Annotated in this window: 50 protein-coding genes and 1 tRNA gene (1 of these 51 running past the window's edge); 21 read left to right on the top strand and 30 right to left on the bottom strand. The window is 66.8% G+C overall.

Going from position 1 to position 57671, the window contains the following annotated elements; genetic code table 11:
* Positions 1-138: the end of an alpha/beta hydrolase gene (locus M9921_08435; protein MCO5296870.1), read on the top strand. The gene continues 621 nt to the left of window position 1, outside the view; 138 of the gene's 759 nt are visible here — the last part of the coding sequence; its start codon lies beyond the left edge, outside the window; its stop codon occupies positions 136-138.
* A complete protein-coding gene (locus tag M9921_08430; GenBank protein MCO5296869.1) occupies positions 135-1208 on the top strand; it encodes an aminotransferase class I/II-fold pyridoxal phosphate-dependent enzyme in 1074 nt (357 codons plus the stop codon). The genes M9921_08435 and M9921_08430 overlap by 4 nt, the downstream gene beginning before the upstream one ends.
* Before the next feature lie 53 nt (positions 1209-1261).
* Here the strand turns inward: M9921_08430 and M9921_08425 are convergent, their stop codons facing one another.
* A complete protein-coding gene (locus M9921_08425; protein ID MCO5296868.1) occupies positions 1262-2476 on the bottom strand; it encodes a 2-oxo acid dehydrogenase subunit E2 in 1215 nt (404 codons plus the stop codon).
* Between the two features lie 138 nt (positions 2477-2614).
* Positions 2615-3631, bottom strand: coding sequence for an ROK family protein (locus M9921_08420; protein MCO5296867.1), 1017 nt, complete (start codon positions 3629-3631; stop codon positions 2615-2617).
* 165 nt (positions 3632-3796) lie between these two features.
* Here M9921_08420 and M9921_08415 point away from each other — a divergent pair, with 165 nt between their 5' ends.
* From M9921_08415 to holA, 4 genes are all read left to right on the top strand, one after another.
* Positions 3797-4768, top strand: a complete 972-nt coding sequence (locus M9921_08415; protein ID MCO5296866.1) for a MoxR family ATPase — start codon at positions 3797-3799, stop codon at positions 4766-4768.
* 4 nt (positions 4769-4772) lie between these two features.
* Positions 4773-5969, top strand: a complete 1197-nt coding sequence (locus tag M9921_08410) for a DUF58 domain-containing protein (protein ID MCO5296865.1) — start codon at positions 4773-4775, stop codon at positions 5967-5969.
* Complete coding sequence (locus tag M9921_08405; protein ID MCO5296864.1) at positions 5966-8002, top strand: DUF3488 and transglutaminase-like domain-containing protein; 2037 nt, start codon at positions 5966-5968, stop codon at positions 8000-8002. Before M9921_08410 ends, M9921_08405 begins: the two co-directional genes overlap by 4 nt.
* 70 nt (positions 8003-8072) lie before the next feature.
* On the top strand, positions 8073-9098 hold the full coding sequence (gene holA / locus M9921_08400) for a DNA polymerase III subunit delta (GenBank protein MCO5296863.1): 1026 nt from the start codon (positions 8073-8075) through the stop codon (positions 9096-9098).
* Positions 9099-9113: 15 nt separating this feature from the next.
* Here the strand turns inward: holA and rplI are convergent, their stop codons facing one another.
* Both rplI and M9921_08390 read right to left on the bottom strand, forming a co-directional pair.
* Positions 9114-9680 carry a 50S ribosomal protein L9 gene (gene rplI, locus M9921_08395; protein MCO5296862.1) on the bottom strand — a complete coding sequence of 189 codons (567 nt, stop codon included), beginning with the start codon at positions 9678-9680 and terminating at the stop codon, positions 9114-9116.
* Positions 9681-9691: 11 nt separating this feature from the next.
* The gene (locus M9921_08390; protein ID MCO5296861.1) at positions 9692-11092 is read right to left on the bottom strand and encodes an MlaD family protein; all 1401 of its coding nucleotides are present in this window, start codon (positions 11090-11092) and stop codon (positions 9692-9694) included.
* A 292-nt stretch (positions 11093-11384) separates the two neighbouring features.
* On the opposite strand from M9921_08390, the gene M9921_08385 reads away from it, so the two are divergent.
* The 4 genes from M9921_08385 (at position 11385) to M9921_08370 (ending at position 17632) form a co-directional block, all read left to right on the top strand.
* The gene (locus M9921_08385) at positions 11385-13844 is read left to right on the top strand and encodes an ATP-dependent Clp protease ATP-binding subunit (protein ID MCO5296860.1); all 2460 of its coding nucleotides are present in this window, start codon (positions 11385-11387) and stop codon (positions 13842-13844) included.
* A gap of 280 nt (positions 13845-14124) precedes the next feature.
* On the top strand, positions 14125-16029 hold the full coding sequence (locus M9921_08380; GenBank protein MCO5296859.1) for a glycoside hydrolase family 127 protein: 1905 nt from the start codon (positions 14125-14127) through the stop codon (positions 16027-16029).
* A gap of 11 nt (positions 16030-16040) precedes the next feature.
* Positions 16041-16322 carry a NifU family protein gene (locus M9921_08375; GenBank protein ID MCO5296858.1) on the top strand — a complete coding sequence of 94 codons (282 nt, stop codon included), beginning with the start codon at positions 16041-16043 and terminating at the stop codon, positions 16320-16322.
* On the top strand, positions 16319-17632 hold the full coding sequence (locus tag M9921_08370; protein MCO5296857.1) for an FAD-dependent oxidoreductase: 1314 nt from the start codon (positions 16319-16321) through the stop codon (positions 17630-17632). The genes M9921_08375 and M9921_08370 overlap by 4 nt, the downstream gene beginning before the upstream one ends.
* 37 nt (positions 17633-17669) lie before the next feature.
* Here the strand turns inward: M9921_08370 and M9921_08365 are convergent, their stop codons facing one another.
* The 13 genes from M9921_08365 to M9921_08305 all read right to left on the bottom strand — a co-directional run bounded on the left by M9921_08365 (position 17670) and on the right by M9921_08305 (position 29223).
* On the bottom strand, positions 17670-18179 hold the full coding sequence (locus tag M9921_08365) for a hypothetical protein (GenBank protein MCO5296856.1): 510 nt from the start codon (positions 18177-18179) through the stop codon (positions 17670-17672).
* 10 nt (positions 18180-18189) lie between these two features.
* Positions 18190-19203 (bottom strand): rod shape-determining protein, encoded by a 1014-nt coding sequence (locus M9921_08360; GenBank protein ID MCO5296855.1) that lies wholly within the window; start codon positions 19201-19203, stop codon positions 18190-18192.
* A 5-nt stretch (positions 19204-19208) separates the two neighbouring features.
* Positions 19209-20492, bottom strand: a complete 1284-nt coding sequence (gene murA / locus M9921_08355; protein ID MCO5296854.1) for a UDP-N-acetylglucosamine 1-carboxyvinyltransferase — start codon at positions 20490-20492, stop codon at positions 19209-19211.
* A gap of 190 nt (positions 20493-20682) precedes the next feature.
* Complete coding sequence (locus M9921_08350; protein ID MCO5296853.1) at positions 20683-21213, bottom strand: HNH endonuclease; 531 nt, start codon at positions 21211-21213, stop codon at positions 20683-20685.
* Between the two features lie 221 nt (positions 21214-21434).
* Positions 21435-22133, bottom strand: coding sequence for an SDR family NAD(P)-dependent oxidoreductase (locus M9921_08345; protein ID MCO5296852.1), 699 nt, complete (start codon positions 22131-22133; stop codon positions 21435-21437).
* A complete protein-coding gene (locus M9921_08340; protein MCO5296851.1) occupies positions 22130-22966 on the bottom strand; it encodes a 6-carboxytetrahydropterin synthase in 837 nt (278 codons plus the stop codon). Before M9921_08340 ends, M9921_08345 begins: the two co-directional genes overlap by 4 nt.
* A complete protein-coding gene (locus M9921_08335) occupies positions 22963-23823 on the bottom strand; it encodes an ABC transporter permease (GenBank protein ID MCO5296850.1) in 861 nt (286 codons plus the stop codon). Before M9921_08335 ends, M9921_08340 begins: the two co-directional genes overlap by 4 nt.
* Positions 23823-24845 carry an ABC transporter permease gene (locus tag M9921_08330; GenBank protein MCO5296849.1) on the bottom strand — a complete coding sequence of 341 codons (1023 nt, stop codon included), beginning with the start codon at positions 24843-24845 and terminating at the stop codon, positions 23823-23825. Before M9921_08330 ends, M9921_08335 begins: the two co-directional genes overlap by 1 nt.
* Positions 24842-26287, bottom strand: a complete 1446-nt coding sequence (locus M9921_08325) for an ATP-binding cassette domain-containing protein (protein ID MCO5296848.1) — start codon at positions 26285-26287, stop codon at positions 24842-24844. Before M9921_08325 ends, M9921_08330 begins: the two co-directional genes overlap by 4 nt.
* Positions 26288-26294: 7 nt before the next feature.
* The gene (locus tag M9921_08320; protein MCO5296847.1) at positions 26295-27275 is read right to left on the bottom strand and encodes a BMP family protein; all 981 of its coding nucleotides are present in this window, start codon (positions 27273-27275) and stop codon (positions 26295-26297) included.
* Between the two features lie 55 nt (positions 27276-27330).
* The gene (gene nuoI, locus M9921_08315) at positions 27331-27813 is read right to left on the bottom strand and encodes an NADH-quinone oxidoreductase subunit NuoI (GenBank protein ID MCO5296846.1); all 483 of its coding nucleotides are present in this window, start codon (positions 27811-27813) and stop codon (positions 27331-27333) included.
* Positions 27810-28337 (bottom strand): NADH-quinone oxidoreductase subunit B, encoded by a 528-nt coding sequence (locus tag M9921_08310; GenBank protein ID MCO5296845.1) that lies wholly within the window; start codon positions 28335-28337, stop codon positions 27810-27812. The genes nuoI and M9921_08310 overlap by 4 nt, the downstream gene beginning before the upstream one ends.
* 328 nt (positions 28338-28665) lie before the next feature.
* Positions 28666-29223, bottom strand: coding sequence for a CHRD domain-containing protein (locus M9921_08305; GenBank protein MCO5296844.1), 558 nt, complete (start codon positions 29221-29223; stop codon positions 28666-28668).
* 276 nt (positions 29224-29499) lie between these two features.
* On the opposite strand from M9921_08305, the gene mfd reads away from it, so the two are divergent.
* Entirely contained in the window at positions 29500-32940 is a 3441-nt protein-coding gene (mfd, locus tag M9921_08300) for a transcription-repair coupling factor (GenBank protein MCO5296843.1), read from the top strand.
* Positions 32941-32945: 5 nt separating this feature from the next.
* Here the strand turns inward: mfd and M9921_08295 are convergent, their stop codons facing one another.
* Positions 32946-33398, bottom strand: coding sequence for a cyclic nucleotide-binding domain-containing protein (locus M9921_08295; protein MCO5296842.1), 453 nt, complete (start codon positions 33396-33398; stop codon positions 32946-32948).
* A 141-nt stretch (positions 33399-33539) separates the two neighbouring features.
* The gene (locus tag M9921_08290; GenBank protein ID MCO5296841.1) at positions 33540-34301 is read right to left on the bottom strand and encodes a hypothetical protein; all 762 of its coding nucleotides are present in this window, start codon (positions 34299-34301) and stop codon (positions 33540-33542) included.
* A 63-nt stretch (positions 34302-34364) separates the two neighbouring features.
* Here M9921_08290 and M9921_08285 point away from each other — a divergent pair.
* From M9921_08285 to M9921_08275, 3 genes are all read left to right on the top strand, one after another.
* Positions 34365-34439, top strand: a tRNA-Gly gene (locus M9921_08285).
* 172 nt (positions 34440-34611) lie between these two features.
* On the top strand, positions 34612-35262 hold the full coding sequence (locus M9921_08280; GenBank protein ID MCO5296840.1) for a dienelactone hydrolase family protein: 651 nt from the start codon (positions 34612-34614) through the stop codon (positions 35260-35262).
* Positions 35263-35352: 90 nt separating this feature from the next.
* Positions 35353-35574, top strand: a complete 222-nt coding sequence (locus tag M9921_08275; GenBank protein ID MCO5296839.1) for a hypothetical protein — start codon at positions 35353-35355, stop codon at positions 35572-35574.
* Between the two features lies 1 nt (position 35575).
* Here M9921_08275 and M9921_08270 read toward each other — a convergent pair whose 3' ends face one another.
* From M9921_08270 to M9921_08250, 5 genes are all read right to left on the bottom strand, one after another.
* Complete coding sequence (locus M9921_08270) at positions 35576-36355, bottom strand: hypothetical protein (protein MCO5296838.1); 780 nt, start codon at positions 36353-36355, stop codon at positions 35576-35578.
* A gap of 110 nt (positions 36356-36465) precedes the next feature.
* Positions 36466-37542 (bottom strand): zinc-ribbon domain-containing protein, encoded by a 1077-nt coding sequence (locus M9921_08265; protein ID MCO5296837.1) that lies wholly within the window; start codon positions 37540-37542, stop codon positions 36466-36468.
* Positions 37539-42593 carry a hypothetical protein gene (locus M9921_08260; GenBank protein MCO5296836.1) on the bottom strand — a complete coding sequence of 1685 codons (5055 nt, stop codon included), beginning with the start codon at positions 42591-42593 and terminating at the stop codon, positions 37539-37541. The genes M9921_08265 and M9921_08260 overlap by 4 nt, the downstream gene beginning before the upstream one ends.
* Positions 42586-43674: a hypothetical protein gene (locus M9921_08255; protein MCO5296835.1), complete on the bottom strand. Its 1089-nt coding sequence runs from the start codon at positions 43672-43674 to the stop codon at positions 42586-42588. The genes M9921_08260 and M9921_08255 overlap by 8 nt, the downstream gene beginning before the upstream one ends.
* Position 43675: 1 nt before the next feature.
* Complete coding sequence (locus M9921_08250; protein ID MCO5296834.1) at positions 43676-44254, bottom strand: hypothetical protein; 579 nt, start codon at positions 44252-44254, stop codon at positions 43676-43678.
* A gap of 406 nt (positions 44255-44660) precedes the next feature.
* Between M9921_08250 and M9921_08245 the strand changes: the two genes are divergently transcribed.
* From M9921_08245 to M9921_08215, 7 genes are all read left to right on the top strand, one after another.
* The gene (locus M9921_08245; protein ID MCO5296833.1) at positions 44661-45680 is read left to right on the top strand and encodes an extracellular solute-binding protein; all 1020 of its coding nucleotides are present in this window, start codon (positions 44661-44663) and stop codon (positions 45678-45680) included.
* Positions 45681-45701: 21 nt separating this feature from the next.
* Complete coding sequence (locus tag M9921_08240; protein ID MCO5296832.1) at positions 45702-47159, top strand: hypothetical protein; 1458 nt, start codon at positions 45702-45704, stop codon at positions 47157-47159.
* Entirely contained in the window at positions 47156-47761 is a 606-nt protein-coding gene (locus tag M9921_08235) for an ATP-binding cassette domain-containing protein (GenBank protein ID MCO5296831.1), read from the top strand. The genes M9921_08240 and M9921_08235 overlap by 4 nt, the downstream gene beginning before the upstream one ends.
* A gap of 180 nt (positions 47762-47941) precedes the next feature.
* Entirely contained in the window at positions 47942-48640 is a 699-nt protein-coding gene (locus M9921_08230; GenBank protein ID MCO5296830.1) for a hypothetical protein, read from the top strand.
* Positions 48637-49440, top strand: coding sequence for a zinc ribbon domain-containing protein (locus tag M9921_08225; GenBank protein MCO5296829.1), 804 nt, complete (start codon positions 48637-48639; stop codon positions 49438-49440). Before M9921_08230 ends, M9921_08225 begins: the two co-directional genes overlap by 4 nt.
* Positions 49440-51035: a hypothetical protein gene (locus tag M9921_08220; GenBank protein ID MCO5296828.1), complete on the top strand. Its 1596-nt coding sequence runs from the start codon at positions 49440-49442 to the stop codon at positions 51033-51035. Before M9921_08225 ends, M9921_08220 begins: the two co-directional genes overlap by 1 nt.
* Before the next feature lie 73 nt (positions 51036-51108).
* Positions 51109-52059 carry an NmrA/HSCARG family protein gene (locus tag M9921_08215; protein ID MCO5296827.1) on the top strand — a complete coding sequence of 317 codons (951 nt, stop codon included), beginning with the start codon at positions 51109-51111 and terminating at the stop codon, positions 52057-52059.
* 3 nt (positions 52060-52062) lie between these two features.
* On the opposite strand, the gene M9921_08210 is transcribed toward M9921_08215, so the two are convergent.
* The 6 genes from M9921_08210 to M9921_08185 form a co-directional block, all read right to left on the bottom strand.
* Positions 52063-52767 carry a biotin--[acetyl-CoA-carboxylase] ligase gene (locus M9921_08210; GenBank protein ID MCO5296826.1) on the bottom strand — a complete coding sequence of 235 codons (705 nt, stop codon included), beginning with the start codon at positions 52765-52767 and terminating at the stop codon, positions 52063-52065.
* Positions 52764-53576: a carboxylating nicotinate-nucleotide diphosphorylase gene (gene nadC, locus M9921_08205; GenBank protein MCO5296825.1), complete on the bottom strand. Its 813-nt coding sequence runs from the start codon at positions 53574-53576 to the stop codon at positions 52764-52766. The genes M9921_08210 and nadC overlap by 4 nt, the downstream gene beginning before the upstream one ends.
* Before the next feature lie 38 nt (positions 53577-53614).
* The gene (locus M9921_08200) at positions 53615-54103 is read right to left on the bottom strand and encodes a hypothetical protein (GenBank protein MCO5296824.1); all 489 of its coding nucleotides are present in this window, start codon (positions 54101-54103) and stop codon (positions 53615-53617) included.
* Positions 54104-54189: 86 nt separating this feature from the next.
* Entirely contained in the window at positions 54190-56004 is a 1815-nt protein-coding gene (gene aspS, locus M9921_08195) for an aspartate--tRNA ligase (GenBank protein MCO5296823.1), read from the bottom strand.
* A 31-nt stretch (positions 56005-56035) separates the two neighbouring features.
* Positions 56036-57085 carry a sigma-70 family RNA polymerase sigma factor gene (locus tag M9921_08190; protein MCO5296822.1) on the bottom strand — a complete coding sequence of 350 codons (1050 nt, stop codon included), beginning with the start codon at positions 57083-57085 and terminating at the stop codon, positions 56036-56038.
* Between the two features lie 71 nt (positions 57086-57156).
* A partial coding sequence (locus M9921_08185) for a hypothetical protein (GenBank protein MCO5296821.1) occupies positions 57157-57671 on the bottom strand: 515 nt, incomplete at its 5' end.

Raw genomic sequence — 57671 nt, 5'->3', positions numbered from 1 at the left:
GCCCGGAAACTCGGCGAGGCGGGGGCCCAAGTGGAATACCATCGACTGGACGGCGAGTTACACGCCTTCACGGAAGCCGCCCAGACGGCGGCGCGCGGCCAGATCCTACGATTCTTCAGCGAGAAACTCATCCCATGACCGCCGAACGCAGCTTCCCCAACGAGCTTAGAGACACCGTCGACCTTCGCAGCGACACGGTGACCCGGCCGACGCAGGAGATGTTCGAAGCGATGCGAAACGCACCGCTCGGGGACGACGTGCTGGGGGACGACCCGACCGTCATGCGTCTCGAGGAGCTGGCCGCCGACATCAGCGGGAAGGAGGAGGCGCTCTTCGTCCCGAGCGGCACGATGGGAAACCAGATCGCCGTCGCGGCCCATTGCCAGCGCGGCGATGCGATCCTCATCGAGGAAGAGGCTCACGTGCTCTACTACGAGGTCGGAGCCCCCGCCGTGATCGCTGGAGTCGTGACCTTCACGCTTCCCTCGCGGCTGGGCGTCATGGATCCGGAGCAGATCGAACGCCGCATCACGCAGCGCTCGCTCCATACGCCGGGCACCACCTTGCTGTGTTTGGAGAACACGCACAACCGCGCCGGGGGGACCGTGGTGCCGATGGAGGCGATGACCGCCTACCGCGAAATCGCGGACCGTCACGGGATGCGGGTGCACCTCGACGGCGCGCGGGTGTTCAACGCCGCCGCCGCGCTGAACGTCTCCATGCGGGACATCGCGGACCAGGTGGACACGCTTAGCTTTTGCCTCAGCAAGGGCCTGCGTTCGCCCGTGGGCTCCGTACTGTGCGGATCGCGGCCGTTCATCGAGCAGGCCCGCCTGTGGCGAAAGCGGTTGGGAGGCGGGATGCGCCAGGCGGGCATCCTTGCCGCGTGCGGCATCGTCAGCCTGACCAAGATGGTCGACCGGCTCGTGGAAGACCACGCCCGGGCGCGCAAGCTCGCCAACTCGCTCGAGCGCATCCCCTGGTTGCGCGTCGACCACGACCGCGTGCAGACCAACATGGTCCTCGTGGAGGTGCCGGGGTCGGCCGCGGAGTGGATGGCGCGTTTGAAAGAGCACAACGTGCTGGTGCTGCCCCCCGCTCCAAACCGCCTTCGCCTCGTGCTGCACGCCGACATCGACGACGCCAAGCTTGCGATCGCGGTTGAGGCGTTCGAAGCCGTGGCCCACGAAATGTCCGCCTCGGTTTAGTGCGAGCACGCCCGATGAACGGGCGTGGCACCCAGAACCGGCCCGGCGCCGGCCTATGAAAGCAGGCGCGTGGGGTTCTCGAGGAGTTCCCCGACCACGTTGATGAACTTCGCGCCGACCGCGCCGTCCACCACGCGGTGGTCGAACGAGGCGGAGAGGTTCATGCGGTGGCGGATCTCCAGCTCGTCTTCGGCGTCTTCCACCACGACGACCTTGCGCCTCGTCGTGCTCACCGCGAGGATCGCGGCGTTCGGCTCGTTGATGATCGCCGTGAAGTTGTCCACGTTCAACATGCCCATGTTCGAGATGCTGAACGTGCTGCCGGACACCTCTTCGGGTGCGAGACGGTTCTCCTTTGCCTTCGTGACGAGCGCGCGGATCGCCGCGGAGAGCTCCCGCAATCCCATCGTGTGCGCGTTGCGCACCACCGGGACCGTCAACCCCTCATCGATCGCCGCCGCGATGCCCAGGTGCACCGCGCCGTACTGCAGGACCGAATCGCCCTGAAACGTCGCGTTCACGACGGGCATCTCCTGAAGCGCCAGCACGCAGGCCCGCGCCACGAAGTCGTTGATCGAGACCTTGCCCGCGCCCTCCTCTTCGAACTGCTCCTTGAGCTGGAGGATCTTCTCGACGTCCACCTCGAGGGTCACGTAGAAGTGCGGCACATGCTGTTTGGAGTGCGCGGTCCGCTCCGCGGTGATGCGGCGCAGACGGCCCAGCTTCACGGACGTGTCTTCGGCGGCGGGGTGCACGATCGCGCTCTCCCCCTGCTCGGCCGCGGCGCGGACGTCCTTCTCGACGATGCGCCCCCCGGGGCCGGTCCCTGAAACGCGCTCCAGCACGACGCCGAGATCCTTCGCGATCCTGCGGGCGAGCGGACTCGACTTGACGCGGCCTTCGCTCGATCCGTTGGCGGCGGGGGCCTCTGTTCGAGCTTCGGGCTCGGGCTCCGGCTTAGCGCCGACCTTGGCCGGTTCGGGTTCTCGCGCCTCGCCCTTCGAGCCGCCCCATCCCTCCGGAAGTTTCTCGCCGTCCTTCAAGAGGGCGCCGATGGGTTGTCCGACCGGCACGGTGTCCCCGGCGCCGATGAGCAAGCCGGCAAGCGTGCCGCTTCCCGGGGCCTCGAGTTCGAGGGTGGCCTTGTCGGTTTGGATCGTTCCGATCACGTCCCCGCTCTTGACCTTGTCGCCCTCCTTCTTCAGCCACTCCAGAAGGGTGCCTTCCTCCATTCCGTCGCCCATCTTGGGCATGATCACTTCCGTCATTCGTGCGCCACGCTCCTCACAGCAGAACAGGTTACCCGCCGTCTTCAGACTCCGAGGGAGCCTCCTCGAAGACGTACACGTAGAGGGTGCGTCCGCCCTCGATCTCCATCTCCTCGCGCCGCATCGTGAGGGAATCGCTCATGGCCGGACCCCCATCGCAAGCACCGCGCCGCCAAGCAGGCCCGCATCGTCGATCTGCTCGGCGACCTGGATCGTCGCATCGGCGAACAACGACGGGATCGCCACGTTGCGCGCGGAGGCGATCGCCGGCCCCAAGAGCGGCTCCCCCACGTTCGCAACCTGGCCCCCGAGCGCCACGACGTCCGGCGCGAAAACGTTGATGCACGTCCCGATTCCACCCCCCAGATATGCGCCGACCTCCGCCCACACCTCCAGGGCAAGCGCATCGCCCGCATGGGCGGCGTCCGCCAGCACGAGCGGAGTCACCTTCGACCAGTCCCCACCAACCGCCTCGCGCACGGAGGAGGCCCGGCCGCGCTTGAGTCGATGGACGGCCCGCGCGACGATGGCGTCGCGCTGGCAGTAGGCCTCCAGCGCCCCGTACGTGCCGGCGTTGCAGTCCAGGCCCCCGTGCTGCACGAGGATGTGTCCCAGTTCGGCTCCGCCCTTGTTCCCCCCCACGAGGAGGAGCGGCTCGCGGGCGTCGCCGACGACGGCTTCGGGAGCCAATACGACTCCCCCGCCGATGCCCGTTCCCAGGGTCAGCATCACGAGGCATCGCGCCGTGCCCCTCCCCGTGCCGAAACGGTACTCGGCCAGGGCCGCGAGGTTCGCATCGTTGTCCATGCGGACCGGCACGCCGAGGGCCTTCTCGAGGGGCTCCTTCACCTGGACGTCCGTCCAGTTCTCAAACACGCCGTCCACGGTGTGGCCGAAGTTGGGCGCCCAGCGCACCAACCCGCGGGCGTCGTCGATGTGCCCGGGAATCGCCATGCCGATGGCCTCGACGGGTCCGGCAGCACCCTTGAGCGCCGCTTGGGCCGCCCGCTCCACGGCCTCGAGGGTGGCGGAGACCCCGTCCTGGGCGCGCGAAGGGTGGGAGACCCTCTCGCCCGCCGGCGAACCGTCGTCCCAGTAGGCTCGCGCCCGCACGTTCGTTCCTCCGAGATCGATGCCGACTACACACTTACCCACGCGGGGAGTTTAGCTCCAGAACTCCTTGCGCGAACGATGCAGTCTACGTATCCACTAGCGCGCGTTTTGCGTCAAAGTCCCATGGCGCAAAACGCGGGCACGCAGTTTGAACGTAGGTTAGTCTAAGGTGCGGCGCGAGACCGCCGGGGAAGGTGGCGATTGGATTTGGAGGAAAAGGGAGTGCAGGCGGCGTCGATTGCGGATCAGGCGCATCGGATCGTCGATGAGATCGAACATGTGATCGTCGGCAAGCGCTCCACGGTGGAGCAGGCGGTCCTGACCCTGCTGTGCGACGGCCACCTGCTCATCGAGGACATTCCGGGCGTGGGCAAGACCACGCTCGCCAAGGCGATCGCCCGGGTCATCGGCGGGGAGTTTCGACGCGTGCAGTTCACGCCGGACCTCCTTCCGGCCGATGTGACCGGCTCGAGCGTCTACAACCAGCAGACGTCCCAGTTCGAGTTTCGTCCGGGGCCGATCTTCGGCAACGTCGTGCTCGTCGACGAAATCAACCGCGCGACCCCCAAGACTCAGTCGTCGCTGCTCGAGGCGATGGAGGAGCGCCAGGTGACGACCGACGGAGTCACGCGCCCGCTCCCAGAGCCCTTCTTCGTCATCGCCACGCAGAACACCGTCGAGATGGCCGGCACGTACCCCTTGCCTGAAGCGCAGCTCGACCGGTTCTTCGCACGGGTGTCACTCGGCTATCCGTCGAAGGACGACGAGACGGCGATCCTCGATTCGCAGCAGCGCGCCCACCCCCTCGACACGGTCGGCCAACTGATGAACCCCCAGACCATGATCGCCATCCAGGCGGCGGTCCGCACCGTGTTCGTGCACGAGGCCATCCGCGAGTTCATCGTCGACATCGTCCGGGCCACGCGCACGAGCAACCAGCTTCTGATGGGCGCGTCCCCCCGAGGCTCCCTCTACGTGATGCGCGCCGCGCAGGCGAGTGCAGCGATGGACGGCTGCGACTACGTGCGGCCGGACGACGTCCAGCGCGTGGCGCCCCTCGTGCTTGGCCACCGCGTGATCGCCCGCTCGGACTCCCGGGCCCACGGCCTCGAGTCGGCCGAGATCATCTCCAAGATCGTCGCGACGGTCCCCGCGCCCGTCCCCGCTCCCATCGCATGACCTCATGGGACACATCGCCGGCATCGCTCTGACCACGGCCGCCATGTTCTTGGTGGTGGTGGCGGTGATGCTCAACAACCCGGCGCTCTTCTACATGAGCACGGCGATGATCGCCACGATCGGCGCGTCGCGCATCCAAGCGTGGCTCTCGGTGCGCGGGCTTCGGTTCGAACGGACCGCCCCGGAGATCGTGAGCGTTGGCGAGTTGGTCACCATCGAGATCACCGTTTGGAGCGACCGTCGCATTCGCCGGCCGCTGGTGACCGTGATGGACAACCTCCCCTCGCGCATCGCACCGACGGACCTGAGCCCGAGCATGCCGATCGCCCCCGCCTACGATATTCCCGTTCGCACCCAGTACCGGTTTCGACCGCTGCGCCGCGGCGTGTACCGATGGAGCGGCCTGCGCGTCGCGGGAACGGACGCGCTGGGGCTCGTGACGCTCGAAAAGGCGTACCAGACCCCGCCGGTGGAGATGATGGTGCTCCCCGTCCCGGTGCCCGTCTCCGTCGAACTGCCCGCCGCCGCGGCGTGGGGACTCGCCGCCACCGAAGGCAACCGCGGCAAGGGCCACGGCATGGAACCGCGTGGAACCCGCGAATACGTTCCCGGCGATCCGCTTCGCCACGTGCACTGGCGCTCCAGCGCCCGATCGGGGACGCTGCTCGTGAAGGAGTTCGAGGCGGGCATTCAGGCCGTCTACGCGCTTCTGCTTCAGCGCACACGCGGCTCGGAGATCGGGCACGGCGCGCACACGACCCTCGAGCTCATGTGCGGCCACAGCGCGTACCTGGCCGACCAACTGGTCCGCGCGGGCGCAACCGTCGAACTCCCCGGACTTGAAACGGCCAGGCCGTCCTCCGCCGAAGGCTCGAGACACCAGGAGATCCTGCAGGCGCTGGCCGGCGCGGAGGCCGACCAGGACCGCACCCTCGGCCAGGAGCTGCAGGCGCAGCTCCCATCGATCACGCCGGGCGCAACCCTCTTGCTCCTGGTCGCGTTGGAGGAAGCCGATCTGCCCGACGCCGTGCGGGCCGCTTCGGCGACCGGGGCCCAGGTCGTCGCCTTGGTCTACGACGCCGACGCATTCCGCAAGAGACGGCCGGGCGGCGCTTCAGCCGCCAGCGGCACGTTCGTCCACGCGCTTCATCAGGCGGGCGCCACCGTCGTCCACATGCCTGCGGAGGGCCTGAGGTCGTGAGAGGACCGCGCCTCGTCCGAAAGATCGAGCGCCTCGGCTGGCTCGACTTCGTGCTCGCGGGCTCGGCGGCTTCGGCCACGGTCTACTCGGCGGGCCAGGGGCTGTCCGAGCCCGCGATCGGTACGGTCCTGGTGGTGCTGGTCCTCGTTGGAACGGCGATCTCGCTCGCGATCAACCGGTTCTTCCAGATCGAGAAGCTCGGGCCGTTCGCCGCGCTGCCCTACGCGGCCAGCCTGATCGCCGCGACGTTCTTCGCTCCGGAGCTCAACCGCTTCCTGCCGGGTGAAGGCTTCCCTCTCGAACTGATGCTCGGCGGGGTCCTCTGCTGGATGATCGTGGCGGGGAGCTTCACGGCGTGGCGCGACGGCACCCTCCTTTTCCAGGTCGTGCCGGGCATCGCGATGTTCGGCATGGTGGGCACGTGGGACACGTTCAAAGAGGCGCCCGTCGCCTTCTTCGGATTCCTTCTGTGCGTGGCGGCCCTGTTCGCCCGCGCCCACGGGCGTGCGATGCTGGAGCAGGCCTCGGCCGCAGGCTTCTTCGAGGAGGGAGTCGGCATCGACGAGCGGTCGATGCGCCGCATCCAAGCGGGGCCGTGGCGCTGGATGGCCGGACCCGAGTGGGCTTTGGCGTCCGCGGCGGTCGTGGTGCTGGTGAGTCTGCTCGGCGCCCCCATCCTGCAGGAGTCGGTCAAGGGCGTCTCGACGATTGTGAACCTGAGCGTGCCCCGGCCCAAGAACGCGGCCAACCCGAGCAACTTCCGCACGTCCCGGGCGGGGACCGTGGAGGTCGGCCGCGGACCGCTGGCGCTCAATGCCGACGTCGTCCTTCGGGCCAGGCTCGACCAGCAACGCTATCTCCGGAGCGAGATCTTCGACACCTACGCGGGACGGGGTTGGTCGGCGACGCCCCGCCCGTTCGAATCGGGAGCTTCGCGCGCCGTGGCCGACATCGCCCAGCCCAAGAGGATCCGATTTGGCATCGAGTTGGTCTCCGGCTCGCACGTGGACGTTCCCGTGCCCGGAGTGGTGACCTCGATTTCAGGGATGCGCCGCGCCCGGATCCGGGCGGACGGCACCGTGGAACTCGAACGCCCCGTCTCCATGACGCCCGAACTCGTCGGGCGGGCGATCGTGCCCGCGAACGAAGGTGCCGTGCCGCCCAACGCGCGCGCCGGACTTCCGAGCGAGGAGTTTGGCGGGTCCTACCTCGCGATCGGAAACGTACCATCCGCGGTATTCGAGTTCGCCCAGGAGACCGTCGCCGGCAAGAGTTCCGACTACGAGAAGGCGCAGGCCATCAAGAAGATGCTCGAAGAGCGGTGCGTGTACAACCTGAACGCTCCCGCCCTGCCACCCGACGTCGACGCGGTCAGCGCCTTCCTGTTCGACCAACCCGAGGGGTACTGCGATCTTTTTGCCAGCGCGATGGCGGTGCTCGCCCGCTGCGCGGGCATCCCGTCTCGGTACGTCGTGGGCTACTACCCGTTTGGCGAGACCGTGGACGAGGAAGGCCGGTACAACGTGCGTGAATCGGATGCCCACGCTTGGGCCGAGCTTTACTTCGAGGGCGTGGGCTGGATTCCGTTCGACGCCACGGAGGGCGCCCGCGTCGCAGAAGGCTCCGAACGGGGCGGCGCCGTCGCGGCGCCGTGGTTCGAAACGCCGCTCGGCATCGGCGCCCTGATCGCGGCGGCGGGGGGTCTTGGGTTCGGCGTCTGGCGTCTGCGCGGCCGCGCGGGGGCGGCCCTCCGGCCATCCCGTGAAGACGCCCGCCTCGCCTACCGCACGTTCCTGCACGGCATCGAACGGGCAACGGGCAAGCCCCGCGACCCTTCGCAAACGCCACGGGACTATCTCGAGGGCCTTACCGGACGTCTGGGTTCGCAAACAGAGACGGCGCTCGCGCTCAACGAGCGCCTCGAAGCGGCCCTCTTCGCACGCGAAGAGCCCTCGGCCGAGGCCGTCCGCGCGCTCGATGCCGACGTCCGAGCGTTTCGCACGGTCCTCAAGGGCGCCGTTCCTGCGGCATAATCGGACAACTCGTTTCCGAGGCTGCAGACCGATCGACATCGACACTTCCAAAGCACTCGACCACTCGGTCGTGCTCCTTTCCGGCACCGAAGACGGGCTGCGCATCCGCGGCCTGCACGCGCTGTTGCGCGCGGCCGAGCCCGAGGAGCCCTTGGAGCTCGAACAATTCGAGGGGGGCCAGCGATCCGCCGACGAGTGGCTGGCCGCGGCCGGAACCGTCCCCTTCCTGAGCGATCGGCGCGCGGTGGTGGTCCGGCACCTCTTGCGCTCGGGCACCGCCGAAGAGGCGATGTCCGATGCACACTCCCGCCTCGCGGCCCTTCCACCCACCTCCCTTCTCGTGCTCGTCGCGGACGAGGAGGGGGGCGACGACCGTCGGAACGCCCGTCTCAGGGCGTCTTGGGAGAAGGCGGTCCGGGCGGCCAACGGGTACGTCGAAGACTTCAAGGTCAATCCCAAGAGCCTGCGCGCCTTGCTCAAAAAAGAGGTCGAGGCGCGCGGCAAGAAGATCAGCGACCGGGCGATCGACACGTTGCTCGAGATGACCGGCGACAGTTCGAGCCGCGCGATCGAGGAGCTGGACAAGGCGATCCTGTTCGCGGGGGACGAGGAGTCCGTGCGCGAGGCCGACATCCAGGCCGTGACCATCCCCTCGAGGGAGTGGAACGTGTACAAGATGGTGGACGCGGCGCTGGCGGGCCGGGTGGGACCCGCCATGCACCAGTTGCGCGTGCTCGTGGGAAGCCAAGCCAAGGCGGAGGGCGCGGCGTTCCAGTTCGTGCTCCCGACCCTATCGCGGCAACTGCGACTGGCCTGGCAAGCGCGCCTGTGCGTCGACTCGGGCACCTCGCCTTCGAACGCGCCCGACGCCGTGACGCGCCTCTTTCCCGCCATGCCGAATCTTCAGAAGATGGCGCCCTGGTCCCAAGACCAGGCGATGCGTTTCGGCCGCCGCCTCTCCCTCGATCAGTTGCGGGAGATGCTGCAGGTCGTTTCGGACGCCGACGCGCGCCTCAAGGGTCTCCTCCCCGGCTTCTCCTCGATGGAGACGCTGGAGCGGATGTTGTTGGAGTTGGTTCGGGCGGCGAGCCGGTAGGCGGCTCGCGCTCCCTCAGCTCTCGTCGGCCGTGACGGGCGCTTCGGCAACCGTCTCGGCCACCGCCTCCGCGACCGGGGCCTCCTCCGGTTCTTCGACGACCGGCGCCTCTTCCTCGGCCTTCACCTCGGCTTCGGGGTTGAAGACCTCGAGCGACACGTGCGTTTCAAGCTGGCGGTGTAGGTCCACGTCGATCGTGTACTTGCCCAGCTGCTTGATGGGTGCGAGGAGGCCGACCTGCTTGCGATCGACGGTCACGCCGAGCTGTGCGGCCAGGGCGTCGGCGATGTCCTGGGACGTGACGGCGCCGAAAAGTCGCGTGTTCTCGCCGGCGACCTTGCCCTCGAGGCGAATGCCCTTGCCGTGCAGCATGTCGTGCATGGTCTGCGCTTCGGCAAGGGTCTCGGCATCGCGCGCGTCGAACTTCGCCTTGCGGCGCTCAAGCACCTGCATCTGGCTCTTGTCAGCGTACACCGCCATCTTGCGCGGGAACAGATAGTTGCGCGCGAATCCGTCGGCCACGTTCACCACGTGGCCTTCCTTGCCGACTTTCGGCACGGTCTGAGTTAAGATCACCTTCATCGAAATCCCTCTTATTTCCGGATGCCGATCCCGATGATGGGCGCGTTGTCGTTCAGCAGCCGATCCACGCCGAACCAACCCACCAGGCCGTTTCCGAATTCATAGCGTCCGCGAAGGTCGAAGCGAGGGTTGTTGATATCGAACCAATCCCCCCGCAGCGAGAACCGCGGCGCGACTTGAAAGTCTACCCCAACGCCCGGCTTGCTGGCGTAGATGCCGTAGCGGTATTCGCTCCCGTTCCCGAAGGCCTTTCCAAGCTGCAGATTCACCTTGTTCCCCTCGAACGCGTCGTACAGTCCGAAGTGGAGCGTCGAGTCGCCCAGGGGCTTGCCGAGTGCCATGTTGACGTCGGTCCGCCACCGGGCGTCGCGCGTTTCCCGCAAGAGGTCCATGCTCACGTCGATGGGCTTGACGGAGACGTCCGGCACCTTGTCGAAGAACTCTTGAAGGCGTTTGAGCACCTTGCTCGCCTCGTCCGCCAGCGCGGAGGCCTTGTCGGCGATCTCCACCGCCTTCTCGCTCACCACGATGCCGTTCTTGGTCATCACCTCGGTGTTCTCGACGATCCTCGTGCCGGTCTCGCTCATCTTCTCGACGTTGGCCATGGTCGCCTTCATCGGATTGCGAAGCTCGGGATCGGTGACCATCGCGTTGATCTCGGAAACCAGGTCGTCGGTCTTCTTGCTCGTGCTCTCCAAGTTGGCGACAATCGTCCGCAACTGCCCCTGCATCTGCTCGTCGGTCGCCAGTTTGGCCAGCATCTCCGTGCTCTTGCGGACGTCCGCCATGGCGCGGGCGGCATCGTTCATCGCGGCTTGGATCGTCCCTCGGTTGTCGGCGAGCAGCCCCTGCGTCTCCCTGGCGATCGCGCCGAATTCGGCGAGGGTCTTGTTGCCGCTCTCCAGGAGCGCGACCAGGGAGTCCTTCAATTCGCGGTCCTCCATCAACTTCCGCGTGGCTGCCAACGTCGCGTTCAGCTCGCGGATCGTCTCCTTGCTGTCGGGCAGCAGTCCCTCGAGGGCCGACGGGCGGACGCCCGCGAGCACCGCGCCCGGGAACAGCCGCCCCTCCACTCGCTCGGGCGGGATGAGGAGCACGGGATTGTCGCCGAACCCGATCAGCGACGTCGGGAGCTGGGCCGTGGTTCCTTCGGGCAGCACCGTGCCTTTGGCCAAGCTCAGCGCCACGCGCGCGAGCGCAGGGCCCTCGAGGCTCACCGACTCCACCTCGCCCACGCGCACGCCGGCCAAGAGCACGCGCGTGCCCGGCGTCACCCCTCCCGCGTCCTTGAACTCCGCGTAGTAAACCTCCGACTCCTTGGCGAACAGACTCTTGCCGAGCAAGGCATAGGCGCCGAACAGGAGGCCCACGAACACCACGACCAGGAACCCGACTTTGGCGGCGGCTTGCATGGGTGTAGTTTAGCGGAGATGGCCGGACAAGGCGATCCAGCAGACTTTCGACCCTCTCGGAGCCCGCGGCAACGCCCGACAATCAGGGCACCCGGCAATCGTCGCAGGGTACTCTGACTTGAACCTGAAGCCTAGTCGAAACGGTGCGCGTCTGATCCTTGAAGGACGCGCCGGGACCCCCCGGCGTAGAACCTTATGAGGATCGGCGCGGTCCAACGAACAGGGCCGCAGGTTCGGCCAAGGCGAGTATCGAGTTATGTGGCAACGATTTACAGAGCGCGCAAGAAAGGTTGTGTTCTACGCCCAAGAAGAGGCGCAGAAATTCGGCGAAGGCTACGTGTCGACCGAGCATCTTCTCCTGGGTCTGGTCCGCGAGTCGGACTCCGTTGCCGCACGCGTGCTCGAGAAGCTCGGTGTGAGTTTGAACAAGATACGGGCGGAGGTCGAAAAGCAGCTCCCGAGGGGGGATGCCCGGCCGAGTCAGGATATGACCCTGACCCCGCGGGCCAAGAGAGTCATTGACCTGGCCTACGACGAGGCGCGCAATCTCAACAACAACTACATCGGAACCGAGCATCTCCTGCTCGGACTGATCCGCGAAGGCGACGGCCTTGCGGGTCGCGTGCTCGCCAAGCTTGGTGTGGAGCTCGAACGCGCACGGCGCGAAGTGATGGCGCTCCAAGATACGGAGACGCAATCGAAGCCCGGCGGGCGAAGCTCCAGCCATGGCGCCGCAACGAAAACGCAGACCCTGGACGAATTTGGACGGGACCTGACCGAGCTGGCACGAGACGGGAAGCTCGATCCGGTCGTCGGACGGCACAACGAGATCGAGCGTGTGATGCAGATCCTGTGCCGCCGCACGAAGAACAATCCGTGCCTCGTGGGCGACCCCGGCGTCGGCAAGACCGCGATCGCCGAGGGCCTGGCCCTCAAGATCATCAGCGGGGACATCCCCGACCTCCTGCGGGACAAGCGCATCGTGGCGCTCGACCTTGCGGGCCTCGTCGCCGGCACCAAGTATCGGGGCGAGTTCGAGGAGCGGATGAAGAAGGTGATGGAGGAGGTTCGCAAGGCCGAGGGCCAAGTGATCCTCTTCATCGACGAACTGCACACCTTGGTGGGCGCGGGCGCCGCAGAAGGCGCCATCGACGCTTCCAACATCATGAAGCCCGCGCTCGCGCGCGGCGAACTGCAGTGCATCGGAGCCACCACCCAGGACGAATTCCGAAAGTACATCGAGCGCGACGCCGCTCTCGAGCGCCGCTTCCAGGCCGTGAAGGTGCGCGAACCCTCCGAAGAGGAGGCGATCGACATCCTCAAAGGCCTGCGCGAGCGGTACGAGGCGCATCACCAGGTGGAGATCACCGACGATGCGATCGACTCGGCCGTCCATCTCTCGCAGCGCTACATCAGCGACCGCACCCTTCCCGACAAGGCCATCGACCTCATCGACGAAGCCGCGTCCCGCGTCCGGCTGCAGCAGAGCCTGCCGCCGGCGGACGTCCGCTCGGACCGCGCAAAGCTGACCAAGCTGGATTCGGAAATCGAGCACCTGGCCAAACGCGCCACCGAGGGCGACGAGACACTCGCCGCCAAACAAGCCGAGCGCGACGCTCTCGAGGAGAGCATCGGCAAGCGCGAGGAGGCTTGGGAATCGGAGGAGCGCCCCGAACCGATCGTGAGCGATCACGAGATCGCCCAGATCGTCCAGAGCTGGACGGGCATTCCGGTCACCAAGCTCGTCGAAGCGGAATCCCAGAAGCTGCTCCGAATGGAGGAGGACCTCCACGAGCGGATCATCGGCCAGCACGACGCCGTCGTGTCCGTCTCGAGAGCCATCCGCCGCGCCCGCAGCGGCCTCAAGGATCCGAAGCGGCCGATGGGCTCGTTCATCTTCCTCGGCCCGACAGGCGTCGGCAAGACCGAACTTGCGAAGGCCCTCGCCGCGTACCTCTACGAAAAGGAATCGAACATCGTCCGCATCGACATGTCGGAGTACATGGAGCGGTTCTCGGTCAGCCGCCTCGTGGGAGCCCCTCCCGGCTACGTGGGTTACGACGAGGGTGGACAGCTCACCGAACAGGTCCGGCGCAACCCGTACTGCGTGGTGCTTCTCGACGAGATCGAGAAAGCCCACCCGGACGTCTTCAACATCCTCCTGCAGATCATGGAGGACGGACACCTGACGGACAGCCAGGGCCGCACCGTCGACTTCCGAAACACCCTGATCATCATGACCTCCAATGTGGGCGTCCGGCCCGTCGAGGCCGACAAGGGTATGGGCTTCCGCGACGTCAAGGTCGACATCAACGACCCCAAGACGTACGAGATGATGAAGACCAAGATGCTCGAAGAGATGAAGAAGCTCTTCCGGCCCGAGTTCCTCAACCGCGTGGACGAGGTCATCGTGTTCCAGCACCTCAAGAAGGAGGAGATCCTGCGGATCGCCGACCTCTACCTCAAGCGGGTGAACGAGCAGGCCGCCAGCATGAACATCACGATTACGCTGAGCGAAGCCGTGAAGGACCTCCTCGTGGAACAGGGCTACGATCCCAACCTCGGAGCGCGCCCCCTGCGCCGCGCCGTGCAGCGGTTCATCGAAGACCCGCTCAGCGAAGAGATGCTGCTCGGGCGGTTCCATGCCGGCGACACGATCCTGGCGGACCTCGATGCGGACAAGAAGATCGTCTTCGTCAAGAAGGACCCCGACGGCGGCGGCAAGAAGCAAAAGGCGCTGGCGAATAAGTAGGCCTTGGGCCTTGGGTCTTGGGCCTTGGGCCTTGGGCCTTTGCGTGAGCCCTCCCACATAGCGCCCCTTGCGCCCTTTGCGTGAGACCCGCCGTCGAAGGACCAAGGACCAACAACCACCAACAAAAAAGAGGAGCCCTCTTGCGAGGGCCCCTTCCCTTTCCTTTCGATCCCATGCGAGGCGCCAGGTGCGCCTCATGAGCCGCTAGCTGCGGCGAAGTTGGTCGATTGGGTCGTGTTTGGTCTGGCTGCAAGGTTCGTGCCAGGCTAAACTCCACCGTGTGGACGCACCTCTCTTTGATCACCCCCCGCTGCACGAAGTGCGCCTGACGGGCGGCCTCCTTGCCGAGCGCCAAAGCACCGTGTGGAGCACGACCCTGCGCACCATCTTGCGCAACTGCGAGGAGACGGGGCGTCTTGAGAACTTCCGCCGGGCGGCCCGAAGGGAGTCGGGTGGGCACCAGGGCCGCTACTACAACGACAGCGACGTCTACAAGTGGCTCGAGGCGTGCGCCTATGCCAAAGCACGCGGCGCGCTGCCGGAGGATGTGGCGACCGCTGCCGCAGAAGCGATCGACGCCATCGCGGCCGCGCAAGAGCCGGACGGCTACCTCAACACCTACTTCCAGCTCGCTCGTCCCGAAATGAAGTGGAAGAGCCTCCACGCGATGCACGAGCTGTACTGCCTGGGGCACCTGATCGAAGCGGGCGTGGCCTGGGCGGAAGATGCCGACGACCGACGTCTGTTGGACGTCTCGCGCCGAGCGGCCGATCTCGTGGACAGGCTCTTCGGAGCCGAAAGAGGCCGTGTCGGCTACCCGGGCCACCCAGAACTCGAAATGGCCCTCCTTCGGCTGGCAACTTTCCTCAACGAGCCGCGCTACCGAACCCTTGCCAAGCTGTTCGTCGATCGCCGAGGCACGCGCCCCTCCCCGTTTGAAGAAGAGCTGAAGGACCCGGCGGTCACAGCCATGAATCCCGGCCACCACGCCCTCGTGATGGAAGGGGGCGCCTACTCCGGCGCTTACCTGCAAGACCACAAACCGTTGCGCGAGCAGGAGACCATCGAGGGCCACGCCGTGCGGGCCCTCTACCTGCTGTCGGCGGCGGCCGAACTCGCGGTGGACGACGCCTCCCTTCGCGAGCCCCTTCGGCGGCTCTGGACGAACCTGCTCGAGCGTCGCACCTACCTCACGGGAGGAGTCGGCAGCAGCGGGCACAACGAGGGCTTCACCAAAGACTACGATCTGCCCAACCGCGAAGCCTACGCCGAGACTTGCGCGTCGGTTGCGCTGGCCATGTGGGCAAGTCGCATGCTCGCCATCGAAAACGAGGGCGCGTACGCGGACGCATTGGAGACCACCCTTTTCAACGGGGTGCTCGCGGGCCTGTCGGAGGACGGCGACCGGTTCTTCTACGCCAACCCGCTCGAGAGCATCGGCGGGGTGGAGCGCCCCGACTGGTACAGCTGCGCGTGCTGCCCGCCCAACATCGCCCGTTTCCTGGGGTCGGTCGAGCGCACGCTCGTCGGCGTCGGAAAGGACGCCCTCTGGATCCACGTGCCTGCCGCACTTCATGTCGACGCGGTCCTCCAAGGCGTTTCGGTGGCTGTGACCGTGGAAGGCGACTACCCATGGTCTGGCACAGTTTCCGTGCGCGTCGAGCCGGAAAGACCCGTGGAATTCGCCCTTCGCCTCCGCATCCCCACCTGGTGCGAAGACGCGACCCTCGAAGTGGTCGGCGCGGATCAGCCCGCGGAGTACGAGGACGGCTACGCCGTGATCAAACGCACCTGGTCGCCCGGCGACCTGGTGCGCGTGGAGTACGCCATGGAACCCGGGTGGGTGGCCTCTCATCCGCGCGTTCTCGCCAACGCAGGACGCGTCGCCCTCCAGCGGGGCCCCATCGTGTACTGCGTGGAAGAGGTGGACCTGGGTGCCGCGCCTCAGCACCTCGCCGTCGACACCGTGGCGCCGATCGAATCGCACCAGGACGGCAACTCGGTGGTCTGCACGGTGGCGGGATGGCTCGACCAGGACCCGGAGCTCGGTCTCTACGCCCCGTTCGAACCCACCGCCCCCGCTCCGACACAGGCCCCGTGCGTGCCTTACTTCCGCTGGGCCAACCGAGGCCCGGGCGCCATGCAGGTGTGGCTGCGACGGATGGAAGACGGTCCCGTGCAATAATTACCTACGGCATGGGCATTCTCAAAGCGCTCTTTGGCGCACGTCCGCAGGACCCGATCGAGGAGGGTCCGCTGTACCCGCAGGTTCGGGAGGCCATGCGGGACGTCCAGGCCTACGCCCGCTCCCACGGCGGCACAATCGAGTTGATGGGTGTCAACGACGAAGGCGACGTGAGGGTTCGATTCGGTGGCACGTGCCGCGGCTGCCCCCTTTCGGCGGTCACGCTGAAGATGGGCGTCGAGCAGCGCCTCAAGGCCCTCGTGCCGGGCGTCCACAAGGTCCTCGAGGTATGACCCCGTCGCCCTACGACGTGATCGTGTGCGGCGGGGGGACGGCCGGGGCGGCGGCAGGCATCGCGGCGGCGCGGCGCGGCGCCAAGACCCTCATCGTCGAGCAGCTCGGCGCTTTGGGAGGAACTCAGACTCAGGGTTGGGTTACCCCCCAAATGCCGAACACCGTGGGCTCCGAGAAGCTCTCGCGAGGCCTCAACCTGGAGATCTTGGAGCGCCAAGGGCGGATGCAACCACCCGGCGCACTCGACCACGGCGACGACTGGTACGACCCAACCGCGCTCGCGCTCGTCCTCGACGCCCTGGCCGAGGAGGCAGGGACGCAGTGCCTCTTCAACGCGACCCTCATCGGAGCGCGGAGTGCCGGAGGGCGCGTCGAGTCGATCGAAGTCGCAGCGCGCGGCGGCCGACTCGCGCTGGCCGCGTCCTCGTTCCTCGACTGCACGGGCGACGGCGAGCTTTGCACCCTCGCGGGTGCGGAACTGATGGGCGGGGACGAGGACGGCATCCATCAGCCCATGACCCTGCGGTTCGCGATGGGCAACATCGACCTCGATCTGCTGCGTCTGGGCGGCGCCGAGTTCCTGCGCATCAACACCCCGGAGTACGCGGAGTGCGGGTACGGCGAGGCGAAGGACGGCGCCCTGGGAGGCCCCGTGCGCGAGGCGATCGCCGAGGGCGTCCTCGAGGAGGACGACTTGGGCTACTTCCAGTTCTTCACCGTGAACGGACGTCCGCGCGAACTCGCCTTCAACGCTCCCCGGATCGCGGGCCTCGACCCTCTGGATCCGTTCGAAATGAGCCGCGCCTACCAGATCGGACGCGCGAAGATCTTCCGAATCGCCGCGTTTGTCCGACGCTGGCTTCCCGGTTGCGGCGACGCCTATGTAAGTGCCATCGCGCCCCTGATGGGCATTCGGGAGTCGCGCAGGGTCGTGGGGGAGTACGTGCTCACCGAGCAAGACCATGCGGATTGCCGCAAGTTTCCCGACGCGATCGCCCGCAACCGCTATCCGGTGGACATCCACCTCAAGAAGGGGCTGGACTACCGCAAATTCCCGCCCGGCGAGTGGCACGACATTCCCTACCGCTCCCTCGTGGTGAAGGGGTTCGAGAACCTCTGGGTCGCGGGCCGGTGCCTCAGCGCGACGTTCGTGGCCCAGAGCGCGGTGAGAATCCAGCCCGTCTGCCGGGCGATGGGCGAGGCCGCCGGCACCGCCGCCGCGCTGTGCGCCGCCCGGAAATGTGCCGCACAGGCCCTGCCCTACGAGGATTTGAAACCGTTCCTAGATTTGGGATCCCCTCACCCCTAAAGAGGACTCCCCCCACAAACCACAAACCACAAACCAGCTATCCGTCCCCGTGCATCATCGCCGGGGTCCACTTCGAGCTGGGGGTGTGCGTCAGTTCGGCGATGCGGATCAATAGGAAGCCGACGGCGTCTCCGAACTCGGCCAACGCCAACTCGTCTTTCGGAGCGGTAGCCACGGGGCCGATGCGCGCGACACAGCCCCATTTGACCAGCTTGTCGAGCTTGTTGCGGGCATCCTCGTCCTTGATCGAAAAGACGGCGGCGTCGAACTTGACCGGGCGCGGGGTGTATTTGAAGTACGGCTTGGCCGCCTCGAACACGCGGTCGAATTCTCTCACAAGCTCGGTGCGGGTCAACACTCCGGTCGGCGCAAACTTCGGTGCAAACGGCTTGGCTTTGCCGCCTGTGAAGATGCTCAGGGCCGTCCCGACGCGCTTGAAGACCGCCGTGGCCTCCGGCCGGGTCACGGGGCCCTGGGGCTGTTGCACGCCCATCGCAACGCTTGCGAGACCCACCATCGCGATCCAAACGGCGACTTGTCGTTTCATGGCTTCCATCCTAGATCGTGCTGACCGCGCCGCTCGAACGGATCGCGGAGAGCTCCTCGAGCGCCCGGCCCGTGCCGATCGCCACACAGTTCAACGCATTATCCGCCACACGGACGGGAATGTCGGTCACGCTCTGCAGCAATCGATCGAGTCCGCGCAGCAGCGAACCGCCGCCGGTGAGGGTGATCCCTCGCTCGATGACGTCGCTGCCCAGTTCGGGCGGTGTCTCCTCAAGCACGTTGCACAGCTTCTCGGCGATCGCGCGCACGGGTTCGGTGAGCGCCTCGCGAATCTCCTCACTGCTAATCTCGGCACTTTTGGGCAGGCCCGCCACCAAATCGCGCCCACGAATCTCCAATCGAAGCTCCTGCTCGAGCGGATAGGCCGAGCCGATCTTGATCTTGATCTGCTCGGCGGTGGGTTCGCCGATCATCAGGTTGTACGCGTTGCGGATGTGGCGGATGATCGCCTCGTCCATCTTGTTTCCGCCCACGCGCAGGCTGTGCGAAAGCACGATGCCCCCCAAACTGATCACCGCAATGTCGGTGGTGCCGCCGCCGATATCGACGACCATGTTCCCGCCCGGCGACGCGATGGGCAGGCCCGCGCCGATCGCGGCGGCCATGGGCTCCTCGATGGTCATCGCCTCGCCCGCGCCCGCCTCCCGCGCGGCTTGGATGACCGCGCGCCGCTCGACGTTGGTGACGCCGCTGGGAACACACACCAGCACGCGGGGGCGGAACAGGCGTCGCTTCCCCGCCACCTTGTCCAGCAGGTACTCCAGCATCTTCAAGGTCGTCGAGTAGTCGGCGATGACCCCGTCCTTGAGCGGCCGGATCGCGACGATGTTTCCGGGGGTCCGCCCAAGCATTTCGCGCGCGTCGTTCCCGACCGCAAGCACCTTGCCCGTGGTCGTGCTCATCGCCACCACGGTCGGCTCGGAGAGCACAACGCCGCGGCCCCGCCGATACACGAGAATGTTGGCGGTGCCGAGGTCGATGCCGATTTCGGGGACGAGTTTCAACGCGATCAGGAAGAGGTTTCGGAGGCCTCCATATCCGGGGAAGCCACCCGCTCAATCCGTGCGCCGATGCTCCGAAGCGTGGCCTCGAAGTTCTCGTAGCCACGGTCGATGAAGTGAATGTTGCGAACCAGGGTCTCGCCTTCCGCCGCCAGACCCGCCAGACAGAGCGCGGCGCCCGCGCGGAGATCGCTGGCCTCGACGTTGGCTCCGCGCAGTCCGTCCACGCCGGCGATCACGACGGAGCGACCTTCCGTGCGCATCCTTGCGCCCATTCGGTTCAGCTCCTGCACGTGGCCGATCCGGCTCTCGTAAATCGTCTCCTCGACCACGGACGTGCCTTCCGCCAACGCCAGAACGGCCGCCATGGGCTGCTGCAGGTCGGTCGGGAATCCGGGATAGGGCATCGTCTTGATGCGGATGCCGCGCAATCGCTTCGGTGCGGCCACCCGGACCCAGTCGGGCCCCTCGCTCGCGATGGCCCCCGCCTCGCGCAGCTTGTTGACCAGCGCGGTCTGGTGGTCGGGCATGATGCCCCTCACGGTCACGTCTCCGCCCGTGATCGCACCGGCCAGCAAGTACGTTCCCGCCTGCATCCGGTCCGACGGGATGCGGAACTCGCAGGGGGTCAGCCCTTCGACGCCGAGGATCGTGATCGTGCTCGTACCGGCGCCTTCGATGCGGGCGCCCATGCGGTTGAGGAATTCGGCGAGGGTCGTGACCTCCGGTTCGATCGCGGCGTTTTGGATCACCGTGTTGCCGCGCGCGAGCGTGGCGGTGGTCATCAGGTGTTGGGTCGCGCCCGCGCTCGGGAAGTCGAGGTAGATTTCCGCGCCCCGAAGCTGTTCCACGGACGCCATGTAAGCCCCGCCCGTCAGTTCGACGTCGGCGCCGAGCAGCGCCAAGCCCTTCAGGTGGAAGTCGACCGGCCGCGCGCCGATCCGGCAGCCGCCTGGCGCCGGCAGATGGGCCTTGCCCACCCTGGCGAGCAGCGGCCCGAGAAGATAGAACGAAGTGCGGATCGATCGAACGGTCTCCTCGTCGGCGTCGCCGTCGTGGATCGTCGAACAGTCGAGAAACAGGGAGTCCTCACGCCAGGCCACCTTCACGCCGAACCGTTCGAGCAAACGCGCCTTGATGCGCGTGTCCGAAACGTCGGGAACATTGTGGAGCACCGTCGTGCCCTCGGCGAGAACCACGGCGGACATGATCGCCAGCGCGCAGTTCTTGCTGCCCGCGACATCCACCTGCCCGGTCAGCGCGCGCCCGCCGGTAATTTGCAACATACTCATGCAACCCCTCCATCCTTGGTCGGTTGTAACTCAAGCATTTTAACGCGGAACCTCGGGAAACACAAGTGTACTTGAGTCGGCGCGCACGGCGCGTCGTTGGTCGTTGATCGTTTGTGGGTTGTCGTTCGCCTACCACGTCGACAAATCGGGGCACCCCCCAAAACGCAAACCCGACCAACGACAAACGACTCTAAGAGTGTGCGACCGCCAATTCGTCGAACACGGGCAGGTAGGGGCCCCAGGCATCCACAGATCTCGCCTTGAGATAGGTCGGGAGCGAAAGGTACGGGATGAAGTGCGGGCGCTTGGGCCTGCGCGCCAGCGGCATCCGCGCCTGCTGGGGCGTCCGATCCCCCTTCTTGAGGTTGCATCGTCGGCAGCACGCCACGAGGTTGTCCCACGTGTTGGGGCCGCCGGCCCATCGGGGAACGACGTGGTCGATGGTGAGGTCGCGGCCCCGCGTGCCGCAGTACTGGCACGCGTACCCGTCGCGCGCCAGCACCGAGTGGCGCGACAGGCGCAACTGGGGCATCGGGCGCTTCACGCTGTACCGCATGCGCAAGACGCTCGGCGCATCGAGGTCGCCTCCCGCCGTGGCCAACGGCGCGTCGCGCGCCTCGAGGATCTCCGCCTTGCCGACCAGCAGAAGCCCCATCGCCCGCCGGAGCGTGCACACGTGGAGAGGCTCGTAGTTGGCGTTGAGCAGCAGCACCTCACCCACGGGCGCCCCCCGCCAACACCGGTCCGGGCAACAAAAAAGCCCGCATGCAGGCGCACGCGAGCCTCGCAACCTCTAAGGTCGCCACACGTATGCGCGTGCCGCTCCAGTTGGGCGGCCGACGCAACCTTGCAGATTGCGGTCGAGTTCGCCTAGCCACGATTCTTTAGACGCACGACGATCGCCGAGCGACGCACCGATTGGGAAAAAACCACGCCCCCCACCTACAGGACGCCCAGCGGCGGCGTGAGGACGATCTCGTCCACCACCCGGTCGTCGGGCAGGTCCAGCACGTCTGCGATCGTCTGCGCCACGGCCTCGGCGCGGAGCATGAGCGTCCGGTCTGGGGCGCCGCCCCCCGCGTCCCAGAGCGGCGTATCGGTCGCTCCGGGCAGGACTGCCGTGACCTGGATCCCTTCGCCTCGCACCTCGAGCGACAAGGACCGCCCGAACTGCAGCAGCCCCGCCTTGGAACCGCCGTAAGCCGCCGCGCCCGGAAAGACGTGCCGTGCCGCGATGCTGAGCACGTTCACGATCCGTCCGCGGCCCGCCTCGCGCATCCAGGGCAGCACGGCCCTGCAGAGGGCCGCCGGCGCGACGAGGTTCGTTTCGAACTGGCTCACGACATCCTCTTCTGGCAACTCGGCGAGCGGCCCGAACATGGCACATCCCGCCGCGTTCACCAACGCCGCCGACTCCGCACTCCTCTTGGCGGCCATCTCCACCAAGGAAGCCCTTTCCGATGCGACGGTCACGTCGCAGCGCACAACGATCGCTCCTTTGCCGCAGGCGCCCGCCGTCTCCTGCAACGCGTCAAGCCGACGGCCGGCCAGGATCACCGTCCAGCCGCGTTCCGAGAGCGCGAGCGCCGTCGCTTTCCCGATCCCGCTTCCCGCGCCGGTGACGATCGCGACGCGCTTCATGCCCGCGCCCCGACCTCGAAGATGTTGCGGGCCGTCTCAAACACGCGGACTCGGTGCAACTCGGCGGGCACCTTGCCCTCCAGGCGATTCCAAATCTCCTGGACCAACGCTTCCGTCGTGGTCATGCGCCCGTGGAACTCCGGCAGATCTTCGTTCAAGTGCTTGTGGTCGTAGCGGTCCACCACTTCCCGGTTCACCACTTCGTCCAACGCGCCGATGTCCGCAAGCATCCCGGTCTTCGGATCCGGTTCCCCGCGCACGGTCACCTCCACGACGTAGTTGTGGCCGTGCCCGGCGGGGTTGTTGCATTTGCCGAACAGGGAGACATTCTCCTCGGGGCTCAGCGCGGGGTTGTCCAGCCGGTGGGAGGCGGCAAACTCGTACGATCGGGTCAGGGTCATTTGAAGGTCCTCTTCGGTCGAGCCGAACTCGAGCTCGGCGTACAGGGTCTCGGTCTCGTCCAGGCGCAGCCGCGTGAGCCGGACCTGGGGAGGCAGGCCAACCAGGCGGGAGCGAATGAAAGGAAGCAGATTCTCCAACGTCGGGGCGCGATCGGCGAAATGGGGAACCTCGTCGTTCAGGCTCTTTCCGTCCAGGCCGGCGATCACATCCCGGTCGATGATATCGTCGATCTCCTTGATGTTCACGACCATCCCGGAAGCCGGGTCCACTTCCCCTTCGCTTTCGACGATGAGCACATAGTTGTGGCCGTGGTTGTAGGGCGAAGCCCACGCCCCGAACCGCTCGCGATTCTCCGCGTCCGACAGGCTGGACAGCCAGTAGCGGTGGCCCGCGGAAAACGTGACGCGGCGCGCGAGGCGGACGGCCCTCACCGTCCCCTCCGGTACGGAACGCCAAGCGCGGCGGGAGCCGCCCTCCCGCGGCCGGCGACCACCAAGACCGCGAGCGCCGCGAGATAAGGCAATGCCAGAAAGAGTTGGAACGGAAGCGCGCTCCCTCGACTCTGGAACGTGTACTGCAAGGAATCGAGATACCCGATTCCCGCCGCGGCCGCCAGCACGCCGATCGGATTCCACCTTCCAAACGTCACCATCGCAATCGCCACAAATCCCCGGCCCGCCGTCATGTTCTCCGCAAACGACCCGGCGATCCCCAAAGATAAATACGCCCCCGCGATGCCCCCCAGCACTCCGCCGATCGCCAGGGCGCCGAATCGAACCCGGGTCGACGAGAAGCCCGCGGCTTCGACCGCATCCGGCTCCTCGCCGCTTGCCCGGACCACCAGTCCCCACCCCGACCGCGCAAAGAGCACCGCTAGAACGCACGCCAGCATCACCGTGCCGACGGAGATCGCATCGAGGCCTTGCCACGTCGGCAACTTCGGCACGCTGAGAAGCTGGCCGCTCTGCCCGAACTCGCCTCGAAACAACGCACCGGTGATCCCCAGGGCCAGCAGGTTGATGCCCGTGCCGGCCACCACCTGGTCTGCGGCCAAACCGACGCAAAGACCACCCAAAACCATCGCCGACGCCAGGCCGCCGCACGCCGCCGCAACCACCCCAAGCCAAGGCGAGCCGGAGTGCAGGCTCACGACCATCCCCAGATACGCGCCCAAGAGCATCGTGCCCTCGAGCCCAATGTTGAGCACCCCGGACCTTTGGCCGACGGTCTCTCCCAACGCCGCGAGCGCGACCGGGGTCGCAAACACCAGCAGCGAAATCCAGTCCATCAGGCCACCCCCGTCCGCCGAATCCTGCGCTCGCGAAGCGCCTGCCAAGCCACGAAGCCGAGCACCGCCGCCCCCTGGATCGCATAGCCGAGCGTCCCGCCCTCCGGAGTGAATCGGGCCAGATTCTCGGTGCCTGCGAACAGCGCCCCAAAACCAACCGCCGCGACGAGCGCGCCCAGTGGATGGAGCGCGCCCACCAACGCGACCGGAATGGCGAGGAAGCCCCACTGTTGCGAGAAACCCGCACCGATCTGCCCCGCCAGCGCCGAGTACTCGACGCCCCCGGCGAGCCCGCAGAACGCTCCCGAGGCGGCCATCGCCATCACCTGGATCCGACCCGCATCCATGCCGGCTGCCCGCGCCACGCGGGGTCCCTCGCCGACCAGCCGCAAGCGAAAGCCGGCCCGGGTGCCGTAAAGCCACAACGCGACGCCGAAGGCGGCGAACAGGGCGAGAAACACCCCGCCGTGCAGATCCGACTGGCGGCTGAGCCTCCAAAGCATCGCCGCCTCGGGCAGACGATCGGACATCGGCAGGCCGCCGGTCCGCTGCTGCAGAGGACCGCTCACCACCCAACCCAGCAGTTGCAGCGCAACGAAGTTCAGGAGAATCGTCGAGATGACCACCTGCACTCCCCGGCGCACGTGAAGCCACCCCGCGAACGTCGCGTACACTCCGCCACCCGCGATCGAACACGCGAGCATGCCGACGGTCAGCACCATCGGAGGCGCGCCTTCCGCCAGCCGGGCGAACGTCGCAGCCGAGATCCCTCCCACGATGAACTGGCCTTCGCCCCCGATGTTGAACATGCCCGCCCGCCATGCGAGGATGGTCCCGAGAGCGCAGAAGAGCAACGGGGTGGCCCGCACCGCAGTGCGGGTCCATGCGACCCCATCCCCACCCGCGCCCTTGGCCAGCAGCTCCAACGAGTCCCGAAGCGGCAGGCCAAAGACCGCCAAGGTCACGGCCATCAGCGCCAGAAGGGCCGCGACCGCCAGAAGAAACCGGGCCAACGGCTTCATGCCCCGCCACCGACGACCGACGCCGCTCCCCAACCCTCGGTGATACGGCCACCCGAAAGGAACCCAACCCGATCCGCCAAGGTGCCGATCTCGTCGAGGTCCGACGAGACGAGGAGCACCGCCGCGCCGGAGTCGCGCGCCTCGAGGAGGCGCGAGTGGACGAACCGCGCCGCCCGGACGTCGAGGCCCCGCGTCGGATTCACCGCCACCAACAACGTGGGGTGGCTCTCCAACACCCGCCCCACCACGACCTTCTGCTGGTTGCCGCCGCTCAGCGCTCCGATGCGGGTTCGCTCGGAGGAGGCGCGCACCTCGTACTTCTCCATCACCGAACGCGCCCATCCGCGCACGCGCGCCGGGCTGAGAAACGGTCCTGGCCCCAACTCGGCGCGGCGCTGCCCCTCCACGAGCAAGTTGTCCGCAACGCTCATCCCCAACGCCAAACCGTCGTGTTGCCTGTCTTGCGGAATGTATCCCACGCGGCGCGCGGGTCCCGACCACGCCAAGGTGCCCCTCGATGGCCGGACGCCCGCCAGGGCCTCGGCCAGTTCGACCTGGCCGTTCCCGTCGACGCCGCCGAGCCCGTAAATCTCCCCGCACCGAACTTCCAGGGTGATCTCCCGGATCGCCACCGTGCCGTCGTCTCGCGCAACGGAGAGGCCCACGGCGCGGATGCCATCGCTGGCGCGACGCCCGGGCTTCGGCGACCATTGCGGCAACTCTCCAACCATCAAGTTAGCCAAATCCTGACCGGTCACCGAAGCAGCCGCCCGGCTCGCGACCACGCTTCCCGCGCGCAGCACAGTGATCCAATCGGCGACTTCCAGGACCTCGCGCACCTTGTGCGCGATGAGGATCACCAGCGTCCCGCGGTCGCGCAACGCGCGCACCAGCCGCAGCAAATCCTCCACCTCCGGCTCTGACAGGGTCGCCGTCGGCTCGTCGAGGATCAGGACCCGCGCATCCTCCGCCAATGCCTTGAGCACTTCGATTCGCTGGCGCGTCCCGACGGGCAGCGACCCGACTCGTGCCCTGGGATCCAAGGGCCAACCCAGCTCGCGAGCCAACCCCAGGGCCCGTTCAGACCTGGCTCGCGGGCGCGACGGGGCCAACAGGTTGGGGAGCCTCGGCAGCGCGAGATTCTCCTCGACGGTGAATGCGGCGACGAGTTTGAAGTGCTGGTGGACCATGGCGACTCCCGCCGCGCCGCACGCCGCCGGATGCCCCAAGGGCAGCGGCTCGCCTTCGAGCAGCACCGTGCCGGCATCGGGGACGACGAAGCCTCCGACGATCGACGCCAACGTGGACTTCCCCGCCCCGTTCTCCCCCACCACGGCGTGTACGCTTCCCGCGCTCATCGCCGCGGAAACGGAATCGAGCGCAACGGTGTCCCCGAATCGCTTGGAGACGTCTCGCAATTCGAGCAAGGGCCGATTCGTCATCGAGCAACTAGAAATCGTCTTTTGGAATGGAGAGCTTGCCCGAAAGGATGTCGTCGTGCAACTCGGTGAACTTCAGCACGGCGGGCATCGGCAGTCTGTCGACCAGGTTGGGGTTGATAAAGAAGTCGACGGCCTTCTCGCGCATGCCCATCAAAACGACGCGGCCCTTGAACGTGCCGCTCTTCACCTCTTTCGCGAGCGCGACGAACGCGGGCTTGGCCTGAATGATCGCCGATCCAAGGACGACCCCACTCGGATTGTCGTTTTGATTAAGATTTGCGCCAAAAGCATAGACTTTTTTCTCTTGACAAGCGTCGAAGACGCCCTGTGCGGCGGCATTGGCCTGATGGATCACTCGATCCGCCCCCTGCTCGATCGCCTTGAGGGTCGCCTGCTTGGCGGCGGCCACGTCGCTGTCTTGGCCGGTGAAAACTTCGATCACTTTGACGTCGGTTCGAGCTGCCTCGGCGCCCGCGCGGAACGCCTTGAACGTCGAACGGATGGAGGGCACATCGGGCCCCCCGATCATCGCGACGGTCCCCGTCTCGGTGCTGGCGCCCGCCAGGAATCCCGCCAGGTAGAAGCCCTGCTCCAGATAGAAGCGGAAGGCTCCGACGTTGGGCGCCGTCTGCCCACCACTGCTGCTTACGAACATGGTTTTCGGGAAATCCTTGGCGACTTCGATGGCCGGCTCGTTGTACTCGTAGCCGTGGCCGAACACGAGGCTGTACCCCTGCTGGGCGTAGGCGCGCATCGCGTCGCGGATTTGGGTGCCCTTGGCCTCCTGGTTGTTCACCTCCGCGCCCAGTTCGTCGTGGATGGCCTGAAGCCCCTCGTAGGCCATCGCGCTCCACCCTGCGTCGCTCACCGGCCCGGGAGTCAAGAGGGCGACCTTGAACGAACTGTCTCCAAGGTCGGCTGAACCGGAACCTCCCGAGCAACCTGCGACCACCGCGGCCAGCGCCGCCATCCACACCCAACGCATCATGCGGCGAAGGTTACCGCCTATTGAAACCAACCTGGGGAAACGGGCCGCGAACTGGCTACGCCTCGTATTCGCCCTTCCAGGGCGCGTCGGCTTGGCCGGGATACTCTTCCAACAGCCGTTCCTTGGTGTAGATGAAATCCTCGCGGTGGTAGTCCGACAGCTCGAAGTTCTTTCTCAGCACGATCGCGCCGGTCGGACAGGCTTCTTGGCAGTATCCGCAGAAGATGCAGCGGATCATGTTGATCTCATACCGCGCCGCATAGCGCTCGCCGGGTGAGAAACGCGCCTCCTCCGTATTCTCCGCAGAGACGACGTTGATGCACTTGGCCGGACACGCGCCCGCGCACAGCGAACACCCGATGCACTTCTCCAACCCGCTCTCGTAGCGCGTCAGAAAGTGACGCCACCGCGTGCGCGGGTACTGCTCGCGCCGGTGTTCGGGGTACATGACCGTCACCTTTTTGGTGCGCAGCCGCCGGGCGGTGATGCCGAATCCGCCCAAGATGGGGCGCGCGACGTCTTTCAGGAATCCGCTCATGCGTCCACCCCTTCGAGCCGGCGAGGGTTCACTTCAACCAACCGAAGTTCCCTCATCGTTCCGGCCTTCTTCTTCTTCACCTTCTCTTGCAGTTTGAGAATGCCGTAGATCAGCGCGTCGGGCGAAGGGGGACAGCCCGGCACGTAAACGTCCACCGGCACCACCTGGTCGGCGCCTTGCACGATCGCGTAGTTGTTGTAAACGCCGCCGGAGCTGGCGCACGCGCCCATCGAGATCACCCACTTGGGTTCGGGCATCTGGTCGTAGATCTGGCGGAGGACCGGGGCCATCTTCTTCGAGAGGCGGCCGGCGATGATCATCACGTCGGCCTGGCGCGGGGTGGCCCGAAACGCCTCGGATCCGAAGCGGGCGAGGTCGAACCGCGAGGCCGCCGTGCTCATCATCTCGATGGCGCAGCAGGCAAGCCCGAAGGTGAGCGGCCAGAGGGAGTTGGCGCGCGCCTGGCTCACCAGGGTCTCCAGCGACGCGACGATCACGTTCCCGCCCTTCTGGACGTCGCCGATCACCGGCGTCGTGGTGTCGTGCAGAACGATGGTTTCAACTCGCTTTGGCATCCAAGAAGATGTTACCGCACCCCTTCGGGAGCGCGGGGATTGATCCGGGCTTTCAAAGGACACTGAAGCCTTCACATGAAGGAGAAACACGCCCGTCGAGCGGGCGTGGCACCCAACACCCCCGACATCACAAAGCGTTCCCCACGTGCTGACACAACAAAAGGTACCACTCCCGTGAAGCGGGCGTGGCACCCAACACCCCCGACATCACAAAGCATTCCCCACGTGCTGACAGAACAGAAGGTGCCACGCCCGCTGGACGGGCGTGCTGCACCATCTACTTCTTGCGTCGGCGAAGCAGGGCCAGGGCGCCCATCGAGAGGGCCGCGATGCTGGCAGGCTCGGGAACGGCGCCGTAGCAGTCGATCTGACCGCGGATCTCGCCACCCGGGAAAGCAACCGAGTGCACGTTGATGTAGCCGTTGCCCGCGATCAGGTCGGAGAGAATTTGCGCCTGGTTGCCACCAAGAGTCCCCGACCACGCGTAGAGCGTGATGCCGCCGGGGAGGTCGAGCGGCGTGCCGCCGATCGCGTTCGTGATCAGGTTGAAGACCACAGGACCGTTGGTGCCGGCGGGTCCGGGTGCATGGATGTGCGCGGCTGTGACGTTGGGGGCGCCGGTCGGCAACCGGTAGGGCAGACCCGTCGTGGTCATCGAGCCGGTCACGAGCCAAGTCTGGTCGTCGATCGTGAAGGACGCGGACCCGTACGCCTGCGAGCCCGACGGAGGCACTTCCTGCGTCCCGTCGATGATCGGGGCGGAGAAGCCCCAAACCACAGCGTGCGACATCGCCGCGAAGCCAAGGAATGCAAATCCGACAACTGCTTTCTTCATCAATCAATCTCCCGACGACCGGGACGTCCCGGACGAACTGGTCCATTATCGCCCAATTGGCCACAATTTGCCAACCGTTACCGGGAATCGGGAGTCGGGAATCGGGAGTCGGTCCCCACACCAGCACGATTCCCGTCTCCCGACTCCCGATTCCCGTCCCCCCCAGGTACCCTTTCGCAACAAATGCAGATTGCGGCCTGGTCTCGCGCACTCGGCTTGAGCGAGCCGCTCGGGTCCCTCCTGGAAGACGAAGACGCATCGCGAGAATGGCGGTCCGTGGCGTACGAAGCCCGGCCCGTGCTGGTCGCCGCCGCCTACCTCAAGCACCCGCGCAAGATGCTCGTGGTCACCGCCACCCACGAGCGAGCACTGCAGTGGCAGGCGAAACTCGCGCTGTGCGGCGTGCCGGACGCCTATCTCGCGCAGCTCCCCAGCGGCATCTCCGCCCTGTTCGAAGACGCCACGCCCGAGCACTCGGCGCTTTCGGACCGCATCGGCGCGTTGCGCAGCCTTGTCGAAGAGGACCCCACGATCGTCATCGCCACGCCGTCGGCCGCACTCGAACGCACTCTGCCCGCGGAGGTGCTCCAAGAGGCGTTCCTCACGCTGCGGCCGGGCGACACCGCCGACCCCGTGGACCTCGTGCGCCGCCTCAACACCCTGGGCTACGAACCGCAGGATCCCGTCCGCCTTCCCGGCCAGTACTGCCGACGCGGCGGCATCCTCGATATCTACGCCTCGGGGCTCGACCTGCCGGTCCGCATCGAGCTGTTCGGTGACGAGATCGAGTCGCTCCGCTCGTTCGATCCCAACACGCAGCGCTCGGTCGGGACGATCCCCGCGCTGGGCCTTGCCCCCTCGCGCGAAACGCTCCATCCCGAAGACCCACCGCAGTTCCGCGAGCTGCTCCTCGACAGCATGGAACGGGAGGCGGCCCACCTCCCCGACGTCGCCGCGGCTCGCCTGCGCGAACTGATCGAGGGTGACGCGAACGCGCTGGAGAACCACCTCTACTTCGATCGCCTCGACCTCTACCGACCGCTTCTTCACCCCGACTCGGGGTGCGCCATCGACCTTCTCGGCGACGAAGGGCTGCTGGTGCTCGACGAGCCCCTCGAGTTGGAGACCCTCGCGGCTCGGTCCGAGGAGGACCTCGCCGACGCCCTGCGCGCGCGCGGCGAACGCGGCGAACTGCTCCAAAGCACCGCCAACGACTTCATGCTCCCCACCGAACACCTCGGCGGCGCCGAACACGTGTGGACGCTGAGCGCGATGAACGCCCTCCCGGATTGGCTCACCCTGCCTTCCAACGTCGACATCGGAGCGGCGTCTCTGGAACCCTACCGCGGCCGAGCCGAAGCGTTCGCCACGACGCTCCAGACGTGGCGCGAACAGGGATTCACGCTCCTGTTCTGCACGGACCAGCCCACGCGCGCGCGTTCCGTCCTCTCCCAAGTCGAGCTTTTCCCCGCGGAGGAGGGCGAGCCCGAATTCGCCGGCGGCGCCTACCTCGCGGCGGGCAACCTCGCGGGCGGGTTCGTCTTACCCGAGCAGAAGATCGCCTTCATCTCCGATGCGGAACTGTTCGGCGTCGCCCGCCTCAAGCTTCCCCAAAAGCGCTTCTCGGAAGGCGCCCCGATCGCGACGGTCCTCGATCTCAAGGCGGGCGACTACGTCGTGCACATCTCGTTCGGCATCGGAGTGTTCCGCGGCCTGGTGAAACGCTCCATCGAAGGCGTGGAGCGCGAGTACCTGCACCTCGACTACGCCCCGCCCGACAAGCTGTTCGTGCCGGCGGACCAGCTCGACCGCGTGCAGAAGTATCTCAACCCGGGCGACACCGCGCCCAAACTCAATCGGCTGACCGGTGGCGAGTGGCAGAAGACGCTCTCCAAGGCCCGTGAGGACGCGCGAGCCTATGCGTCCGACTTGGTGCGTCTGTACGCCAAGCGCAAGGAGGCTACCCGTCGCCCTTTCGGCCCTGACTCGCCGTGGCAGGGCGAGTTGGAGGCGACATTCCCGTGGGTGGAAACCCCCAGCCAGCTCCAGGCGATCGTCGAGACCAAGCGCGACCTGACGGAGCCGTACCCGATGGACCGCCTCGTGTGCGGCGACGTGGGATTCGGCAAGACCGAAGTCGCGATCCGCGCGGCCTTCAAGGTCGTGCAGGAGGGCAAGCAGGTGGCGGTGCTCTGCCCCACCACGATCCTCTCCGAGCAGCATTTTCGAAACTTCGACGAGCGGCTCAGCCCGTTCGGCACGCGGATCGCGCTGCTCAACCGTTTCCGCACGACGGGGGAGCGCAACCAGATCGTCAAGGAGCTGGAGGCCGGCAAGATCGACTTGGTCATCGGCACCCACGCACTGCTGGCCAAGGAGATGCGGTTCAAGGATCTCGGACTCGTGGTGATCGACGAGGAGCAGAAGTTCGGGGTCAAGCACAAGGAGAACCTCAAGGAGCTGCGCACCGAGGTGGACGTTCTGACCCTCACCGCCACGCCCATCCCCCGCACGCTCAGCATGGCGCTCATGGACATCCGCCAGATGTCCCTCATCAACGACCCCCCGCCCGGCCGCCTCCCCATCCGCACGCACGTCCGCCCCTACAGCCCCGAAGTCGTGCGTGAAGCGATGCTGCGCGAACTCGCTCGCGGCGGGCAGGTGTACTACGTTTACAACCGGGTCGAGAGCATCGCGCACGTGGCCGAACGCCTGCGCAGGCTGGTGCCGCACGCGCGCATCGGCATCGGCCACGGGCAGATGACCGAAAAGCAGCTCGAGCCGGTGATGATCGGATTCATCCACGGTGAGATCGACGTCCTGCTCTCCACGACGATCATCGAGAACGGCATCGACATTCCGAACGCGAACACCCTGATCGTCGAGAACGCCGACCGTCTCGGTCTGGCGCAGCTCTACCAATTGAGGGGCCGCGTGGGACGGTCCGACCGACAGGCGTACGCGTATCTGCTCTACCAGTCGGGAAAGGAGCTGACCGACGGGGCCATGCAGCGGCTCCAGGCGCTGCAAGAGTTCAGCTCGCTGGGCTCGGGGTACTCGCTTGCGTTTCGCGACCTGCAGATCCGCGGCGCGGGAGAGCTGCTGGGGGCGAAGCAGCACGGCGCGATGGCCGCGGTCGGCTACGAGCTGTACTCGCAGCTCATCAACGAGGCCGTGCAGATGCTGAAGAACTCGGTGGACGGCAAACCGCCCGGAACCGGGGACGAGCCAAAGGACCCGCTCGAGTCGCTCGCCCCCCTACCCTCGTTCGACGTGCCGGTGCACGCGCTGATCCCCGACACCTTCATCCGCGACCAGGCCCAGCGGCTGTACTACTACCAGAAGATGATGGGGTCCCGCGACCGCGCCTCGTTGGCGGAGGTGCGGGCCGAGATCGAAGATCGGTACGGCCACCTGCCCGAATCGGCGGACGCCGCGTTCGGGATCATGAGTTTGAGAATGACCGCCCGCGATCTCGGCATCGACAAACTCGAGGCCAAGGGCGGTCGGATTGCCATCGGATTCCGCGACAAGTCGGCGGTGCCGCCCCGCGTCTTCAGCATCCTTGGCCGGCGCAACCGCGAGTGCTACGTGACACGGGAAGGCTTCATCTGGCCCACCACGGGCGACCCGATGCTGGCGGTCACCCAGATGCTCGATGCATTCGAAGCCGCGCACGCCCAACTGGAAGCCGAACGCGCGCAGTTGGAAGTCTGAACCACCTAGACGAAGCTTGCTTCGGCGAGCCTCGTCGTGGCCCGAAGTTTCTGGCAGAGGATTTTCGCCAGGTTGAGCACGAACTGGGCGCGCAGCTCGGGGGTGTCGCGCAAGGCGTCCAGCAGGCCCTCGCGGAAGGCGAGCACCTCGGCCGGACCGCTGGCAAGGACGTTGGCGGATCGCCCTTCCCCGTCGATGAACCCCACTTCGCCGAGAAGCGCGCCCGCCTCGAGCACTGTGATGAGATCGTGCATGGAGTTGCGCACTTCGCACCGACCCGCGAGGATGACCATGAGTTCGCTGCCTCGCTCGCCGTGGCGGACGACGGGGGCCCCGTCGGCAAAGGACTTGCGCTCGGCCATCGCCAAGAGCCGCTCCATATCGGGGTCGCCCAGCCCGTCGAACAACGGACACTCGCCCGCCCGCCTCAACATCTCCAGAGTATCGTCGCTGCTCACGTACCGATTATGACCGCGTGGGCAGAATATGGGAGTGCGCGAGCTTGCTCGTCGCCCTGTCCACGAGCGGCTTGCCGCGAGTTCCGTTGGCCGAGCAAGCTCGGCTGGGAATGGCGACGCGCAAGCGCGCGCACTCCCATATCACCTCTCCAACAAGAATCCGGTATCCCGAGGAAAGATCAGCCAGGGCGCGGCGATCTTGCGATCCACTTTGAGTGCGCCGATGTCCAGCGGCCGCCCGTCGGCGTAGCGGACGTCCGCACCCAACTCCTCGGCCATGAGGGCACAGGCGGCCATGTCGTACAGCTTCTCGCTCAGGCCGATGAGTCCGCGAAGACGCTGCCTCAGCACGAACGTCCCGTCGACCACGAAGGCGCCCGAGCACCGCATCTTGCCAGGCAGGGCGTTTCGCGGGCACGCCTTGACGACATAGTCGCTGTAGCTCACGAGTTCGGACGCCTCGATCGGCCCCGGGGGAATGGGAGCAAGGGGTTCGCCATTGACGGTCACGCCACCGCCCCGCGCGCACAGATACAGCTCGTCGAGATCGGGAAGCATCACCGCCCCCGCTTCGATCCGATCGCCCACGATCAGGGCGATGCTCACGCCCCACAGAGGCGACCCGTAAGAGTAGTTGGACGTTCCGTCGATGGGGTCGAGCACCCACAGCCCGCCGCTTCCCTGTTCGGCAAACCCGAACTCCTCGCCCCAAAACGTCGAGTGCTCGACGAGGGTGGCCAGATCGCCGCGAAGGTAGGTCTCCACCTCGCGGTCCCCGTTCGTGACGATGCTCCCGTCGGGCTTGAGTTCGCGCACCATCCGCGGCCGAGCCTCTTGGGCGATTTCTCCCCCACGCCGCGCGGCGTGTTCGAGGCCTTCGAGGAGCGCGGTGGGATCGATCACGCCCCGATTATGCCCAAGCCCGCTTGCGCGGCGCGAGAAACCGGGGTATAAAGAGTCTCCCGTGCGGGAGTAGCTCAGTGGTAGAGCATCTCGTTGCCAACGAGAGGGTCGCGGGTTCGAATCTCGTCTCCCGCTCCAGTTCTTCTTTGAGTTTCCCAGGGTTGTCCCCGCCTGGGCGTCCTCAGAAATGATCACTTGCGCTCCGGCGCGGTCCGCTCCAATCTAAAGATGTGTCCGAGGCCGGTCGTGGCGGCGGGCGCAAGCGAGTCACCATCCGCTGCGATCGACGGCCTCAAGGAGGCGCATCGTCATGCTGAAGCTCAACCAAGGGGACGTCGTCCTCCACCTGAGCACGGCGAGACTGCATGGGTGGTACCAAGAACCGACGAGGGACAACCCCGTTGTCGTCTTCGCCCAGGCCAACAGCGGCACCCGCCACAGCGCGAACGACCGGTTCGTGGCCGAACAGCTCATCGAGGCGGGATTCGGCACGCTCCTCTTCGACCTCCTCACCGAGGAGGAAGATCGGGCCTACCAGAACCGCTCCGACATACCGCTGCTCAGCAGCCGCCTGGTCGAGGCGGTGCGCTGGTCCGAACTCGCGACGGTCGGGGAACGCGTCCCCATGGCCCTCTACGGTGCGAACACCGGAGCCGCAGCCGCCCTGGCGGCCGCCGAAACCCTCGGAACCGAAATTCGAGCGCTCGTCTCGCACGAGGGCCGGGTGGATCTTGCCGCCGGCGCGTTGCCGCAGGTGAGGTGCCCCACGCTCTTTCTCGTGGGCGGACTCGACCTCGAGGGGGTGCTGGCTACCCGGGATGCCATGCAGCGCATGCCCTCCCAAACGGTGAAGGAGATGCAGGTCGTACCGGGTGCCACGCCGCTCTTCGAGGAACCCGGGGCGCTCGCCCGAGCCGTCGAGCTTGCACGCGACTGGTTCCGAACCTACGCGGTGCGGTAGTCCGCCCCTTCGGAGGGCGCCGCACTTGCCCGGAGCCGGCCAGGCGTCTACAATTGGAACAGGGGCACCTTGCCCCAACGGAGGTCCGCAATGAGAAGTCCCGCTTCGCATCTCGAGATCCTCGAACGAGCCGACGGGGTGTTTTTGGCTCGCTGCCCAGAACTTGGGTTGAACGCCGAAGGGGCGACGGCCCAAGAGGCTGAATCGGCCCTCCTCCGGCTGCTCGACGAGCGCACCGAACAGCTTGGGGGCATGGCCTCGCCGCCCGCGCTGGAGTCCGAACCGGACGCCTTGCCCGACGCCGACGAGTAGATCAACGCACTTTGTGACGAACCGTTTGCACGTGGGAAGCACCCCACTCCTCAAGCATCCGCTCCAACTCTGCGATCGGTGTCCGCCCTGGAGTCTCGGTCAGGGCGAGCACCGCACCCCCTCCCTCAAACACTTGGGTGAGTGCGGCAGCCTCGGACGCTGCGACTCCGGCTCGGAAAAGACTCGCACGCAGGGCGACCACCGGGTTGTCCGGATGATCGGACACCTCTGCGGACAGCATCTCCGTCGCAAAGGGCCCATCGCCGGCAATCAAGGCGCGCCCCATCACGCCCAGGGTGAATGGACGCGCGGCGCGCGTGCCCTTCCTTGCCCTCTCGCCAAACGCAGGCGAAGGTGGCCGCGACGCATCGACGGTGCCGGCTCGAGCGAACCGCTCGGCATCCTCCAGCTCGTCCTGCCCGTACCAACGCCCTTGGATCGGCTCGGCTAAGTTCTCCGCCACGTCTTGCGCCTCGTCCATCTCCTCGACGCCCGAGACGTCGTCGTCGTAGGAATCGGTCCCGATGCCGGCTCCGATGGAGGATTCGAGGCCTTCGACCCCCTCGCGCTCCGCCCGGTTGCGGCCCAGGCGCAACTCTTCCAGATGCGTCTGCCCGGAGTCGATCAGACGCCGAGCCCGCCTTTGGTCTGCGACTGCAGAACCCCTCGCCCGGGAAGCGAGACCCAAATCCTCGCTCGCGATCCCCATCTCCAAGAGCGCGCCGAACGCCCGTTCGGCGTCCTCGCGATCCTCGAAACCACAGAAGAGAACCCATGTCATCGTTGCACCTCGGCTCCTTCCCCAACCCTATTGTGCCACCGGCAGGGCGCGCGGGGTGTCCTGCCTTTCGCGTCCATGAGACCGCACGGAGATCCTCCGAGCACGCCGGTCTATGCCCTACGCACGGGGGTGCCGCAGTTGCCGCAGAACTTGGCTCCAGGGCGCAGCGGCTGGCCGCACTCGCGGCAGAATTTCGGTCCGGGTTGTGTTGGGGGTTCCGACTCCGGTGATGCTTCAGGCGCCGGTTCCGGCACCACGGGCGCCTCGGGTTCTGCCGGGACGCCCGGAGTCCCGCTTGCCGCCGACTGTCCTGTCTCGTCGGCGGGCTTCCCGGTGGTCTGCGCCCCCAACTCCGCCTGCACATCGGCCCTCGCGGTGGCGGCCAACGCATCCTCCAACTCCTGCTCCGAGAAGATGACCCCGTCCCACACCTGGGTTCCCTGCAGGTTCATCGGCAGACGACGGCCCTGCACGTCCAAGAACGGGCAACCGTCGGGATCCCCACGCAAACCGCCGTCGGGATCGTCGGGATCGATCCAGAACAGCTTTCCCGCCCTCATCCAACGCGCGAGGTCGAAGTCGAAATCCTCTGGCTCCCAACCGCTCGAGTGCCACGCGTTGCGTCCCTCGAGGGTCTCGAAACGGTACAGCCCCGTGCCCCACGTGTCCACCCGCTCGAGATCCCAAGGGATGGGGTTCGCGAAGTAGAAGATCGGGAAACCCGTGTGGGCACCGATCGGAAGCGAGGTGACCACCGCGCGCACCGCCGTGTGGCGCAACACGCGCGGCACCACGAACGGCACTTCGGGGCCCGGCTTGCACAGGAGGGGAATCGCCTCGCGATCGGAACCCAGCTTCACGGCTCCCGTGAGTGCGAAGAACGTCGGGGGCAACGTCTCGATCGGCCGCGCAGGGGAGTCGAACGCCCACCACAGGCCGTCGAGGCCGTACGGGTCGATCGAGTGATGCACGGCCTCTTTCGAGAAGGGACAGCGCGAGAGCATGGGACGAGGCGTGCCTTCGACGTACCGGTCCCAAAGCGCTCCCAACTCGGCCACCGTCTCCGGTTTCGCGTCCGACGTCTCCTGCTCCGAGCGCATCCGCTCGAGGGCCTCGAAGTAGGCGTCCAGAAGCGTGCGTCGCGCCGAGGCGTCGTAGGCTTTCGGATTGGAGTCGCGCAATCTCACTGGTCTCCCTCCTCCGCTTGATGCCGCGACGACGCCGTCGCCGACTGCCCCGCCTGCTGGCTTGCGTTGAAGGTGTCGGGCCGCGCCCACTGGTTGTAGTTCTGCGAGTCGATGTTGCCGTCCGAACGGATGCGGATCAAGGACTCGCCCGGCTTGCCGTCGGACCGGGTGGTCGCATGGGAATCGAGGATCTTCGTGTCCACGGTATTGGCCTTCTCCCACTTGGACGCGGCTCCGTCGGGGCCGGGCTCCCGGCTCAGGTTGCTGTAGTCCCACTGCCGATGGCCGTCGTGTTGGGCGTTGAACGGCGGCTTCTTGAGATCGGCCATCACCGCATCGTACTTGTCTTTCGGAATCGGCCCGCCGTCTTTCGACCTAACGTCGAACACGTCGTGGTCGCCGGTGAACGGCTTGCCGTCCGGGTGCAGAAGCACTCCCTTATCGTCGACGGTGTAGCCCTTGGACTTGAGGTCTGCAATCTCCGACTGGTAGTTGTTGAACTCCGCCTTGCGCTGCTTCCACCGTTCGAGAAGATCGTTGTACTGCGAACTGGACAGGTCGCCTCGGGCCGGTTTGCCCCCTGGGTCGAAGTAGCCCGCCTTGCCGAGGTCGGCCGGATTGCGGCCGAGCTGAATGTCAAGCTCGTTGATCGTCTTCATCTTGATCTTCTCGGGCTTGGGATGGGCCCCCGCCTCGAGCAGCGCCTTCGCCGCCGGGTTCGTCGGGCGAAGGTAGATGTCGACACCGTGTTTGGCCGCGATCTCCTGCGCGGCTCGAACGTTCGCGTCCGGCATGCCCGCGAGGTCGGGCGGATCGTCGCTGGGCCGATACTTCGTCGAGTCGGGATCGTCGTCTCCATCGCTCCGGGCGTGGGCCGGAAGATCGCCGCCCATCGCGGCCTTCGTCTTGTGCCCGATGCCCGTCGTGATGATCTCTTCGGCCAGGTCGCGCAATCCGTTCAGCACGGATTCCTTCAGCGAGAACGGATCGCCGTTGGGCTTGGTGGTGACCTGGTAGCGAAGGAACCGGACCTCCCAGTAGATGAGGCACGCCATGCCCGCGGCCTTGCGGGGCTCGCCGTACTCGAGCATGCCCTTCATGAACAGCTTTTCGAGGTTCGCGACCTGGCCGAGCCCCACGTCGAGAGCCATGCCCGGCGCCCCCGCGATCATTCCCTCCATCCATTCGTGGGCCCACTTCTCCGCGGACTTGCCAGCGAAGACCGCGTTCACCAGGTCGGGGATCGCTTGGTAGAGGATGCCCACGGCGAAGTCGCCGGGGAACGGGACCAGCACCGACGACATCCCCTGCACGATCAGGCCGCAGAGGTAGTTCACCCAATCAAGCGACGTCTCGACCGCTTGATACACCCGAGCGCTGGCCAAGTAGCTTTCCGCTTCGAGCGCCAGCGCCGCGCGCGCGGCGTCCCAGATCTGGTGTCGGAGGTGGTAAAGCCCCTCGGCCCCCAAGGCCTTGGCGTCCCGCTCGATCATCTGCTCGAACCGGGTCCGAAGATCTCCCTCGGGCAGGTACTTGAGGATCTTCCGGCAGTTCTCTTGCTCGGTCCGAATCAGCTCCGCCTCGGCCGAAGCGGGATCGACCGGCGCCACGAACTTCTGCCTCACCTCGAACAATGCGGCGAGGTCGGAGGGCCCGCACGCCGCACGGAGCGTGCGGTAGGCGTCCAGCGGCTCCGCGGCTGGAATCATGATCGCCTGCTTCACGGACCAAACCGCCGCCCCGTCGGGGCCGGTCCCCTCGTGGCGCACGAACGCAAGCTCGACCTGCGCGCCGACGAACGTGTTCGCCCCTCCCTGCGCGTCGCCGTCCTCCCACGGCTCCATCTCCAGGTTTTGAAGCGCGTCGGGGTTGCCGACGAAGGTCTTCGCTTCCTCGTCGTAGTCCAACACCCGGACGCGAAACTCGGTGGCAGGCTGCGTGTCGGGATCGAGCGGCAGGGTGATGGTCGCCGGCGTCACGCTCAGACCGATCATGCCCAGGGTCAGCGCCACATCCACGGGGTCCGTGGTGATCTCCTCGCCCTCGGGAGTGGTCGCGGTGCCGGTCAGGGTGAGAGTCCCCTTGCGTGGGCGCAGATCCCCGACCCCCAGTTCGCTGCCGCGGAGCGTCAGCGTGAACGCGTTCTTGCCCGTCACCTCGGGTGGACCTTCCGGCTCGACCTCCCCGATACCCGTGATCTCGACCTTGAGGCCCCACTCGAGGTCTCCACCGTCCTTGATCTTCGCGTGAACTGCGACCGGCGCCCCACCCGCGCGCAGGCCGACGGACTGCTCCTCGACCTCGAGCGAGGCCTTCCCGCTCAGGTTGATCGTCAGGTTCTGGGTCAAGGTCGAACCCGTGAGGGTCGCTTCGGCCACGATCTGAAGGGTGGGGTCGTTCAACGTCGCCCCAGCCGCGCTCTCCGACATCTTGACGTTGTACGTCCGGAACTCGCCGTCGCTCTCGGCCTCCTCGATCGTCGCGTACTGGGCGTTGCTGCCTTCCGCGCGCACTTGCAGGTACTGGTTGAGCTGGTTGCCCCCCTCGCCCCCATACAAACTCATCTTGGAAGAGTCCATGGGGATGACCCGCACCTTGAACTGCGCCGCGTCCTTGAAGTCGCACACCAGGGTGTCTTTGATCGGCACCATCTCGATGAACCAATCCGGCGGATCGATGACGATGCGGCCGCCCTTGCTCAGCACACCCACGAGGGGCACCTCGCACGAAACCTCCACTTCGGCCGAGAAGGGTGGCGAGGCGCCCACGTCCTCCAAAGGCACGAGGGGCGCGATGGGGATCTCCTTGCCGTCGCCCGTCACGTACCCCTCGATCTCGCCGGGTCCTCCCACCCACGTCGCCTGTTCGCCCGTGACGACGAACCGGATGTTGGGCGCGAGCTGTCGGGTCTTCTCCAACTGCGCCGCGGGGTCGAGCGCAGGATCGTTGCACTCCACGAACGCGTAAAGGGCGCCGTTGGACTCGTTGGCCTTGACCTGGACCTCGTTGTCCATCGAGATCGCGTAGTCGCCCTCGACCTCCATGTTGATGCGGCACCGTGCGGTGATCGTGCCGCGCGGACTTTGGACGCTGGCCGTGATGTAGGCGATGTTCGGGCCCCGCCGTTCCGACGGGTCCTCGGGTACTTCGACGTAGAACCTGCAGGTCGCGCCCGAGGAGTCGGCCTCGACCGTGGAGGTGAACCAGTCGACGATGTTGCCCGTGACGAGCATCTCGATCGCCGCGTTCATGGACATTTCCTGGTTGGAACACTCGTCCGGATCGGGGCCAGACACGTTGACGTGGGCGCGCACCACGTCCTCGCCGGACTCGGTCATCGTCATCGTGTAGGGATCGAGGGTCAGGCTGTACGAGTACTCGTCCTCCTCTCCCTCCTCGTCCGTGTCGTCGGTGCCCAGCGCGGACCCGACGGCGGCCGCCTCTCCCGCGGGCTTGCTGTGCTCGAGGAGCCGTCCTCCCTCGGTCTTCCAGTAGTCGTCCGGGTTGCCCGAGAACTCGTCTTTACCGGCATCGTCCGCGTGCGCCACCAGGGGGTGGAGCCAGTCGATCACGATCATCACGAAAAGCCCGAACACGCCGCCGAGAAGCATCGTCGCGGCCGTGCCCTGGGAGAGCCGCGGTTTGCCGGCCACAAACGTGACCCAGACCCCGACCGCCGCAAGGGCCGCCCCAAAGATCAGGAGCTTGTCTGCGGGAATTCTGCTCGCAAGGTAGAAGCCTGGCGACACGCCCACCATCGCCATCTGCACCACGCGCAGATCGACCGGCACCTTGCCCTTCAGGCCCGCCACCGAGGGCGCGGCCACCCGCCGGACAATCCCGTACAGGAAGCGGGCCACGTAGTATCCCGGCTTCCCCGCCCCCATGAAGAGGAACCCGACCGCCATCATCAGGTTCGCCTGAGGGTTGACCGCCAATCGGCTGCCGACCAGGAGCGCGGCCCCCGCGCCGAGCGCCATCGCCCCCCATCCGAGCTTGCCCGTGGACTTCAGCCGAGAAATCAAGGCGAACGGCGAGCGCAGGGTCCCGATCACCCCCTTCAGCGGCCCGCGACTGATCGCTCCCTGGACGAACGACCCGAGCAGCATGCCGCCCATGCCCCAGATGTACGCGTAGGAGTTCCCGTGCTTGCTCTGCGTGAGGAACAGCCAAGGCGACCACGGGCCGCCGTCGTCCCGGATGCCGTTGTTCTCGTAACCCGTCCAGTACGCGTGCAGGTACGTCGCGGCGAAGTACGACACCGCAAACATGATCGCCCTGGACAGCACGATGCGGAAGATCATCCGCGGAAGCGACTTCGCCGTAGACTTCAGCTCTTCGCGCGTGCTTTCCGCGACGGTCTGGGCGAACTTGCGCGCGGGCCCGACGGTGGAGGTCGTCTCCCGGGGCGGCTCCGCAGGCGCCCATTGGCCGCCGTCCCATCGCAGCCAGCCGCCGGTTTCGGGCGAGAGTTGCCACCACGCCCCCTGCTCGTCCACCAAGCGCAGTTTGGCGACCCGATCCTCGAACTCCTCGGCGCCCATCGCGCCCTTCTGGTGCTGCTCGAGAATCCCACGGTACAGCTCTTCGAACTCGGTGAAGGCCGATGGGCGCACCGCGGGCCGGCCGTCGGCGCCGCGACGCGGGGGCTCGGCCTCCTGCCAGGCCTTGCCGTTCCAACGAAGCCAGGCGCCCGAATCGGGGTGGACGCTCCACTCGCTGCCATCCGCCTCGCGCACGCGCAACGCACCCGCCGCCGCGGCGTACGCCGCGTCGTCGATCTGGCCCCCGTCTCGCTGGGCTCTCAGGAACCTGAATCGGGCGGCGAGATCGTCAAACGCGTCGCCGTGGGGATCGCCGGCCACCCACTGGGCTCCGTCCCATCGGAGCCACGTGCCGTCCGCGCCGAGCTGCCACGTCGCGCCTGCGGAATCGGTGGCTCTCAGCGCGCCAAGCGACGCCTGGAAGGCGGCGGCATCCAGCCTCCCCGCGGCGTGCTCCCGTTCGAGGTGGGCCAGGTGCTTTTCGGCTTCGCGAAATGCATTAGCCATGGGGCAAGGCCTCCTTCGAAATCCGGACCGGGCCCTTGAGCGTCGTCAGCCACATGGTCCCGTCCGAATCCCGCTGGATCGACGTGATCTCGTTGTGAGGGAGCCCGTCGCTTATGGTTCGGACGAGGGTCGCTCCCCCACGACCCCGGATCGCCAGCCCGTCGCTCTCCGAGCCGAACCAGACGCGGCCCTCCGCATCGACGCCGAGCGAGCGGACCTTGGCGCCCGCGAGCCCATCGCTCTTGTGGAGAACGGCCTTGGCGACAAGCGGCCCCGAACACGGAAGCAAAGCCGCGCCTCCCTTCTCGAGCTGGCCCGTGGCCACCCAAACCCAGCCCGGCTCCGGCTCGACGAAGGACTGGACGTACGGGTGCGGGAGCCCCTGACCCACCGTCAGGGTCTCCACCTCGCCACGGACAATCCGGGCCACGCCGCCCTTTGGGTCGGAGCTCGAACCGACCCACAGCGCTCCGTCCGAGGATTGGAACAGGACGTTCACGATCGGCGAGGGCAACCGTCCCGCCCACGGGAGCGGTCGGAACGTGCCGTTGGCGAACTCCACCAGACCCGCCCCGGTGCCCACGTAGAGTTGCCCTCCGGTCGCGAGCAAGGCGTTCACCCGCTTGTTCGGCAGGCCGTCGCGCTCGCCGAACGAGTCCCTGCGGCCGTTCGCCAAGCGGATCAGCCCGTCCACGTGCCCAATCCAGAGCGCTCCCTCCTGGTCGACCGCGAGACTCCGGACATGGATCGCCGGAAGCCCGAGATCCACTCGGCCCAACGACCTCCCTGTGGCACGGTCAATTCGAAACAGCCCCGACTTGCCCCCCACCCAGACCACGTCGTCTTGAACGGCCAGGCACAGGCTGGCACCCGGCTCGGGCGCAAACGCCCACCCGTGCGGCAACGGCACGCGCGGAGATTCGGGCGCGCGCCGGTTCGCCAGGCTCCCCACCGCCGCAAGGGCGACGAGGACGATCAGCAGCGGCGCGTTCCTCTTGGTCGCGTGCCAAAGGCGCGGCCTGAGGTCCCGGTTCTGGCCGGGCCCGGGGGTGGAGTCCCAGGCGCGCGGGGGCTGCTTCATCTCATGGGACCTTTCCGACGCGTCGGAGCGGGACGGTCTCGACGCTGCCGTCCGGCGTCACGACGGTCATCATCAACCGGGTCTTGGACAGCAACTCCATGGTCACCGGCATCCGGGTTCCATCGCTTCCGATGAACGACCCGGCCAGCTTGGAAGCCGAGGTGGCACGGAGGTCCAGATACCCCTCCTCGGGGTCGGGAATTTGGCCGACCAGTCGGTTGCCCCGCCGCACGATGCGCAGCAGGTCGGTGGAGGGGTCCACCTTCGAGCCGTCATCGGGCAGCCACTGGCCCAGGAACGCATCGCCGTTCGCCGTCGGCGGGGCCTCCGGCGGAGTTTCGGGTGGGGTGGTGACCGGGGGAGCCTTTGGGGGAATCGCAGGGGTTGATTTCGGAGGGGTTTTGGGCGGAGTGGCGGGCGGGGTTTTGGGGTTCGCCGGCACCTTGGGCGGAGTGACAGGCGGTTTGGCGGGCGTCTTGGCCGGCGGTTTGCCCGGGGCGGGCTTCGGCGCCGGGTCGGACGGCTTTTCGGGTGCAACGGGCGTTTCCGCGGCGGCAGGATCGTCCTTGGGCTGGTTCATGAACCACCAACCACCCCCTGCCGCCGCGACGACCACCGCCGCAAGCACGCCAACGAGGACCGGGCTACGGCCCGATCTCGGTGCGGGCCCGGCCGGACCAGGCACCGCGGATGGGGGCGCCGCCGAGCTTTGAGGAGGCGGTGCGACCGCGTGCGCAGGCGGCTGGGGCGCCGGTGGCGCTGGTGAAGCGAAGGGCGACGGAGGAGCCGAGGAAGCAGCAGACGGCGTCGGAGGCGCGGGGGGATCCGCGCTCACGCGTTGCCCGCACTCGCTGCAGAAGGTGTCGCCCGGATTCAATCCGGCTCCACATCCCTCGCAGAATTTCGCTCCCACGTGCCCTCCCTCGAGGCCACGCCGGAATCGCCAAGATGCCCGGCGCTCCCCTTGTTCGACTAGAATCAAGTCGATGCTCGCCCCTACAGTACCCGTGCGGCATGCACTGTTGCTTGCCCCCGTTTTTGCCCTCATGGCGCTTGCCGCAACTGGGTGTCGGACTGGCTCCACCCCCACGGAGGAGGTGGTCGTCTACACGTCCGTCGACCAGGTCTTCGCCGAACCCGTGCTGAAAGCGTTCGAGGACGAAACCGGCATTCGCGTCAAGCCGGTGTTCGACGTCGAGGCGACGAAGGCGGCCGGCCTCGCCACGAGGATCGAGGCCGAAGCGGGCCGGCCCGCCGCCGACGTCTTCTGGAACGGCGAGTTCGCCCAAACCGCGCGCCTCAAGGCGAAGGGCTTGCTCCAGCCCTACTCCTCGAAGGCGGCGGCGAAGTTCCCCGAGGCGCTGCGCGACGAGGACTCGGAATGGACCGGGCTCACTCCTCGACTCCGGGTCTGGATCAGCGGCTCCGGTTTCGAGCCAAGGCCCATTGGGATCGACGAGATGCCCGATCTCGACCTCCCCGGGGAACGCATGGCGGTCAGCAACCCTCTGTTCGGAACCGCGAGTTTTCAAGCGGCGGCCCTGGATGCGATCCTCGGCGAGGAGGGGACTCGGCGCTACTACGACGCCCTGGAGAAGAAGGGGATTCGGGTCGTCCCGGGCAACTCGGTCGTCCGCGATCTCGTGGTGGCAGGACAGGCCACCCTCGGACTGACGGACTCCGACGACGCCTGCGGGGCCGTGCGGAAAGGCGCAAAGGTCCACGTGTTCCTGCCCAGGCAGACGTTGATGATCCCCGCGACGGTGGCGATCGTCAAGGGCGCGCCCCACCAAGAGGCCGCTCGAAAACTCGTCGACTTCCTGCTCGGCCCGAAGACCGAGGCGATGTTGGTGGAAGCCGGGTTCTGCCAATTGCGGCTGCACGAGGGTTCGCCCGAGCCTTGCCTGAAACTCCCCCAACCCGATCTGTACGACGTGGATCTCGCGACGATCGCCGACCACCTCCAGCGCACGAGCGCGACGCTGCGCGAGCGATTCCTGCGATAGGCGCATTACACTGGAGGCGGCGTGAGGAACTTGCCGTTCGGCTTTGGTCTCGCCTTGCTTTGGAGCCCCCTCGTGGCGCTCGTGCTGGCGGGTTCTGGCGGGCCTTCCGGAGCCGGGATGTTGAGCGCTCGCCAGCTCGGTCTGCTCCTTGAATCCCTGGCCTACGCGACCTCGGTCGGCGTACTCGCCTCGAGCCTCGGTCTGCTCGTTGCGCTGCGCCTCTGGCGCATCGGCGCGACTCGCCGCCCGTGGGTTCAGGCCTTGCTCGCGGCGCTGATGGCGCTGCCCGCGACGGTGGTCGCGACGAGTTGGATGGGCATCTCAGGGGGCTTCGGACAGTGGTGGACCCAGGGTTGGGCTCCGGCCACCCTCGTCCAAACCCTCGTGCTCTTGCCATTGGCGGTGGGAGTCCTGGCGCTCTCCTTCGAACGGCTGGACGGGGAGGCGTTGGACGCCGCGCGGGTGGCACGCTCCGTCCAGCCTCTCTTCTGGCGAGTCCTGGTGCCGTCCGTCTGGCCCGCGTTGGCCGCGGCCGGGAGCCTTGCGGCCTTGGTGGCGCTGGGCGACTTCACGGTGCCCTCCCTCTTCGGCGCCAACCCCTACGCGCTCGAGATCTTCGCGATGTTCAGCGCGGGCGAGGACGCGGTCTCGGCTTCCTGGCCCCTGTTCGTCCTGGCGCTTCCCTTGGCCTGGATCGCCGGGCGTTGGACGTCGAGCCTTGTGGCATCCCGCACTCCCCGGCGCGCCCAGCCGCCGGCGTTGCCGGGCCCGATCGAGCTTCTCGGGCGGGCCGGCGTCTCCGTCGCGGGCCTGGCGTTCCTCTCGGCGCTGCTGATCCTGGTGTTGCAGTCGCGCTCCCTCAGCGAGGCCGCAGCGGCAGCCGCCGGCTCTGTGGATGAGTTGTGGGCGACCCTTCGTTTCTCGACGGTGGGCGCGCTGCTCGCCTTGATAATCGGCGCGGCGACCGCACCCTTCCTGGCGCACCGGGGCGGGCCGCTCGCCTGGGCGTTGGTGCTGGCCCCGGTGGCGATGCCGCCCGCACTGGTCGGGATGGGGCTGGCGCGCGTGGGTGCCCTTGGGGCGGCAGGCATCGATCCGGCGCTGGCCATCGCCGTTCGCTTCGGCCCCTTCGCCGCAGCGGTGCTCGCGCTTCAGTGGGCGAGAATCGACCCCTTGGTGCTCGATGCGGGACGGGTCTTCGCGACCCCGCTCCGTCGGGCGAGGGGCCTTGGGCTGCCCCTGTTGGCGAGCGGGCTTGCGGCAGCCTTCGCTCTGTGCTTTGCGATGGGTCTTGGCGAGCTTGGAGCGTCGCTGCTCGTGGTTCCGCCAGGACAGTCGACGCTCAGCATCCGCCTCTACAACCTGCTTCACTACGGGGCCTCCGAGGACGTCGCGGCGCTCGCCCTGCTGCTTGCGGCCCTGCCCGCCGTCGTCGTGGCGGCGGCGACTGCGAGCTTCGCCCGGAGGCGCGTAGGATGATCGAGGGGAAAGGCCTGAGCAAGGCGTTTGGGACGGTGCCAGTTCTTCGGGAACTCACGTTCCGCTTCGAGACAGGGAAACGCGGCGTGCTGCTCGGGCAATCCGGCACGGGCAAGACCACGCTGCTCCGGCTGATCGCCGGTTTGGAACTTCCCGATTCGGGGAGCTTGTGGATCGATGGGAACAACATGCAAGGCGTTCCCCCCCACGCCCGTGGAATCGGGTTCCTGTTCCAGGCGCCGGCCCTTTGGCCGCACATGACTGTGCTGCAAAACGCGCTCTTCGCGATGGAAGAGCCGGACGAGCCCCGCGTGCGCGCCCTGCTCGCCCGTGTGGGTCTCGGCGAGCTCGCCGATCGCTTTCCACACGAGGTCTCCGGGGGCCAGGCCCGCCGTGCGGCGTTGGTGCGGGCCCTGGCTCCGCGCAAGCCGATCCTCCTGCTCGACGAGCCGTTTGCGCATCTTGGGCACGGTCCGATCGAAGCGGTCTGGGAGTTGATCGACGAGGAGGCCGCCACATGCGGCGCGACCGTCGTCGCCGCCGTCCACGAGTCCCAGGAAGCCGAACGCTGGGGCGGCACGGTCGTGGACCTCAACCGCTGAGGTATACCAAGGGTGGAGGAGGCATCGGCGGTGAGAACCTGTCCGACCTGCAAGTCTGAAGTTCGCGAAGGGGCGAAGTTCTGCGGCTCCTGTGGAGCTGCGATGGGGACTTCGACCCCAACCCCACGACCCGCACCCCAAGTCCAGGCCGTACCCGCCCCAGGTGTTCCCAAGTATCTGTTGCCGCCGCGCGGCGCCGTTGCAAGCGTGGCGGCCGCCTCCCCTGCCCCTCGGGCCGCCGTGGCTGCGGCGGGCACCGTGCCCCTGTGGGAGCTCCAGCGCTCGCTGATGGGCCTCGGCGACACGCTCAGCGTGAACCTGGGCAAGGTGCTCAAACCCTCCACCGCTTTCGGGGCGACGGTCCACCGCATGCTTCGGGCGGCCTTGCTCGACGCCGACGTCTACCGCGAGGCGGCCGCTAACGCCTCCCGCACCACGGAAGCCGCCGCGGTGGCCGCCGCCTCGCTGGCGTGCGTCGCCTGCGGGACTTCGTTCCTCGCCATTCTCAGCTCGCTGAACCTCATGTTCTTGCTGACCCTTTTGGCCGTGCAGGCCATCTTCTTCGTGGCGTTCGTGGTCGGTGCGGCCCTGCTCGCCCCATACGTGGTTGGGAAGAAACAGGATGCCCTCGCGCTGGGCCGCTCTCTCGCGTACGCACAGTCCGTCGGGGTACTCGGCATCGTGCCCGTGGTGGGCCCGTTCTTCACCCTTTGGAGGCTGGTGACCATGACCGTCGCCATCAAGGACGGCGCCGGAGTGCCCGGAGGCAAGGCGGCCCTCCTGATGGTCGTGGGGATCGTCTGCGGCATCGTCGCCGTTCGGTTGTTGGCGCCGATCGTGCTCGGCACCGCGGGCGGTTGGGGAGGTCTCGTACTATGACGTGTGCGAAATGCGGCGCCCAGAACCTTGAGAACGCCAAGTTCTGCGACCGTTGCGGGGCGAAGCTCGAGACACCACCCCCGCCCGCGCCCGCACCGACGGAACCGGCGAAGCGTTTCTGCAGCGCGTGTGGCACTCCGCTGAAGCCCGCGGCCAAGTTCTGCGGATCCTGCGGGGCGCCCCAACAAGGGGCTGCCGCGCCGCAGGAGCCCGCACGGCAAACCGCCGCTGCGCCATCTCCCACACCCCAAGCCGCTCCGGCCCCGCCAGCGGCAGCGGCGCCCCGACCCGCGCCCGCGTTCCAAACGCAAGCGCCCCCTCCGTCCGCCTACCGGCCCCCCGCCCCGGCGGGACCGAGCCATCCGCCGTCGGCCCGCCCGAAGGGCAAGGGCTGCCGGACCGGATGCATCGTGCTGGTGGTGCTCCTGGCGCTGCTCGCCGTTGGGGCGTACTACGTGTGGAACAACGTGGTGCTCTCGAATCCGGCGGCCTTGGTGGGCACCTGGAAAGTCGAGGGCGGCAAATCGGACCTCACGACCGAGAAGTTCTCTTTCGAGGCGGCCGATGGAGGTGCAAAACTGGTCCAGGACGGCCCCGAAAAACTCCCCTTCGACATCGTGCTGAAGCCCGAAGGGGGACGCGTTTTCAAGGCACGGGTCACCAACCCCGCGGACAAATCGAAGTGGGTGGACATCACCGCGGAACTTGAGGGCTTCACCACCCTGAAGCTCAAGGCCGAGATGCCGGACGGAACGACCGAAGAAGCGGAAGCCACCCGGGTCCTCGGCTCGGACAACTGATGATTGAAATCTTACGCCGCCTGGCCTTGGCCGTCGGCACCTTCCTCGGCCTCTGGCTGATCGTCCAAACGCCGCCCGTCCTTTACAGGGTCCGCCCGACCGATTGGAACGCCGAGCGCGACCGGATTCAAAGACGGGGCGAGGGCGTCAAGGAGACGATGGCCGGCCTCGTCCCCGATGAAGACTTGCAGGGCATCGACCTGGCCCCGGAAACCCGGGGCTCCCTTCAAGAGCTGATCGTCAAACAAACCGAGGGGCGCACGACCCGAGTGACATCGCCCGCGTGGCAAGGGTTCTTCGACGCCGTCGCGGAAACGGTCTCCGGGAGCCCTCCCAGCCCGGCGTGGAGGGCGCGGATGGGTCGCTCCTTTGCCGATGAGGAGCTCTTCTTCCGTCCCGACGAGGGCCCGCTGCCAGAGTTGGCGCCGGTGTTTGCAGGCGAGGCGATGTTCCGCTACGTCCAAGTGTCGGGAGCGGACGGAACGCAGTACCTCGCCGTCACCAAGGTCGAGACCGGGGACGCGCTCGGGACGGCGCCGCTTTCCCTGCTCTATCCGAATCGAACTTGGGGATTCGGCCTCCTCGCCGCGACCTTGCTCGTCTATGCCCTCCTGCCCTGGCCGAAGCTGGCCGGCGAGTCGATGCGGTACTCGCGGGCACGCTCGGCCGTGATCCCCGACATGATGGCCGCGTTCATGGGTGGAATCTTCTTCGTGCTCCCGGCCTTCATCATCGACGCCAACGGCTACGGAGCGGGGTTGTTTTCCCCCGGCTGGGTCTTCCTGACGCTTGGGATGTGGTTGATGGCCGCGATCATGGCCGTGATCTGGCCGTTCGCCGCGCGCTACACCGCCACCTCCGCGGAGTGGTTGGATGGCCGGCTGATCTTGAGAGATCTGGGCCGAACCGCCACGGTCGGCCCGGGGGAGATCGAGCGGATCCAAACGTCCTGGATCGACCGCTCGAAAGTCAAGCGAGCGCTGATCTTCCTCTCCCTCTTCAGTTGGCGGGCGATGGGCCCCGCGCTCCTCGCTTCGGAGGGCGAAACCGCGCTGCACGTCGTGCTGAGAGACGGCCGGGTGTTCAGCTTCGGCCTGACCGCTCTCTTGGGCGCCCCCCAGTTGGTGGGGCGCTTGAGCCGCGCGGGGGTCGAAGTGGACCCCGACGTCTACGAGCAGCTCGAGATCGAACCCGATTCGCCGGAGTTGGCCGCGCCCTTTCCGCCACCGGGCAAAGGGGTCGCCGCCGCCCTCGTCCTTGTCCTCGCGGTCGTTCCCCTCGGCGCGTTGGCCCTCTCTACCAGGCCGTCGGATCCTCCGACGTTTGCAGACGGAGAAGTCTCGGCCATGCCCTATCGGTCCACAAAGGAGAAGGCCTGGGTGCCCTCTCCCGCGCTAATGCGCCTGGAACGCGAGACGCTCGCCCGAATGACCTCGCTCAAGGGCCGCATGAACGAGTTGGAGCAGCGCGTGAAGTCCACCGCGGGCGAAGAGCGCGCGGCGGCGTTGAAGGAGTTCAATGCGTGCTTTGAGGAGATCCGTCGTCTCAGCGACGCTTTGGACAGGGCGCGCGCCGACGAGGGGGCGCCGAAGTGATGTCTCAGCGCGCCCGGACGTAGCAGCGTATTGAGGCCTGGTCCATGCACCAGTGCCAAGGAGCCACCGAACCATGTCCGACAAGAAAGTCATCGCTGTGATCGGCGCCACCGGGACGCAGGGAGGCGGGCTCGTCGCCGCACTCCTCGAAGACCCCGAGGGCCCCTTCGTCGCGCGCGCCATCACCCGCAATCCCGAATCCGCCAAAGCCAAGGAGCTGACCGCGAATGGCGTGGAGGTCGTTGCGGCCGATCTCGACGACGTCGAGAGCCTAAAACGGGCGTTTTCGGGCGCTTACGGCGCTTATGGAGTCACCAATTTCTGGGAGCACTTCTCTCCGGAGAAGGAGTTGAGCCAAGCACGGAACCTTGCCGTTGCGGCCAAGGCCTCCGGCATCCAGCACTTCGTATGGTCCACGCTTGAGGACACCCGCAAGTGGGTGCCGCTCGACAGCGACCAGATGCCGACGTTGATGGACAAGTACAAGGTGCCGCATTTCGACGCGAAGGGCGAGTCCGATGCGATCTTTCGGGAACTGGGCGTGCCGACCACGTTCTTGCTCACTTCGTTCTACTGGGACAATTTCATCCACTCCGGCATGGGACCTCAGCGCGGTCCCGACGGCAAACTCGCCATTGCGTTCCCGATGGATGACAAGAAGCTGCCGGGCATCGCCGCGGAGGACATCGGCCGCTGCGCCTACGGGGTGTTCAAGGAGGGCCCAAAGCTCATCGGCCAAACGATCGGCATTGCAGGAGATCACCTCTCGGGGCCGGAGATCGCGGAGTCCCTAAGCCGCGCCATGGGCGAACACATCGGCTTCCATGCGATCAGCGCCACCGATTATCGAGGGCTCGGATTCCCGGGTGCCGACGACCTGGGGAACATGTTCCAGTTCAAACGGGACTTCAACGACGATTTCCGGGCAGCCCGAAGCGTGGAGCGGGCGCGAGAGCTGAATCCGAAGCTGCAATCGTTCGCGGAGTGGGCCGCCAAGCACAACGAGGAGGTCCCGGTCCCGTAAGGGCTAGCCGAAGATCGCGTCGGCCGCGAGGACCGTCATCGACTCGCCGGCGACCGAACAGAGAAGCTCCCCGTGGGGCCCGATGCCCAACGCGACGGCTTCGCGCCCATCGGTGAGGCGGTAGTGCTTTCCGGGGGTGTCGTCGAAGAGCCCCCAGATCGCCTCCAAGGACTGCCAGCTCTCCGGCTCGGGAGTCTCGGCGAAGCGACCCAGGATCGCCCGGGCCACCTCTTCGGGAACGAAGGGGCCTTCGCGGTGGAGAGCCAAACTGGTCGCGATCTTTGCGAGCGGTTCGGGGAACGTCGTCTGGTTGAGGTTCACGCCGATGCCGACGACGGGAACCCGTCGGCCCCGGGAGTCCTCGACGATCTCGACAAGAATGCCGCCAAGCTTGCTCCCCTGAAGCACCAGATCGTTGGGCCACCTGAGCTCGGAGTGCAACGCGCCCGCCACCGCGACCGCCACGGCCATGCCCACCAACCACGGTTCGCCGTGGTCGGAGTACGCGGCCATCGCCAGCGAGAGGTTGAGGGACGCCCCGGGCTCGCTGATCCACTCCCGATCGAACCGTCCTCGGCCGCGCGTTTGATGCAGCGCGAGCACCGCGCCGACCGGTTCCCCCGTCCTCAGGGCATCGGCGACGACGGTCTGCGTCGATTCCACCTCGTCCAGCACCAGGAACGGGCCGTCGTCCAGAGGGTTCTTCACGACAACTCCAGATGGAAGGGCAGCGCCGGCGCCGAGTGGGTGAGCGCACCGACGGAGATGTAATCGACGCCCGTCTTCGCCACGCCCTTCACCGTGTCGAGCGTGATGCCGCCGCTGGCTTCGAACACGCACGCCCCGGCGAACTTCGTCACGGCCTCGCGCATCATGAACGGATCCATGTTGTCGAGCAGCACGATGTCCGCACCCGCGTCCACGGCCTCCTCCACCTGCTCGATCGATTCGCACTCGACCTCGATCTTGGTCATGTGGGAGGCGACGGCGCGCACGCGGCGCACCGCTTCGGCAATGTCCCCGGACGCGCGGATGTGGTTGTCCTTGATCATCGCGCCGTCGAAGAGGCCCATGCGGTGGTTGCAGCCGCCCCCGCACCGCACGGCGTACTTCTGCAGCGAGCGGAGCCCCGGAAGCGTCTTGCGCGTGTCCGCAATGCGCGCCTCGGTTCCCTGAACGCGCTCCACGAAGGCGCGCGTGAGCGTCGCCACGCCGCTGAGGTGCATGGTGAAATTGAGTGCGGTTCGCTCCATCGAAAGCACGCGCAGGGTGGATTGCAGCCCCTGCGCCACGCGGTCTCCCCGCTTCACCGCCGAGCCGTCGGCCATCAAGATCGTCACTGCGGCCTCGTCGGGGTCGTTGCCCGTCGGGCCAAGAAGGTGGTCCACGATGCCCATGCCGCACAGGACGCCATCCGCCTGCGCTTCGATGAACCATTCGCTGGTTTGATCGGGGTCGATGCACGGAGCGGTGACGTCGCCGAATCCCACATCTTCCTGGATGGCGTCGTCAACCACGTTCCACCATCCGGAGGGTTCGGGGGAAAGCCAGGGTCTCACAAGTGTTCGATGTTTACCCGACACCGAGCCGCAAGTTCTTCGAGGAGCGTTTCGTAGGGCACTTCCATGCCGTTGCGGGTCCATCCCACGGGGACGCGGATGCGGCCCGCCACGATGTAGGCGTGCGGCTTGACGTGCACGCTGCCCTGCTCGAGAACGAGCGTCGCCCGGTCGTTCTGGACCTTCATCGACTTCACCGTGTCGTACGCCACGCTCTTCGATCCCGACGGTTTGACAACCTCGAACTTCTTTTCGTGCAGCACGTACTCGGTGGCCTGCGCCTGATGGTGCGCAAGATCGGCGAGCGCGCTTCGTCCCATTTCGAACAGCGCCCCGGCCGCGTCCTTCAGATCGCGGCCCACCGTGCGCTGGCCCTCGCGCCGCACGAGGCTCTTCCCCTTTCGAGCGGCTTCTTTGCGAATGTCCTTCGCACCGCTTTCCAGCCACCGGATCGCCTCACCGGGTCGGTATCGGATGGGTTCCATCGGTAACTCCGATTATAGGCCTTGGGGGTTGGGCCTTGGGTCCTTTGGATTGCCACGCCCGCGGGGACGTCCCTTGGGCGACGGTCTTACCGAAGCTTCAGGCCGAGCTCCTTCCACTGGGCTTCGTCGATCGTGCTGGGGGCGTCCATCATCGGGTCGTAGCCGTTCCCGATTTTCGGGAAGGCCATGACCTCGCGGATGTTGTCGTCGTCCGTGAGGATCATCACGAGGCGGTCGATGCCCGGGGCGATGCCGCCGTGCGGCGGAGCGCCGTAACCGAACGCGTCGAGCATGTGCCCGAACCGCTCCCGCTGCGTGGCTTCGTCGATGCCCAGCAGGGTGCATACCCGAGCCTGAATGTCCGCGCGGTGGATTCGGATCGAGCCCGAGGCCCACTCCATGCCGTTACACACGATGTCGTAGCAGTCGGCGCGGATGCGTCCGGGGTCGGAGTCAAGGTAGATGAGATCCTCCTCCTTGGGCCCGGTGAACAGGTGGTGCACCGCCTCCCAGCGCTTCTCCTCCTCGTTCCACTCCACGAGCGGGAAGTCCAGCACCCAAACGAAGCACAGCTTGCGCTTGTCCCGCAAGCCCGTGCGCTTGCCGATCTCGTTGCGGAGCCTGGCGAGCACGTTGTTTCCCGCCATGTACTGGTCCGCCACGAAGCAGAGCAGGTCTCCCGGTTCCGCTTCGGCCGCCGCCAGGATCCGCTCCAGCTCTTCGGGCTGGAAGAACTTCGCGATCGAGCCCCGCACCGCGCGGCCGTCCTTCGCGACATAGGCGGGATCTTCCCCAGGCTCGGCGTCGACCGCCAAGGTGGCAAGGCCTTTCGCGCCGAATTCGCGGGCGAACTCCTCCAGGACGCCGACCTCCTTGCGGGAGAGCGACGCTCCGCCCGGATAGCGGATGCCGCGCACCATCCCGCCTCCCTCCACCGTCCGCGCGAACACGGAGAAGCCGCAGCGCTCGGCGATTTCGGTGATGTCGAAGAGGGGCAATCCGAAGCGCAGGTCCGGTTTGTCCGTTCCGTACAGGTGGACCGCCTCGTCGTAGGTGAGCCTTACGAACTCGGCGACCGGCTCCTTGTCGAGCGCGAACCCTTCGATCAACTCGTTGCAGACGGATCGGGTGAGGCCCTCGGCAAGCTGCAGCACGTCCTCCTGCGTCACGAACGACATCTCAAGGTCGAGTTGGGTGAATTCAGGTTGCCGGTCGCTCCGCTGGCTCTCGTCGCGGAAGCACTTGGCGATCTGGTAATAGCGCTCGAGGCCCGCCACCATCAGAAGCTGCTTGTACTGTTGGGGGCTTTGGGGCAGCGCATAGAACTCCCCGGGCTGGAGCCGGTAGGGCACGAGGTAGTCGCGCGCCCCTTCGGGGGTGCTCTTCGTGATGATGGGGGTCTCAATTTCGAGGAACCCCCGCTCGTCGAGATACGCGCGGATCTTGCGCACCGCGGCGGCGCGGATCGAGAGGCGCCGCACCATGGCCGGGCGGCGGAGGTCGAGGTACCGGTGTTTGATGCGCAGCTCCTCGTTGACCTGCCGCATCTCCTCTTCTTCGCTCAGCGGGAAAGGCAACGTCTTGCAAGGTCCGAGGATCGAGTACGCGGCGGCGACGATCTCGATTTCGCCCGTGCCCATCCGCGGGTTCTTCGCTTCGGCCGAGCGCTCGCGGACTTCCCCGCTCACGCTGAGGCACGTCTCGGGCTTCAACTCGCCCAGGTTGGAAAAGTGCGATGGATCGAGGAGCAACTGCACGAGTCCCGAGCGGTCGCGCAGGTCGACGAAGAACAGCCCTCCCAGATCGCGCACTTTGTGCACCCAACCGTTCAGGACCACCGTCGAACCGACGTCGCTCAGGCGCAGGGCGCCGCAGGAATGCGTTCTTTGGACGAAACTCATCGAGAGACGAAGGATACCGGGTTCCCCGCGCTCACTCGATCACTTCGAGCAGCCGCCTCGCCCGCGAAGGGTGTTTGAGCTTCTTGAGGCTCTTCTGCTCGATCTGGCGGATTCTCTCGCGCGTGACTTGGAAGCACCGGGCGACCTCTTCGAGCGTGTGCGCGCGGCCGCCGTTGAGGCCAAACCGAAGCAGGATCACCTCGCGCTCGCGCTCGCTGAGCGTGCAGAGGATGTCTTCGATGCGGCGGCGCAGCATGGCGCGGGCCGCGGCGTCCTGGGGCGTCTCGGTTCCCCTCTCCTCGAGAAACTCGCCGAGGGAAGCATCCTCATTGTCGCCGACGGGCGTTTCGAGCGAGAGCGGCTCGGCGACGGCCCTCAGGAAGTCGCGCACCTTGTCCGCGCTGATGCCGAGTGCCTGGGCGATCTCGTTTTCGGTGGCCTCGCGTCCCAGTTGTTGCTGGAGCTGCCCGGCGCAACGAACGAGCCGGTTCACGGCTTCGAGGGTGTGGACCGGGACGCGGATTGTTCGCCCGTGATCGCTGATCGCGCGGGTGATCGCCTGCCGGATCCACCAGGTGGCGTAGGTGCTGAAGCGGTAGCCCTTGCGGTAGTTGAACTTCTCCACCGCTCGGATCAGGCCCATGTTGCCCTCTTGGATCAGATCCTGCATCGAAAGGCCGCGGCCCAGGTAGCGCTTGGCGATGCTGACGACGAGCCGCAGGTTCGCCTCGATCATCGCACGCTTGCATTTTTGGCATCCCGCCTCGGCGTGCCGCGCCAACTCGACTTCCTGCTCGGGGGTGAGCAGCGAGATGCGGCCGATGCGCTTGAGCCACATGCGCACCGAGTCCTCGACCCCGTGCGTGTCGGGCTCCAGTTCGGCGGCACCCTTCTGCTCGAGCTCCTCGATCTCCTCGGGAGCCGGCTCGGCATCGGGCAAGTCCCGCGACGAAGCGCCCTCGGTGGACGAGTCTTCGACGATCCGGCCCCCTGCGTCGAGGAACTGGGCGGCCAGCGTCCCTCCGAGCCCCCCATCGACGCCAAAGGAGGAACCGACACAATCCGTTTGGTTCGAATGCATTGAGTTTTCGCGGCCCTACCCCAAGCCGCACCTCTCACTCTAACACACGTTTTGCCCAATCCAAAAAAATACTAGGTTGCAAACGGATCTTCGGGTTCGGAGGAGGGCTGCCTTGCGATCGAAATCCGCCCCCCATCGCGTATCTCCTCGAGATAGCGCTCCGTCTCGCCGCCTTCGATGATCTGCCGGATTCTTCGATCGTGGCGACGCTTGAGCAACTCCTGATAGGCGTCCTCCAGAACGGCCAGGCTGGCAGGTGCGAGCGCATGCTCGGCGATGTCCACCAGCACGTCGGCCGCGCTCTCGGGTTCGATCTGGGCCAACCACAGCGCCGGCTCTCCCTGGGGCGCGCCCGACCCGAAAGAGTTGCGGACCGCCGCCGCGGTGGCATCGCCCACTTGGGTGAAGAACAGATCCGCCTCGAGGAGGACTTCCCAGGCGCGATCGCGCAGGCTCTCGTCGAGTAGGGCGTGCAAGACCGCCTTCTCGGCCGAGGAGAGCGCAAGCGCCGGGGAGACGGCGGCGACGACCGGCGCGGGTCCCGCGCCTTTGGCCTTCGGGGTCCGACCCGCGTCGCGCGCACGCT

This window comes from Fimbriimonadaceae bacterium (assembly GCA_023957775.1).
In the GTDB taxonomy this organism is placed as follows: Bacteria; Armatimonadota; Fimbriimonadia; order Fimbriimonadales; family Fimbriimonadaceae; genus JAMLGR01.
Note: the sequence above shows the minus strand (reverse complement) of the source record. Positions and strands in the feature narration are given on the sequence as shown.

Excerpts from the sequence above, each read along its gene's own strand:
- M9921_08430 (MCO5296869.1), top strand. The coding sequence starts at position 135 with ATGACCGCCGAACGCAGCTTCCCCAACGAGCTTAGAGACACCGTCGAC.
- M9921_08425 (MCO5296868.1), bottom strand. The coding sequence starts at position 2,476 with ATGACGGAAGTGATCATGCCCAAGATGGGCGACGGAATGGAGGAAGGC.
- M9921_08410 (MCO5296865.1), top strand. The coding sequence starts at position 4,773 with ATGGGACACATCGCCGGCATCGCTCTGACCACGGCCGCCATGTTCTTG.
- rplI (MCO5296862.1), bottom strand. The coding sequence starts at position 9,680 with ATGAAGGTGATCTTAACTCAGACCGTGCCGAAAGTCGGCAAGGAAGGC.
- M9921_08390 (MCO5296861.1), bottom strand. The coding sequence starts at position 11,092 with ATGCAAGCCGCCGCCAAAGTCGGGTTCCTGGTCGTGGTGTTCGTGGGC.
- M9921_08375 (MCO5296858.1), top strand. The coding sequence starts at position 16,041 with ATGGGCATTCTCAAAGCGCTCTTTGGCGCACGTCCGCAGGACCCGATC.
- M9921_08370 (MCO5296857.1), top strand. The coding sequence starts at position 16,319 with ATGACCCCGTCGCCCTACGACGTGATCGTGTGCGGCGGGGGGACGGCC.
- M9921_08365 (MCO5296856.1), bottom strand. The coding sequence starts at position 18,179 with ATGAAACGACAAGTCGCCGTTTGGATCGCGATGGTGGGTCTCGCAAGC.
- murA (MCO5296854.1), bottom strand. The coding sequence starts at position 20,492 with ATGAGTATGTTGCAAATTACCGGCGGGCGCGCGCTGACCGGGCAGGTG.
- M9921_08345 (MCO5296852.1), bottom strand. The coding sequence starts at position 22,133 with ATGAAGCGCGTCGCGATCGTCACCGGCGCGGGAAGCGGGATCGGGAAA.
- M9921_08335 (MCO5296850.1), bottom strand. The coding sequence starts at position 23,823 with ATGGACTGGATTTCGCTGCTGGTGTTTGCGACCCCGGTCGCGCTCGCG.
- M9921_08330 (MCO5296849.1), bottom strand. The coding sequence starts at position 24,845 with ATGAAGCCGTTGGCCCGGTTTCTTCTGGCGGTCGCGGCCCTTCTGGCG.
- M9921_08325 (MCO5296848.1), bottom strand. The coding sequence starts at position 26,287 with ATGACGAATCGGCCCTTGCTCGAATTGCGAGACGTCTCCAAGCGATTC.
- M9921_08320 (MCO5296847.1), bottom strand. The coding sequence starts at position 27,275 with ATGATGCGTTGGGTGTGGATGGCGGCGCTGGCCGCGGTGGTCGCAGGT.
- nuoI (MCO5296846.1), bottom strand. The coding sequence starts at position 27,813 with ATGAGCGGATTCCTGAAAGACGTCGCGCGCCCCATCTTGGGCGGATTC.
- M9921_08305 (MCO5296844.1), bottom strand. The coding sequence starts at position 29,223 with ATGAAGAAAGCAGTTGTCGGATTTGCATTCCTTGGCTTCGCGGCGATG.
- M9921_08280 (MCO5296840.1), top strand. The coding sequence starts at position 34,612 with ATGCTGAAGCTCAACCAAGGGGACGTCGTCCTCCACCTGAGCACGGCG.
- M9921_08275 (MCO5296839.1), top strand. The coding sequence starts at position 35,353 with ATGAGAAGTCCCGCTTCGCATCTCGAGATCCTCGAACGAGCCGACGGG.
- M9921_08270 (MCO5296838.1), bottom strand. The coding sequence starts at position 36,355 with ATGACATGGGTTCTCTTCTGTGGTTTCGAGGATCGCGAGGACGCCGAA.
- M9921_08260 (MCO5296836.1), bottom strand. The coding sequence starts at position 42,593 with ATGGCTAATGCATTTCGCGAAGCCGAAAAGCACCTGGCCCACCTCGAA.
- M9921_08255 (MCO5296835.1), bottom strand. The coding sequence starts at position 43,674 with ATGAAGCAGCCCCCGCGCGCCTGGGACTCCACCCCCGGGCCCGGCCAG.
- M9921_08250 (MCO5296834.1), bottom strand. The coding sequence starts at position 44,254 with ATGAACCAGCCCAAGGACGATCCTGCCGCCGCGGAAACGCCCGTTGCA.
- M9921_08245 (MCO5296833.1), top strand. The coding sequence starts at position 44,661 with ATGCTCGCCCCTACAGTACCCGTGCGGCATGCACTGTTGCTTGCCCCC.
- M9921_08235 (MCO5296831.1), top strand. The coding sequence starts at position 47,156 with ATGATCGAGGGGAAAGGCCTGAGCAAGGCGTTTGGGACGGTGCCAGTT.
- M9921_08225 (MCO5296829.1), top strand. The coding sequence starts at position 48,637 with ATGACGTGTGCGAAATGCGGCGCCCAGAACCTTGAGAACGCCAAGTTC.
- M9921_08220 (MCO5296828.1), top strand. The coding sequence starts at position 49,440 with ATGATTGAAATCTTACGCCGCCTGGCCTTGGCCGTCGGCACCTTCCTC.
- M9921_08215 (MCO5296827.1), top strand. The coding sequence starts at position 51,109 with ATGTCCGACAAGAAAGTCATCGCTGTGATCGGCGCCACCGGGACGCAG.
- M9921_08200 (MCO5296824.1), bottom strand. The coding sequence starts at position 54,103 with ATGGAACCCATCCGATACCGACCCGGTGAGGCGATCCGGTGGCTGGAA.
- aspS (MCO5296823.1), bottom strand. The coding sequence starts at position 56,004 with ATGAGTTTCGTCCAAAGAACGCATTCCTGCGGCGCCCTGCGCCTGAGC.
- M9921_08190 (MCO5296822.1), bottom strand. The coding sequence starts at position 57,085 with ATGCATTCGAACCAAACGGATTGTGTCGGTTCCTCCTTTGGCGTCGAT.